Source organism: Pseudomonas sp. G5(2012), from assembly GCF_000408945.1.
Lineage (GTDB): Bacteria > Pseudomonadota > Gammaproteobacteria > Pseudomonadales > Pseudomonadaceae > Aquipseudomonas > Aquipseudomonas umsongensis.
The window spans coordinates 1-42,312 of sequence record NZ_APIO01000015.1 but is presented as its reverse complement, the minus strand read 5'-3'; the positions used below and the strand labels follow the sequence as shown (position 1 = coordinate 42,312).

General features: G+C 60.0%; 34 protein-coding genes. 13 read left to right on the top strand and 21 right to left on the bottom strand.

Annotated features, from left to right (window positions below; translation table 11 throughout):
- Positions 1 to 208 precede the first annotated feature (208 nt).
- Positions 209 to 1,282 (bottom strand): diguanylate cyclase, encoded by a 1,074-nt coding sequence (locus tag PG5_RS06295; RefSeq protein WP_020796266.1) that lies wholly within the window; start codon positions 1,280 to 1,282, stop codon positions 209 to 211.
- Positions 1,283 to 1,473: 191 nt separating this feature from the next.
- Here PG5_RS06295 and PG5_RS06290 point away from each other — a divergent pair, with 191 nt between their 5' ends.
- From PG5_RS06290 to PG5_RS06280, 3 genes are all read left to right on the top strand, one after another.
- The gene (locus tag PG5_RS06290) at positions 1,474 to 2,925 is read left to right on the top strand and encodes an NAD(P)/FAD-dependent oxidoreductase (RefSeq protein ID WP_020796265.1); all 1,452 of its coding nucleotides are present in this window, start codon (positions 1,474 to 1,476) and stop codon (positions 2,923 to 2,925) included.
- Between the two features lie 21 nt (positions 2,926 to 2,946).
- Entirely contained in the window at positions 2,947 to 3,903 is a 957-nt protein-coding gene (locus tag PG5_RS06285) for an alpha/beta fold hydrolase (RefSeq protein ID WP_020796264.1), read from the top strand.
- A gap of 111 nt (positions 3,904 to 4,014) precedes the next feature.
- A complete protein-coding gene (locus PG5_RS06280; protein ID WP_020796263.1) occupies positions 4,015 to 5,394 on the top strand; it encodes a VOC family protein in 1,380 nt (459 codons plus the stop codon).
- A 107-nt stretch (positions 5,395 to 5,501) separates the two neighbouring features.
- On the opposite strand, the gene PG5_RS06275 is transcribed toward PG5_RS06280, so the two are convergent.
- The 6 genes from PG5_RS06275 to PG5_RS06250 all read right to left on the bottom strand — a co-directional run bounded on the left by PG5_RS06275 (position 5,502) and on the right by PG5_RS06250 (position 11,812).
- A complete protein-coding gene (locus tag PG5_RS06275; protein ID WP_020796262.1) occupies positions 5,502 to 6,179 on the bottom strand; it encodes a type 1 glutamine amidotransferase domain-containing protein in 678 nt (225 codons plus the stop codon).
- A 354-nt stretch (positions 6,180 to 6,533) separates the two neighbouring features.
- Complete coding sequence (locus PG5_RS06270) at positions 6,534 to 7,115, bottom strand: hypothetical protein (protein WP_020796261.1); 582 nt, start codon at positions 7,113 to 7,115, stop codon at positions 6,534 to 6,536.
- A gap of 132 nt (positions 7,116 to 7,247) precedes the next feature.
- Positions 7,248 to 7,490 carry a hypothetical protein gene (locus tag PG5_RS06265; RefSeq protein ID WP_020796260.1) on the bottom strand — a complete coding sequence of 81 codons (243 nt, stop codon included), beginning with the start codon at positions 7,488 to 7,490 and terminating at the stop codon, positions 7,248 to 7,250.
- A 117-nt stretch (positions 7,491 to 7,607) separates the two neighbouring features.
- Positions 7,608 to 8,681 carry a lipocalin-like domain-containing protein gene (locus PG5_RS06260; protein WP_020796259.1) on the bottom strand — a complete coding sequence of 358 codons (1,074 nt, stop codon included), beginning with the start codon at positions 8,679 to 8,681 and terminating at the stop codon, positions 7,608 to 7,610.
- Entirely contained in the window at positions 8,671 to 11,142 is a 2,472-nt protein-coding gene (locus PG5_RS06255) for an ABC transporter permease (RefSeq protein WP_020796258.1), read from the bottom strand. The genes PG5_RS06260 and PG5_RS06255 overlap by 11 nt, the downstream gene beginning before the upstream one ends.
- Position 11,143: 1 nt before the next feature.
- Complete coding sequence (locus PG5_RS06250) at positions 11,144 to 11,812, bottom strand: ABC transporter ATP-binding protein (protein WP_020796257.1); 669 nt, start codon at positions 11,810 to 11,812, stop codon at positions 11,144 to 11,146.
- Positions 11,813 to 12,024: 212 nt separating this feature from the next.
- Between PG5_RS06250 and PG5_RS34120 the strand changes: the two genes are divergently transcribed.
- The gene (locus PG5_RS34120) at positions 12,025 to 12,423 is read left to right on the top strand and encodes a hypothetical protein (protein WP_141195463.1); all 399 of its coding nucleotides are present in this window, start codon (positions 12,025 to 12,027) and stop codon (positions 12,421 to 12,423) included.
- A gap of 28 nt (positions 12,424 to 12,451) precedes the next feature.
- Here PG5_RS34120 and PG5_RS06245 read toward each other — a convergent pair whose 3' ends face one another.
- Genes PG5_RS06245 through PG5_RS06230 form a run of 4 tightly spaced genes read right to left on the bottom strand, consistent with a single transcriptional unit; the run spans position 12,452 to position 16,450 of the window.
- Complete coding sequence (locus tag PG5_RS06245; protein ID WP_020796255.1) at positions 12,452 to 13,540, bottom strand: ABC transporter ATP-binding protein; 1,089 nt, start codon at positions 13,538 to 13,540, stop codon at positions 12,452 to 12,454.
- Between the two features lie 41 nt (positions 13,541 to 13,581).
- Positions 13,582 to 14,379, bottom strand: coding sequence for an ABC transporter permease (locus PG5_RS06240; RefSeq protein ID WP_020796254.1), 798 nt, complete (start codon positions 14,377 to 14,379; stop codon positions 13,582 to 13,584).
- The gene (locus PG5_RS06235; protein ID WP_042955250.1) at positions 14,376 to 15,299 is read right to left on the bottom strand and encodes an ABC transporter permease; all 924 of its coding nucleotides are present in this window, start codon (positions 15,297 to 15,299) and stop codon (positions 14,376 to 14,378) included. Before PG5_RS06235 ends, PG5_RS06240 begins: the two co-directional genes overlap by 4 nt.
- Before the next feature lie 23 nt (positions 15,300 to 15,322).
- Positions 15,323 to 16,450 carry an extracellular solute-binding protein gene (locus PG5_RS06230; protein WP_020796251.1) on the bottom strand — a complete coding sequence of 376 codons (1,128 nt, stop codon included), beginning with the start codon at positions 16,448 to 16,450 and terminating at the stop codon, positions 15,323 to 15,325.
- On the opposite strand from PG5_RS06230, the gene PG5_RS34115 reads away from it, so the two are divergent.
- The 4 genes from PG5_RS34115 to PG5_RS06215 all read left to right on the top strand — a co-directional run bounded on the left by PG5_RS34115 (position 16,430) and on the right by PG5_RS06215 (position 20,417).
- The gene (locus PG5_RS34115) at positions 16,430 to 16,642 is read left to right on the top strand and encodes a hypothetical protein (RefSeq protein WP_020796252.1); all 213 of its coding nucleotides are present in this window, start codon (positions 16,430 to 16,432) and stop codon (positions 16,640 to 16,642) included. The genes PG5_RS06230 and PG5_RS34115 overlap by 21 nt on opposite strands.
- Positions 16,643 to 16,834: 192 nt before the next feature.
- Positions 16,835 to 17,617, top strand: coding sequence for a creatininase (locus PG5_RS06225; protein WP_020796250.1), 783 nt, complete (start codon positions 16,835 to 16,837; stop codon positions 17,615 to 17,617).
- A gap of 79 nt (positions 17,618 to 17,696) precedes the next feature.
- Positions 17,697 to 19,091 (top strand): GABA permease, encoded by a 1,395-nt coding sequence (gene gabP / locus PG5_RS06220; RefSeq protein ID WP_020796249.1) that lies wholly within the window; start codon positions 17,697 to 17,699, stop codon positions 19,089 to 19,091.
- A 309-nt stretch (positions 19,092 to 19,400) separates the two neighbouring features.
- Positions 19,401 to 20,417, top strand: coding sequence for a GlxA family transcriptional regulator (locus PG5_RS06215; RefSeq protein WP_020796248.1), 1,017 nt, complete (start codon positions 19,401 to 19,403; stop codon positions 20,415 to 20,417).
- Between the two features lie 136 nt (positions 20,418 to 20,553).
- Here PG5_RS06215 and PG5_RS06210 read toward each other — a convergent pair whose 3' ends face one another.
- The 5 genes from PG5_RS06210 to PG5_RS06190 form a co-directional block, all read right to left on the bottom strand.
- Complete coding sequence (locus tag PG5_RS06210) at positions 20,554 to 21,894, bottom strand: MFS transporter (RefSeq protein ID WP_020796247.1); 1,341 nt, start codon at positions 21,892 to 21,894, stop codon at positions 20,554 to 20,556.
- A gap of 226 nt (positions 21,895 to 22,120) precedes the next feature.
- Complete coding sequence (locus tag PG5_RS06205) at positions 22,121 to 23,332, bottom strand: M24 family metallopeptidase (protein ID WP_020796246.1); 1,212 nt, start codon at positions 23,330 to 23,332, stop codon at positions 22,121 to 22,123.
- Positions 23,333 to 23,557: 225 nt separating this feature from the next.
- On the bottom strand, positions 23,558 to 24,577 hold the full coding sequence (locus PG5_RS06200) for a GlxA family transcriptional regulator (RefSeq protein WP_020796245.1): 1,020 nt from the start codon (positions 24,575 to 24,577) through the stop codon (positions 23,558 to 23,560).
- Positions 24,578 to 24,605: 28 nt separating this feature from the next.
- The gene (locus tag PG5_RS06195) at positions 24,606 to 25,982 is read right to left on the bottom strand and encodes an L-serine ammonia-lyase (protein ID WP_020796244.1); all 1,377 of its coding nucleotides are present in this window, start codon (positions 25,980 to 25,982) and stop codon (positions 24,606 to 24,608) included.
- Positions 25,983 to 26,168: 186 nt separating this feature from the next.
- Positions 26,169 to 26,975, bottom strand: a complete 807-nt coding sequence (locus PG5_RS06190) for a bifunctional 2-polyprenyl-6-hydroxyphenol methylase/3-demethylubiquinol 3-O-methyltransferase UbiG (RefSeq protein ID WP_020796243.1) — start codon at positions 26,973 to 26,975, stop codon at positions 26,169 to 26,171.
- A gap of 178 nt (positions 26,976 to 27,153) precedes the next feature.
- Here PG5_RS06190 and PG5_RS06185 point away from each other — a divergent pair, with 178 nt between their 5' ends.
- Positions 27,154 to 27,534: a hypothetical protein gene (locus PG5_RS06185; RefSeq protein ID WP_020796242.1), complete on the top strand. Its 381-nt coding sequence runs from the start codon at positions 27,154 to 27,156 to the stop codon at positions 27,532 to 27,534.
- A 30-nt stretch (positions 27,535 to 27,564) separates the two neighbouring features.
- Here PG5_RS06185 and PG5_RS06180 read toward each other — a convergent pair whose 3' ends face one another.
- The 5 genes from PG5_RS06180 to PG5_RS06160 form a co-directional block, all read right to left on the bottom strand.
- Entirely contained in the window at positions 27,565 to 28,995 is a 1,431-nt protein-coding gene (locus tag PG5_RS06180) for a sigma-54 dependent transcriptional regulator (protein WP_020796241.1), read from the bottom strand.
- Positions 28,964 to 30,457: a sensor histidine kinase gene (locus tag PG5_RS06175; protein ID WP_020796240.1), complete on the bottom strand. Its 1,494-nt coding sequence runs from the start codon at positions 30,455 to 30,457 to the stop codon at positions 28,964 to 28,966. Before PG5_RS06175 ends, PG5_RS06180 begins: the two co-directional genes overlap by 32 nt.
- A 101-nt stretch (positions 30,458 to 30,558) precedes the next feature.
- Positions 30,559 to 31,659 (bottom strand): SCO family protein, encoded by a 1,101-nt coding sequence (locus PG5_RS06170; protein ID WP_256228126.1) that lies wholly within the window; start codon positions 31,657 to 31,659, stop codon positions 30,559 to 30,561.
- A 17-nt stretch (positions 31,660 to 31,676) separates the two neighbouring features.
- On the bottom strand, positions 31,677 to 34,484 hold the full coding sequence (locus PG5_RS06165) for a multicopper oxidase domain-containing protein (RefSeq protein WP_020796238.1): 2,808 nt from the start codon (positions 34,482 to 34,484) through the stop codon (positions 31,677 to 31,679).
- 186 nt (positions 34,485 to 34,670) lie between these two features.
- Positions 34,671 to 36,119 (bottom strand): sensor histidine kinase, encoded by a 1,449-nt coding sequence (locus tag PG5_RS06160; protein WP_020796237.1) that lies wholly within the window; start codon positions 36,117 to 36,119, stop codon positions 34,671 to 34,673.
- 289 nt (positions 36,120 to 36,408) lie between these two features.
- Between PG5_RS06160 and PG5_RS06155 the strand changes: the two genes are divergently transcribed.
- From PG5_RS06155 to PG5_RS06140, 4 genes are read left to right on the top strand one after another with little or no spacing between them, the layout of a single operon-like run.
- Positions 36,409 to 37,755, top strand: a complete 1,347-nt coding sequence (locus tag PG5_RS06155) for a hypothetical protein (RefSeq protein ID WP_020796236.1) — start codon at positions 36,409 to 36,411, stop codon at positions 37,753 to 37,755.
- Between the two features lie 35 nt (positions 37,756 to 37,790).
- On the top strand, positions 37,791 to 40,043 hold the full coding sequence (locus PG5_RS06150; protein WP_020796235.1) for an Ig-like domain-containing protein: 2,253 nt from the start codon (positions 37,791 to 37,793) through the stop codon (positions 40,041 to 40,043).
- Between the two features lie 60 nt (positions 40,044 to 40,103).
- Entirely contained in the window at positions 40,104 to 40,565 is a 462-nt protein-coding gene (locus PG5_RS06145) for a hypothetical protein (protein ID WP_020796234.1), read from the top strand.
- A 27-nt stretch (positions 40,566 to 40,592) separates the two neighbouring features.
- A complete protein-coding gene (locus PG5_RS06140; protein ID WP_020796233.1) occupies positions 40,593 to 42,047 on the top strand; it encodes a hypothetical protein in 1,455 nt (484 codons plus the stop codon).
- Positions 42,048 to 42,312: the final 265 nt, after the last annotated feature.

Genomic DNA, 42,312 nt, shown 5'->3' with positions numbered 1-42,312 from the left:
AAGGGCGAAACCATAAGCCGTCGTTACCGCAGCAATGGATATGTACACAGTCAACAAAACACAGGTCCGCTCTCAGGCCGCCTTCGCTGCGATGCGGCGGCCCGACAGGCCAGCTCCCACAATAGATCAAGTATAGCCACGAGAGATTGCTCGGTTCTCAGGTCGTCATCGCTGGCAAGCCAGCTCCTACAGGGGGCGGCGCAGAAGGTCAGACCGAGTCAAGCAACTCGTGGTGAGGCCGGTCATTACTGCTACAGATAACACGATTACGCCCCGTGGTCTTGGCCTCATAGAGCGCCTGGTCAGCGTCGTTGAGCCACAGGGTCGCGTCAGCGTGGCGTACGTCGAAGGCTGCCAGGCCGATGCTCAAGCTGACTTTCAGTGACGGGTTTTGCTCGTAGCCCAGGGTCGCGAAGCGGTCGCGCAAGGCGTCCATGGCCGCAGCTGCACTGCCCAGGGGCAGGTCGGGAAGAATCACGCAGAACTCGTCGCCGCCATAACGCCCGGCCACATCGCTCACCCGCAGGTTCTGCTTGAGCATCTTGCTCAGTTGCCGCAGCACGATGTCACCGGCAACGTGGCCGTAGGTGTCATTGATGCTTTTGAAGTGGTCGATGTCGATCAGGGCAATGGCCCCGCCCTGCTGCTGGCGTTGGCAGCGCTGGAATTCAATCTCCAACTGATCCTTCCAGGCGCCGTGATTGAGCAGGCCGGTCAGGCTGTCGGTGCGGCTCAGGGCCAGCAGTTCACGCTTTTTCCTGCCGAGGGTATAGGCCTGGCGATAGCAGATCCAGCCCAGTGCGATGGGATAAAAACACATCAAGGGCAAGCAGGCGTAAAGCTGCAGCTGACTGGTTTCTGGAATGAAGGCCGGGGTGAAGATCAACCAGCCGACGCACACGCCGAGTAGCTGCGCCACACTGCCCACCAGGAGAAAACGCAAACCGCCGATGGCGACGTTGTTCATGGCCATCATTGACAAGGTGGTGGCACTGGGCAGCGGATTAAATTGCATGGCGGCGACCCAGAAGCCGCCCATAAAGGCATCGATCAACAAGTTGCGGTGTTCGGCGTGATAAGCGGCCTTGGCACGTCGCGCCCACAGATAGGCCAGGTGAGGCCAAAGCAAGCCGTTGAACAGCATCACCCCCCATACCCAGGGTGCCGGGTCCAGGGGATACATCGCCACACTCACGCAGATCAAACCTAACACCAGGCCAAGGATGCGCGATGTGTAGAGCCTCTTGGCCAGTGAAAGTCCTTTTCCTCCCGTCTTTCCCATTGGGACCTCTGCACCACAGAACGAACCTGTTCACACCGCGATTGCAGGGTGTGCCCGAAGTCTAACAGGGCAACGGCAAATAGCCATCACCGGCTGGCGGGACGAACTCCCGTCGCCTGCAAATCGTTGTACCTGCAGAAACGGCTATACATGAAGTGAAGGACTGAATCACAACGTTGAAAAGGAGACCCATGCACACCTTCGAAGTGCTGATCATCGGCAGCGGTTTTGGCGGCCAGTGCGCGGCGATCAATTTACTCAAGGCCGGAATCGACGATTTTCGCCTGCTGGAACGTCGGGATTTCTTCGGCGGCACCTGGTGCCAGAATACCTACCCGGGCGCCGCAGTCGACGTGCCCTCGCCACTCTATTCGCTGTCGTTCGCGCCCTACCGCTGGACGCAGATGTTCGCCGAACAGGCTGAACTGCACCGCTATACCCGCTACGTGGTGGAGCACTTCGGCCTGCGGGACAAGGTGGAGCTGCAGGCCAATGTCGAGCATGTCGAATGGCACGAAGAACATAAACGCTGGGCGGTTCACACCACCAAGGGCGCTTTTTATGCACAGTTCCTGATCAATGCCACCGGTCCCTTGAGCCAACCGGTGATCCCACACTTCGAAGGTCAGGAACGCTTTAGCGGCAAATCTTTTCATACCAACAATTGGGATCATTCCTACGACTACCGGCAAAAGCGTGTGGCCATCGTCGGCAGTGGCGCCAGCGCAGCCCAAGTGATTCCGGCGATAGCCCCGGATGTCGAGCACCTGCATGTATTCCAGCGCACGCCGCATTGGGTACTGCCAAGGGCTGACCGCACCTTCGGCCGCTTCCAGCGCTGGTTGCTCGGCCTCAAGCCGGCCTACAAGCTGCTGCGCTGGATGATCTACTGGCAATTTGAAACCCGGGTGATTGCCTTCAAATACTCGAAGCCGGCAATCGGCATGGTGCAGCATCAGGCACTGCGCTTTCTCAAACGCCAAGTGCCGGACGCCGAACTGCGGCGTAAACTGACGCCCGACTATACGATCGGCTGCAAGCGGGTAATTCTGTCGAGCACGCTCTACCCCGCGCTGTGTCGCACCAACGTGACATTGCACAGCCGCGAACAGGGCATCAAGGCCATCGATGAAACCGGCATCCTCATGCAGGACGGCCAGCACATCGACCTTGACCTGATCGTCTGGTCCACCGGTTACGACGCTACCGACGGGGTGATTTCCTACCCCGTCACGGGAAAAAACGGCATCTGCCTCAAGGACGTCTGGGCACAATATCCGCGCGCCTATCTCGGCACCAGCCTGCCGGCCTTCCCCAACCTGTTTATCGTCACCGGGCCGAACACTGGAATCGGCCACACATCAGCACTGTTCATCATCGAATCGCAAATGAACTACATCCTCGATTGCATCCGCACGATAAAAGCACGCGGTTTGCGCAGCATCGAAGTACGCCCCGAGGCAGAACGTACCTACACTGAAATGATCCATAGAGAGATGAAACGCACAGTGTGGAAGTCAGGAGGCTGCCACAGTTGGTATCAAAGCAAGAGCGGTCATGTGATTGCCATGTTTCCCGGGTTCAGTTTCAGCTTTCATCGCTTGACCCGAACCCTGAAACCGGCGGACCACATCGTGTCCTGATCAGATAGAAGGAAGACGCTGATGCTTTTACTGGTTGTCGCTATCGCGGTATTTGCCGCCTGGAGCTGGTTGAGCTACCCGGCCATCGGGTACTGGCTGTACGACTTGAGCGTGGCCGTCGAAGCCAAGTTGTACAAATTGCACAAGATCGTCGTGCCCATCGCCGAAATGACCGTCTCGACCTGGCAAGGCGGGCCGTATGAGGCGTCCAGCAACGTGTTGATGCTCCACGGCTTCAGTGCCGACAAGAACCTGTGGCTGCGTTTTGCCCGGCACTTTGTCGGCAACTACCGGGTGATCATCCCCGACATCGCCGGCCATGGCGAAACCGGCTTCAAGGCGGGTGGCGGCTATGACATTCCCTTGCAAGCCAAACGCATGATCCAGCTGCTCGATGTCTGCGGGGTCGATAAGGTCCATGTCATCGGCAACTCGATGGGCGGCTACATCGCAGCCTGGCTGGCGGCCAACTATCCGGAGCGCATTGCCTCGCTCGCCCTGTTCGACCCTGCCGGGGTGACCGCGCCAGAACCCAGTGACCTGGAGCGGCATTTGGCCAGGGGCCACAACCCGTTCCTGATCCACTCACGGGAAGAATTCAAATACTTCTATGGCATGACCATGGCCGAACCACCTTGGGTGCCGCGCGTGGTGCTGGATGCCGTCGCCCATCGCTACCAACAGTCGCGTGACGAACTGGAAGAAATTTTCCGCGACTTTCGCGCCAGCCCGCCAATGGAACCCAGGCTGCCAGCGATCAAGGCGCCGGCACTGTTGCTCTGGGGGCGCAAGGATCGCTTGATCGATGTCAGCAGCGTGGCGATCTGGAGCAAGGGCCTGGCGGACCTGCGGGTGGAAATATGGGAAGGCATCGGGCACATGCCGATGCTCGAAGCACCCGCCGGTTCGGCACGCCTGTATCGGGAGTTTTTGGCATCGCTGCGCTCGGAAAGCCCTCAGGATCAACGACTGCACTGAACTGGCAGTCCTTTGCAGAATGAAGTCCGTCAGAAACTTCGTTTGCCGGCGTCGACGAAGGCTGCGATCTTTTCGCCCATCCTTCTCGTCAACGCGCCAGGAATTTTGTTCATGAGCCAGCCAAGCTTCATCAGCCCCGACCTGATCCGCCAACGCTTCTCCAAAGCGATGTCCGACATGTACCGCGAAGAAGTGCCGCTGTATGGCGCGCTGATGGAACTGGTGGAACAGACCAACCGTCACGTGCTGGACAACGACCCGCAAGTGGCCCAGCAGTTGAACAGCACCGGCGAAATCGAGCGCCTGGACCTGGAGCGTCATGGTGCAATCCGCGTTGGCACCGCCGCAGAACTGGCCACCCTCGCCCGCCTGTTCGCGGTCATGGGCATGCAGCCGGTGGGTTATTACGACCTGACTCCGGCCGGGGTGCCAGTGCATTCCACGGCGTTTCGCGCGGTGCATGAAGCGTCTTTGCAGGTCAGCCCGTTCCGGGTGTTCACCTCGCTGCTACGCCTGGAATTGATCGAAGACCTGGAGCTGCGGGCCTTTGCCCAGTCGGTGCTGGATCAGCGTTCGATCTTCACCGCCGCCGCCCTTACGCTGATCGAACGCGCCGAATCCCAAGGCGGCCTCAGCGAAAAAGAGGCCGATGAGTTCGTCGACCAGGCCCTGGAAACTTTCCGCTGGCACCACAGCGCCACCGTCACCGCCGAGCAGTATCAGAAACTCAGCGCCCAGCATCGCCTGATTGCCGATGTGGTGGCGTTCAAGGGACCGCACATCAATCACCTGACGCCACGCACCCTGGACATCGACATTGTGCAGGCGCAGATGCCAGTGCACGGCATCACCCCCAAAGCGGTGATCGAAGGCCCGCCCCGCCGCCAGTGCCCAATCCTGCTGCGCCAGACCAGTTTCAAGGCGCTTGACGAGCCCGTTGCCTTCACCGATCAATCCGACACTCGCGGCAGCCACAGCGCCCGGTTCGGTGAAATCGAACAACGCGGTGCCGCACTGACGCCCAAGGGCCGGGCGCTGTACGACCGTTTGCTCAATGCCGCCCGGGACGAACTCAAGGACTTCCCCAACGAAGCCAATGCCGCCCGCTACAACGATTTGATGGCGCAACACTTCAGCGAGTTTCCCGACACCTATGAGGGCATGCGCCAACAGGAACTGGCGTTCTTTCGCTACTTTGTGACGGAAAAAGGCCTGGCTGCGGCTGAACTGAAAACCATGACGCTCGAAGATCTGGTCAGCGGCGGGTATCTGCGCGTTGAACCGCTGGTCTACGAGGATTTCCTGCCGGTGAGCGCGGCCGGGATCTTTCAGTCAAACCTGGGCGATGCGGCGCAAACCCACTACGGCGTGCACTCCAACCAGCAGGCGTTCGAAAAAGCCCTGGGGCGTTCGACGATTGATGAACTGCAGTTGTATGCACAAACGCAACAGCGCTCGATCGAGCAGTGCCTGGCCGCCCTGAGTCACTAAACTAACCTGACGACCCTTGTAGGAGCCGGCTTGCCGGCGAAGGCGTCCTTAAGCATGGCGTGGCCTATCGGGCGCCTTCGCCGGCAAGCCGGACTCCTACAGGATGTTCATTTCAATTTTGATAGCAAAGCCTCGGCCGCGGCCTGTGAAGACGCTGGATTTTGCCCCGTCAGCAGCAGGCCATCGGTCAGCACGTAGCTCGCCCAATCAGGCCCCTTCGAAAAAATCCCGCCCTTGGCCTTCAGCTCGTCCTCCACCAGGAACGGCACGACCTTGGTCAGTTGCACCGCTTCTTCTTCGCTATTGGTAAACCCTGTCACTTTCTTGCCCTTGACCAGAGGCTGGCCGTCGGCGTCCTTGGCATGGCGCAATACACCGGGCGCATGACAAACGGCCGCGACCGGCTTGCCGGCGTTGTAGAACGCTTCGATGAGGGCGATCGAATCAAGGTCTTCCGCCAGGTCCCAGAGCGGTCCATGGCCGCCTGGATAGAAAATTGCGTCGTAGTCCCCGGCCTTCACCGTGCCCAGCATGACGGTCGAGGCCAATGCGGATTGAGCCGCCGGATCCTGGCGAAAGCGTCGGGTGGCATCGGTTTGCGCATCCGGCTCGTCGCTTTTGGGGTCCAGCGGGGGCTGGCCGCCCTTGGGCGAGGCCAGGGTCAGTTGCGCGCCAGCGTCCTTGAAAACGTAATAGGGCGCAGCGAATTCTTCCAGCCAAAAGCCGGTTTTCTTGCCGGTGTTACCCAACTGATCGTGGGACGTTAGAACCATCAGGATTTTCATGTCGTCGTCACTCCATCTCGGAACTGCAAGCACAACATATAACACTTAGTTACAAGTTTAAGCCCGCGCCCCTCATTCGATTGAAAGTGCAGTCGTACTTTGAAAAAGTGTTCGCCCAGCGCTATGGCCTCGGCAATCCATGCACTGGTAAAGAACCCTGACACTGGGCGAACGGGGTGTATTTTAATAGATGTTTATGGATATGTCCGCGATTTAAACATGAAATTTGCCGATACATATTCGATTGGATGTCGATTTAAATTCCATTAAAACCAACAATTTAAACCCACCAGTTCGGCCAAAATTGATTGTTCCCACACAAAAGTTGTATAGGAACAATCAGTGAAAAATCACTCAACTTCCGGACTTGCTGGTCACCTGCAGAATGTCGGTGTAAGTAACGTAAACGCTTTGTCCGACTTTCAGGTCCTTCAACTTGGCTTGAACTTCCGGTTTTTCGACAGTGATGGTTTTGGTCTGCCCCGCGGGGTTTTTAAAGGACACCTGGTTTTTCTTCAGGTCGATGTCGGTGATTTGCAGCTGGACTTGAACCTGACGATAAGCTTCGCCGCCAGGCACGCTACCAGGTGCATTGCGGGCTTCGCCGGCACGCTCCGAGCTGCCCGGCAAACCCTTGTCGACATCGGTGTCGAGGTAGGCCGCGACGGAGCGGGTGACCTTGATATCGACCTGATCGCCGGGTTTCAGCTGGCCGAGGTTTTTTGCCTTCTCGGTCAGTTGCACGTGGACCTGACGACCTTCCGGCCCTTCAAGCACCACTTGATGTTTGGCGGCATCGACCGACACGACTTTGGTGCTGATTTGATCAGCCTCCACGACGGCAGACAACGGGATATCTGCGGCAACGGCGCTGAGGCTGGCAGCGGACAACAAGGTGGCAAGGGTGACAGCTTTGGTCAGTGCATGAAGTTTCATAGGCAGAACATTCCCTGTGATGAATGACGACAAACGGCGCCGATACAAAATCAAACGCCGTGTGCGGGATGAGCATAGACGCTGATCCGGGAGTGTTCGCAGTTTCTTGTACGGTCGATTCGCCGCTGGCGGTCATGCGTCAGGATCATCCAGCTCCCGGGTTACGTTGATCGCCGGTGAGTCCTTGTGGGATTGCTCCGCCCGGGCCTTGAGCGCCTGCCATTGTTCGAGATCTATGGCGCCCTGCCCCAGCAAATCGTCAGCCAGGCGCTGCAAGTCCATGTAATAGGAGTCAGGAGACTGCTGCCAATAGGCCTCGTCTTCAAACAGGCGCTGCCACGCGTCAAGGTCGGGCGGTGTGAGGTCTTCGCGCATGTCGGGCTCCTGCGGGGGTGTTCGTACGGTAGAGAGGTGGACGCCGGGCGGAGTTCCGGTTGATTGCACGCAATGCGATTTCCCATGGGAGCTGGCGCAGGCTGCGATCTTTAGACGCTAATAACCGGTCATTTCCAGATACCCCTGCCCACCATGGCTGCCGCTCAACCGCACCGGCCCCTCCCAATAGGGAATGCGCAGATCCATCCAGGCTTTGGGATTCAGGGCGCTGATGACGATATCAAGGTGTTTGCCGGGGATCCGGATCGACCAGCGCACCGGCATCGTGCGCCCGGCCACCTTGGCGGTGTCCTGTGGAGTGAGAAGGATGTCGTCGGCGCTGAGCATTTGCGCCTGGCCCTGGGCGTCGATCCAGGTTCCGGTCAGGTAAGGTTCGCCGCTTTTTTGCCGCATGCGATAGAGCATCACCTGGTCGCCGCTGTCCAGATGCAGGGAAAACCAGTCCCAGCCACTCTGGTTGGCGGTCAGGGGCTGGCTGCTCCATTCCCGGTCGAGCCACGCGGGGCCACGGACCTGGAAACGCTCGCCGTCGATCTCAAGCAGGCCGCTGGCCTGGAAAAACGGCTGGCTGTAGTAATAGGAAGCCTGGCCCTGTTCGGATTTCTGACTGAATCCCTTGTCCCCTTGCAGCACCAGCGGTCCATTCGAGGTCAGTCGCAGTTGATAGCTGAACGCCTTGTCACGGGCACTGAGTTGCAGATCGGCCAACGGGTCGGCCCCCGTTGCCTGACTGCTGAAACGCCAGTCGTCGATCCACGCATTGAAGGGCGCAAGGCTCACGCCGGCCTGCCCTACGCCGCCGCGGGCATAACGCTCGGCGGCGTGATGCACCGAGGCCGAGGTCACCGCCGCGTGGCCCAGCCAGATCGTCTGGCTCGCCCAGCCAGTCGCCTCGGGTGTCGCTTTCAAGGCACTGCGAAACAGCGTCCACTGCACGCCGAATTCGCGTCCCTGCTCATCCTTGAGGTTGGCGGTGACGTACCACCATTCGATGCGAAAGCCGTCATGAGGGCCGTGATCCGCCGGGAAGCTGAACACCCTACCGGGCACCACCGGCGTAAAGGCGGTCGCTTGATTGCCGAGGCCGGCAAAACCCTTCTCGACCGGCGCCGGCTGATCGCAACCAGCGAGCAACGCAACGACCAGCCACGCCCAACGCTTAATCCTCATGGGCAAAGGTCCTCAGCAGGTCCGCCGGTTGTGTGCGATACAGCGAATAAAGCGGCCACGCCGACGCCAGCAAGGTCGCCAACAACGCCAGCCCCATCAGCTGCAGCAATTGCAAGGGAAATACCCGCAGCGGCAGACGCCAGCCAAACGCCTGGACGTTGATCACGGTGTCCAGGCACCAGGCCAACGCAATGCCCAGCGGCAACGCCAATACCAACGTCAGCACCGCCAGCAGCCAGGTTTGCCCGAGGTTGAGCAGCATCAGTTGGCGGCGCGTCACGCCCAGCGCCCACAACGGCGCCAACTGCCCGAGACGGCTCTGGCTTTGCGTCAACAGGCTGATGAACAACGCCACGCCCGCCACGCACAGGGTCAGGCTATTGAGCGCGGCGGTGGCGGCGAAGGTGCGCTCGAACACCTGCGTCGACCAGCCCTTGAGCCGGGCCTGGTCGACGATGCGACTGTCCTCCAGGGCAAAACGCGCTTGCAGCGCGGTCACGAACGGCGTGATCAATGCCGGCTCGATACGCAGGTTGAAGCGATTCGGTGTCAGTTGCGGCCAGCCACGCAGCAAGTGATTGACGTTGACCAGCAGATGGCCCTTGGGATTGCCGTAGTCGGCATAGATCCCTACGATGCGTGGCGACCAGGGACCGTTGGGCGTGGCAATCGCCACCTGATCGCCGAGCCTGACCTTCAAGCGCCGCGCCAGTTGCTCGCTGAGCATTATCGCGTCGTCCGCCGCCAGGCTGTCCCAAGGCTTGTCGCCCACGGCCTCAAGCAACGGCCAATGCTGGCGATAGGTCGGATGATCGATCACGCCAAACACATCCGCCGGCCAGCCCTGCAATTGAATCGACACCTGCCAGTTGGGCAACACCGCCGTCAGTTGCGGTTGTTGCTGGAGCCAGCCGTACATCTCCCGGGCCTGGGTCGGGTTTTGTGGATTGAGGTAAAGCTCGGCGGTCAGCCGCTGTTCCAGCCAGTCGCTGAAGGTGTGGCGGAAACCGGCGGTCATGCTGCCGGCACCGATGTTGGCTGCCAGGGCCAGCAACAACGCCATCAGCGCCAGGCTCAAGGCCGGCAGTTGCTGGCGACAATCGGCGACAAACCACTGACCGAGTACCGTCGAACTGTGGTGCGTCAGCCCATTGAGCACGGCATTGAGTACCACCGGCAACGCTAACGCTGCGCCCAGCAGCAGCGTGGCCATCAGCAAGAATCCGCTGGCCAGGCTGTCACCGCGCAACAACGCCAGCAACGCGATGCCCAAGGCAATCGCCGCGACCCAGCCCTGGCGGCGCAGCCAGCGCGCATGGGCCTGATGCCAGGCCTGGGGGTCGGCCAGGGCCAGCAACGGTAAACGCGCTGCACGCCACAAACTGTTGGCTCCCGCGAGCGCGGCGCCGAGCAGGCCCAGGCCGATACCGCTGAGCCACCACAGCGGGCTCAGGCTCAACTGCCCCGCCACTTCGGCACCGTACAACCCGCGCAGGCTGGCGGCGACATCCGGCAGCAACACGCTGGCCAGTAGGTAACCGCTGACGACACCCGCCACGCCGCCGATCAAGGCCAGAGCGCCCAACTCGACAGTCAGGCACGCGATCAGCATCCGCGCGCTGACGCCGCAAGCGCGCAGGGTCCGCAGCAAACCTCGACGCTGTTCCAACGCCAGGCCGATCGCGGCGTGCACGATGAACAGGCCGACCACGAACGACAGAAACCCCAAGGCGTCCAGGTTCAGGTGAAAGCTCTCGGTCAGGCGCGCCAGATTATTTTCTTCGCCGCTGGTCTTGAGTTGAAGTTGGCCCTTGAACGAATCGGGCAGTGTCGCGGTGAAATCCTTGGGCAGCAGCAAGCGCGATAGCTGATCGGGCAAACCGAGTATCTGCTGGGCAAAACCGATATCCACCAGCAGCACACCCGGCGCCATGTCAGCCTCGGCGCGCAGGGGCGGCAATGCCTGGCCGTTCAACGCCTGCGGCCGCTCGCCCGGCGCCAATCCCAACGCCTGCAGGGTCTGCGGCGCGATCCAGGTACTGCCTGGCGGGGTGAAAAACTCCACGACCTGTTCGATGGCCAGTGCCTGCCCCGCCACCTCGGAGCCGGCCGGCAGCGACACGGGCTCGATGCCCATCAGTTGCAGGCGCTGATCCTCGTGGCCCTTGAGCGTCAGCCGTCCTTGCAACACCGGCGACACCGGCCAGCCGGCACCGCGCAGGTCAACAAACAGCTGCTGGGAAAAGGTCCCGCCACCGGGTTCACTCAGGCTGGCCTGAGGTTCGCCGCCGATCAGCTGACTGGCCCTGGCATAGCTGTCCCGCGCCTGACTGTTCAGCGCTTGCACACCGGTGAGCAGGCTGGTGGCCAGCCACAACCCGGTCAGCACACTGAAAAACTGCACCGGGTGCTGCCGCCAATGGCTGAGCAGTGCGCGCAGGGTTTCACGAAAAATGCGCATCTCAGCGTTCGTCCACGGGCGCCAGCCGGCCGCCGTGCAGCACCACCTTTTCAGCCATGCGGGCTGCCACGCTGGGGCTGTGCGTGACCATCAGCAGGGTCGTCGGGCTGTCATCGAGCAGCTCCAGCAATAACTTCAGCACTTCGTCGCTGGTGGCTTCATCGAGACTGCCGGTAGGCTCGTCGGCCAGCAGCAGTTTCGGTTGCGACGCCAGTGCGCGGCCCAATGCGACCCGTTGTTGCTGGCCGCCGGAAAGCTGTTCAGGATAACGCCGCAGCAAATCATTCAAGCCCAACCGCTGCACCAGATGCGCCTGCCAGCGTGGATCATGGCGCCCGGCCAGGCGTGCTTGAAACGCCAGGTTATCCTCCACCCGCAAACTGCCGATCAGGTTGAACTGCTGGAACACCAGGCCAATCTCAGTGCGCCGCCAGCTCGCCAGTTGCCCCTCGCTCATCTGCTCCAGGCGATGTTCACCGCTGCGGATGCTGCCGCGATCGACCTTGTCCAGCCCGGCGATCAAGTGCAACAAGGTGCTCTTGCCGCTGCCCGACTCACCCATCAACGCCAGGCTGCTGCCGGGCTTGAGGGTCAGGTTGACACCTTGCAGCACCGGCAACGGGCCTTGTGGGGTGGCGTAGCTTTTGAAGACATCCTGGACTTCAAGCATGGCAGAACCCGTTCAATGAGCGTGGGCCAAGGATAGCGGCCCGCAATGGTTTTTGTCCGTTGCCGATTGCGGCCCTGCGCGGCCGTTTCGAATGAAACCGAACGACGCTTCTCGTCGCAATTACTGAACCCGGGTAGCAAAAGATCATAAACCCGCTATTACGTTAGTGATTGCCCTTCATTCATTGCAAATCGTCACAGGTACGCCCCACGATGCGAAATCCACTCAAGCATTCGAGAGCTCGATCTGTTTTTCTTCTGGGTGTTATCTCAATGGGGCTGACTGCTTGCACCAGCGATGAGAAAGCCGCCAATGAAATAACTCGGCCCCCTATCGATGACAGCGAAACGTCGTCTGTGCGCATCACGACGAGTTGGCTACAACACTCACTTAGCCAAACTGGTTGTCTGCAGCGCGCCAGAGCGGCCCTGACAAAAGCGAGATATTTTGTTGAAGCAGGAGAAAGATCAGTCTATGGGTTGCGTGAAGGCATGACTTTTTCGATTCGCTGCGACTATGAAGGCGTTGCATTTTTTGCAGTGGCTTATCGCAAAAGGCCAAGCACTCAAACCCAGGATCGGATATTGAATGAAATCACCCGGCTGTTTTAGCCCGAGTGCCTGGTTGCAAGCCTACGAGTCAGTCCCCGCGCAGAATCAGCGCATGCGCCCCCTCCCACTCGGCGAAGATTTTTTGCCCGGAGCGCACGCCAAGCAAGTTGTAATCGGCATGCCGTTTCTGCACCTGCAACTCAATCCCGCCGCAGGCTTCGAGATAGATGTTGACCATCGATCCGATGAACTCTTCACCGACGACGGTGCAGTTCAACCGGTTACGTCGCGTAGGCTGCGCGGTCAAGTCGATATGCTCGGCGCTTACGCAGACCGTAACGCGCTCAGCGGGAACAACCGTTTTACCCTCCGGTAGCCGCGCCAGGAATCCACCGTGCTCGGTATCCAGGCAAACCAGCCCGCTATCGTCGAAGCCAACGACAGTGGCATCAAGGATGTTTTTACCGCCAACGAATTCGGCAACAAAGCGATTGTGAGGCTCAAGGAAAACCTCCTGCGGCGTGCCTATCTGTTCGACCCGACCTCGACTCATGATCATCACACGATCGGCCATTGCGAAGGCTTCGGATTGGCTGTGAGTGACGTAGACAAAGGTGATACCCAGGTCCTTCTGCAGTCCAGTCAGCACGCCTTGCATGCGCACACTCAGATGAGCGTCGAGTGCGCTCAGCGGCTCGTCGAGCAGCAGGATTGGCGGTTCGGTGACCAGCGAGCGCGCCAGCGCCACCCGTTGACGCTGGCCACCGGAGAGCAGGCTGATGTCGCGCGTGGCAAACTCTTGCAATCCCAGTCGCTCAAGCCATTCAAGCGACTTCTTGCGTCGCTCTGCCTTGGCCATTCCTCTCATGCGCAGGCCGAATTCGACATTCTCCAGCACGTTCAGAAACGGGAAGAGTGCGAGGTTTTGCCAGACCAGTGGCGTCTCCCGGTCCCAGGAGTAGAGATCGTTTATGCGCTCACCGTTAAGGCGAATTTCCCCTTCACTGGGCTTATCCAACCCCGCGAGCATGCGCAGAGTCGTGGTCTTGCCACAGCCGCTCGATCCCATGATCGCAACGAACTCACCTTTATGGATTTCCAGGTTCATGCGCTCGACAGCCTGGTAGCTGCCGAAATGCTTGACCACGTTGTCGAATACCACCAGCGGTTGAGTCATGTCTGAATCCTTCGTGTCCAGATGATTTTTCAAGGGTGGTATCAGGCACTCGCGGGCTTGCGCCGACGCGTCAACAGCAATTGCGCGAGAATCACCAGGGTCATGGTCGTGATGAACACGATCGTGCCGATCGCGTTGATGGTCGGGCTCACCTGCCCTTGCAAGGTGTTGAGGATGCGCACCGGTACCGTCTCGTTGAGTCCCGATACGAACCAGGCGACAGCGAACTCATCGAAGGAAACGGCCATGGTCACGAACAGCGCGGCGAAAATGCTCGGCGCCGTGAACGGCAAGATTACATAGCGCATGGCCTTCCACTGATTGGCCCCCAGGTTCCAGGCCGCAGCCTCGATGTTGGGGTCCATCTGCGCCAGACGCATCCGGATGACCGCCATTGCGAAGGGGGCACACATCACGATGTGGCTGATCATCACGGCGTAAATCTCGCCGGAAAGCCCGATTCGCGACAGGAAAGCCAACATCGCCAGCCCCATGATCACCACCGGAATGGTAGGCGGCAGTAGCGCGAGCGCCATGTAGATTGACTTGCCGAAGAACCCGTAACGAAAGTCCGTGTAAGCCGCAGTGAAGCCGAGTACGGTCGATACCAGCGACACGACCACACCCACCGCGAGGCTGTTCCTGAAGGCCTGCCACACAGCCGGGTCGGAGGCGATCGTCTCGTACCAGTGCAGGCTGAAGCTGCCCAGTGGCAAGGAAGGGAAGCGGTCGTTGTTGAACGAGAACACGAAACTGCCGGCAATGGGCATGAAGATGAAGATGAACACCAGTACGACAAAACTGCGCAGCAAGAAATTGATCATCCGATGCTCGTTCATGCACGCCTCCGGTAAGCGAAGCGAACCGCGGCAAAAGCCGAGAGGAGCAACGTCGCGATCATCATCGTTGCGATCACCGCCGCCCGTGGCCATTGCTGGCCGGACTTGGTGGTGTCAGTGATCAGCGTACTCAGGGTTGGCGGCTGACCACCGCCCAGATAAAGCGGGCTTACAAAATCGCCGAACGTCAGTATGAAACAGAACAGCGCCGCGACGACGATACCGATCCGCGCCGACGGCACTACCACCAGCAACACCGTTCGCCATCGTCCGCAGCCGAGGTTGTGCGCGGCCTCGATCAACGAGCGGTCGACGTACATCAGGCTGAACAATTGCAGCAAGATCACCAATGGCAGACATAGCGTGAAATAGCCGACATAGGTGCCGAACGCCGTGTTCAGCATGGCAAAGGGCTCCAGGCCGACCAGGCCAAGCGCGGCGTTGAAGATACCGTTGTCGCTGAGAAACACCTGCCATGAATAGGTGCGCACCAGGTAGCTGGTGAAGAACGGTGTGACCAGCAGCAACACCAGCAACTGCTTTGCCGACTCGCGGAACTTGAAGGCGATTGTATAAGCGCAGGGAAAAGCCACCAGGCTGACCAGAACCGTGGCACCCGCCGCCATTGCAAGGGTGTGGACGTACGCATCCCAGAAGAAGCCACGGCTGAGCATGTAACTCCAGTTCTGCCACTCGAACGTCGGCACCATCCGGAAATTGCGTACCAGCCAAAAGCTGATGGCCACCAGAAACACCAGCGGCAATACGAAGAAAATCAATTGCCAGATCAGGATCGGCATCGAGACACAAAGGCCAAACCACGGTAAGCGCCACCCCCTCTTGCTGGTGGCGCGGCGCGTTTCGGCGCGCGCGTTATCGGAGAGCTCCGACGGCGAAGTCTTCAACTTGTCTGAAATCATGGGGACCACCTCCGCGCGGCTCGTCAAGCACCCTTGTATTGCGACCAAAAGTCGTTCCACTCATCCAGGCTTTGCTGGACCGGGAGTTCGCGGTACTTGATGCGACCATCGCGGATGTCGTCCATGACATTGCGCTGACCGAGCACCATGCCTTGGCGCCTGGCTTCGTCGGGATCGGTGCGGTTGAGCAGCTCCCAGCCTTTTTTGCTCGGGATGAGCGCTGGGTAGGCGGCCATCTTCGCCGACTTGACCTGGCCTTCCGGTGAGGTGATGTACTGGATGAACTTCTTCGCCAGATCCGGGCTGTGTGCTTTCCTGGCGATGCAGTAAGACTCCGTCCATTGCAACCCGCCCTCCTTTGGCAGCACGGTTTTCACCGGTGCGCCGGCGCGTTGTAAAACGCCGGTGATCCAGTCACCTATGCCACACATGGCATGGATCTGCCCGTTCTTGAGCGAAGAAAAAGTCCCGCCATAATCGAAGAAGCCACCGACCTGCGGGCGCAGACTCATCATCTTCTGCTGGACGCTTTGCCAGTGCGCGACATCGATATCGTACGGGCGCGCATTACCGCCCATCAAACTGATCTGCCCGAGGTTAGGCAGGTGCCAGTCGAAGTGGCCGACCTTGCCCTTGAGGCTCTGGTCCCAGAACACGTCATAGCTCTGCACCTTGGCTTCGGGAACCTGTTGGGTGTTGTAGGCGATGCCGAGGAAGCCGAAGCGGATCAGCACCGAGTAGAGCTTGTCCCCCTGCCAATGGCCAGGGAAATGCTGGAACTCCGGGTAGAAGTCATCGAAGGGGTAGTCAGCGGGGTCGAGTGGCTCGATGTATTCGGCGGCATTGAGTTGCTGGACGTATTCGGCGTCGGACAAAATCAGATCGAATGTGCCGGGCGGGGATTGCGAGATCAGCCCCAGCATGTTGTCCCCACCGGTGTAGTACTTGGCCCGGACCTTGACCCCATACATGCGCTCGAAATCGGCGACGATGTCCGGCTCGGCGTGTCCGGCCCATGCAAGGATGACCAGTTCCTTTTCCGCTGCGGCAATGCTTCTCAAGGGCAGCAAGCCGGACAGCGCTGCGGTGCCAGCCAGGATGCCGGTGGTCTTGAGGAAGGTACGGCGTGAATGGTCGATGCGAATTTTCATTATTGTCTCGCCCTGGGTGATGAAATTGTCCCCTGCCTGCTGTCGCTGCCAACCACACGCGTCATTCGCTGGCTGGATGCATTGCAGCAGTTCGCCATCACCCGTTTTTGTGCGCGCCCGACCTGGACTTTGTCAGACCCGACCTCCATCCCCATCAAAAGCGGCACACCCCTATCCGATAATCGGACATAAATGACAAACCATAGGGTGTTTTGTCATTTACGGGTCGGATTTAGACAATTCGGTGCCCCCACCCTCTGATCGAATTGCTGCATGCACCGCCTTCGATTCCTGCAAGCCAAAGGGCCGCTTTAACGGCAGGTAAACACCCCATCCCGCGGCTAACAACCAGCAAGCCATCAACCACTTTCCAAGGGTCTGTAGATGAACAACAGTGTCGTAATTGGAGAACTCACCTGGCCGGAGTACGCAGAGAAGGTCGCCACTGGCTGCCCTATCTTTCTGCCAGTGGGAGCACTGGAGCAGCATGGACATCACATGTGCATGGAGGTCGATGTACTGCTGCCTACCGCGATCTGCAAGGCAGTCGCGCAACAGGTCAACGGCCTGGTGCTGCCTGCCCTGGCCTACGGCTACAAGTCCCAGCAGAAATCAGGCGGCGGCAACCATTTTCCTGGAACCACCAGCCTCGATGGCGCCACGCTGACCAGTACCGTGCAGGACATCATCCGCGAACTTGCACGCCATGGTGCCCGCAAACTGGTGATGATGAACGGTCACTTCGAAAACTCGATGTTCATTGTCGAGGGCATAGACCTTGCCCTGCGAGAACTGCGCTACGGTGGCATCAGTGACTTCAAGGTAGTCGTACTGTCCTACTGGGACTTCGTCAACGATCCGGCCGTCATCGAAAAGCTCTACCCCGATGGATTCCTCGGCTGGGATATCGAACATGGCGGTGTTTTCGAAACGTCGCTGATGCTGGCCCTTCACCCCGACAAGGTCGATTTGAACCGCGCGGTTGACCACCCTCCCGCCACCTTCCCGCCTTACGACGTCTTCCCCGTCATCCCGGAGCGCACACCCGCCTGCGGAACACTGTCATCTCCCAAAGGCTCCAGTCGCGAGAAAGGCGAGCTGATTCTCGAAGTCTGCGTCTCGGGCATCAGCACCGCTGTGCGCGAAGCTTTTGATTTGGACACCTGACGAACATACGGACGTGCCGAACCAAGTATCCACGGTTAATGCTTCCCCCTCCCCAAGTACAATAAAAAGGGTAAGTCTCATGTCCAGCAGCTCAACCTTGGCCCCAGGCCTCAAGCAGCGTCACGTCACCATGCTGTCCATTGCCGGTGCCATAGGCGCCGGCCTGTTCATCGGTTCAGGACACGCCATCGCCTCGGCGGGGCCCGCCGCCATCCTGGCGTATATTTTTTCCGGCACTTTGGTCGTGCTCGTGATGCGCATGCTCGGCGAGATGGCCGTAGCGTCGCCCGATACAGGATCGTTTTCGACCTACGCCGAGCGGGCGATGGGACGCAGTGCCGGCTTCACCATCGGCTGGCTGTACTGGTGGTTCTGGGTGCTGGTCATTCCGATTGAAGCCATCGCCGCTGCCGCCATCCTGCATGCCTGGTTTCCCTCCATTCAGACCTGGGAGTTCGCGATTGCAGTCACCGGCCTGCTGACGTTGACCAACCTGTTCAGTGTCGCCCGGTACGGAGAGTTCGAGTTCTGGTTCGCCATGCTCAAAGTCATCGCGGTGCTGGGGTTTATCGCGCTTGGCGCGCTTGCCCTGGTGGGCGGATTACCGGATACGACGGTCAGTGGTGTCGTTCAATTAAGCCATGAGTTTGGCGGTTTCATGCCCAATGGCATGACCGCTGTCGTCGGTGCGATGCTCACCACGGTGTTCAGCTTCATGGGCACGGAAATTGTCACCATTGCCGCTGCCGAATCGCAAAACCCCTCAAAACAGATCACCCGCGCGACCAACTCCGTCGTCTGGCGAATGGGTATTTTCTATATCGTCTCGGTGTTCCTCATCATCTCCATTGTCCCCTGGAACGACCCCATGCTCATGGAAGTCGGTTCGTACCAGAGAGCGCTCGAGTTGATGAACATTCCACACGCGAAAATGATCGTCGATATCGTCGTGCTGATTGCTGTAGCCAGCTGCCTCAACTCAGCCATCTATACCGCGTCACGCATGGTCTACTCCCTGAGCAAACGCGGTGATGGCCCGCGAGTACTGCAGAAGACTTCTGCTTCTGGAGTGCCCTTTGTGGCGGTGCTGGCCAGTACGGCGGTAGGTTTCCTGACAACGGCACTCAATTACTTTGCACCCGATGAGGTGTTCTCCTTCCTCCTGGCCAGCTCCGGGGCTGTTGCGCTGTTGGTCTATCTGGTGATTGCCGTTTCGCAACTGGTACTGCGTAAAAAGATGAATGCTTCGGGACAACCGATCGCCTTCAAGATGTGGTTTTTCCCCTGGCTCAGCTACCTGGTCATCGCCTGCATCTTGAGTATCCTGGTGGTCATGCTGATCTTGCCGCAGCACCGCATGGAGGTTATTGCGACGGGTGCGCTGACCCTGTCCATCGTCTGTATGGGTGCAATCTTTAACGCCAGGAAGAAGACCGTGCAGGTCCTCGACATTGCGCAAACCGAAAATGCTTAAGCGCAATCCCCGATAGCAACACTCATCCTCGTTCACCTCTTTCCGGCCGCTCGCCACCACGGAGCGGGCCGGTTTTTTTTGTTGATCACCCATGCCTTATTTCCCCACGTTTTCCGCGCCCCCTTCAGACAATCCAGACTCATGGCATCTTGCGTGCATATTTCTTTCGTCACGGCCTGTTGACCGGACACTCGGTGTAAAATCCTGAAGCCTGTAGACAGGGCTTACAATCACAAGAACGAGATGACGTTTCCCGTAACGGCAGCTTGCCGCGGAGCACGTCACTGATGCAGTTGAGGAGCGGTAATAATGGCGAAACTCCAGGTGGCGAAACCCGCCGCAGGACGCTCGGCGAATGAACAACAGCCAGTGAAGACCGTGGGTTTCCTGGTCATCCCCAACTTCACAACCATCGGCTTCGCCGCCGCCGTGGAAACCCTGCGCATGGCCAACCTGGCCGCGCGCAAACCGATGTTTCGTACAGTCATCATCGCCGCCAGCCTGGACCCGGTGGCGGCCAGCAACGGCATGCGCATCCTGCCCGACCACAGCATCACCGATGCACCAAAGCTGGACATGCTTTTCGTTGTCGGATCAAACCCGATCGTCTCCAATCACAGCAGCCGACCACTGCTCAATTGGCTACGCAAGCTGGCGCATGATCAGGTGCCACTGGGTGGGATTTGCACCGGCAGCCACTTGTTGGCCCGCGCCGATCTGCTCAAGGGCTATCGTTGCACGATTCACTGGGAAGACATCGAAGCACTGAAGGAACGCTTCCCGGGGATCATCATTTCCAACCAGCTGTTCGAGCTGGACCGTGATCGCTATACCTGCTCCGGTGGCGTGGCTTCCATGGACATGACCCTGCAGTTGATCGCCCGCGAACCCGGTGGTCGGGACATCGCTGCCCACACCGCCGAGTTGCTTTTGTGTGATCGGATCAGGGGGGCGCAGGAACAACAGCGTGTGCCCCTGCGGCAGAAGCTGGGCACCTCGCAGCCCAAGCTCAGCCAGATAGTGGCGATCATGGAAGCCAATCTTGAGGAGCCGGTGGGCCTTGAGGAGCTCGCACGGTTGAACGAGGTGTCGGTGCGCCAGCTGGAACGTTTGTTTCACAAGCACCTGCAACGCACGCCGAGTCAGTACTACCTGGAGTTGCGCCTTGCACGGGCGCGACAGCTGTTGCTGCGCAGCGAATCGCAGGTACGTGACATCGCCCTCGCCTGCGGCTTCGTTTCGCCGGCGCATTTCTCCAAATGCTACAGCCGATTCTTCGGTGTATCGCCTATTGGTGAGCGCAAGCAGGTGGCTGCGGTGCACTGATTCAATATTGATGTTGGCTGGACTGGCCCCTTCGCGAGCAGGCTCGCTCCCACATTGAACCGCGTCCTCCTGGACAACTCGGTCAACTGTGGGAGCGAGCCTGCTCGCGATGGCTTACTCAAGAACACTCAAGACATCAGTCCTGCAAAGCCTTATGCGCCGTCTCCCGACTCGCCAGCATGGCAATCAACGCCACCGCCGCAGCCGCCAGAAGATACCAGGCAGGGGCCATTTTGTTGCCGGTCAGTTGGATCAGCCAGGTCGCGATAAACGGCGCGGTGCCGCCGAACACCGCGTTGGCGATGTTGAAGCTGAAGGCAAAGCCGCTGAAGCGTACGCGAGTGGGGAATATCTCGGCGAGAAAGCACGGCAAGGTGCCGTCGTTCATCGCCAGGATCGCGCCAAACGCAATCTGGATCATCAGAATTACAATCAGGGGCTGATTCTCCAACATCCCGAACAGCGGAAATGTCAGCGCCAGGAACAATACCGAAGCGGTCACCAGCATGGTCTTGCGGCCGAATCGGTCCGACAGCTTGCCCATCAGGAAAATCAACCCGATATAGGTCGCCAGTGACACCGTCGACGCCAGGAACGAATCACTTTCGCTCATGCCCATTTCGGTGGACAGGTAGGTTGGCATGTAGCTGAGCAACAGGTAAAACGCCACGGCATTCAGGCAGGTAGCGCCGATCCCGATCATAACGCTGCGTCGGTGCACGGTCAGCAATTCGCGAACCGGAGCATGGGTCGCGCACTCCTTCGCTTCAAGGCGTTTTTCCATCTCCAGGAACTTGGGCGTGTCTTGCAAACTCATGCGGATATAGCGCCCCACCAGCCCGAATGGCGCCGCCAGCAGAAAGGGTAGACGCCAGCCCCAGCTGTGCAGGTCCTCGACACTCATCCACGCATGCAGGCCGGCGACAAACACCGCACCAAACAGCAAACCCGCCGCCGTGCTCGCCGGGACAATGCTGGTGTACAAACCGCGCTTGCCCTCGGGCGCATACTCGGCGAGAAAGGCCGAAGCCCCGGCGTACTCACCTGAAGCTGAAAAGCCCTGGAACAAGCGAATCAGCAGCAACAAGGCCGGCGCCCACAAGCCGATATGGTTGTAGGTCGGCAGGATGCCGATGCAAAAGGTCGAGACAGACATGATCAGAATCGACCAGGACAGCGCACTGCGCCGCCCGTATCTGTCACCGAAATGCCCCCAGACCAGTCCCCCCAGCGGGCGGACGATGAACGACAGCGCGAACACTGCAAAAGTCGCCAGTAGCGCGGTCGCCTTGTCGGTTTGCGGAAAAAACGTCAGGGCGATGACGGTTGCCAGGTAGCCGTAGGCCGCATAGTCGAACCACTCGACGAAGTTGCCCATGAAGCTGGCACTGGCTGCGCGCCGCAGGGCCTTGCGTTCGGCCGTTTGTTCAAGTTTTTCTGCCATGGTTGGCGTCAGGCTTGAGGTTTGGGTGCTCATTGTGCACCTCCGGTGGTAGAGGTGCGGTTATCGAAATGAAAGGTCGGGACGTAGGACATGACAAAACCCTCTATTGTTTTACTTGGCAGGGTTAAGGCTCGGTAGATGCTGCGCGTTCTTGGGCACGCATGCGCCATTTTTTTCCGGTTTATCTCAGCCACCGGGAAGATTTTTCGCCAATCGTCAAAGCAAAACGCCGCACAGCTTCACTGTGCGGCGCAGGGCCTTACTTCTTGATGATGTTGTGTTCCGGGCCATACGGGAACTTGGTGATGTTTTCCCCGCCCTGCTCGTTGACGATCAGGATGTCGTGTTCACGATACCCGCCGGCACCTGGAAGGCCCTCGGGCAACATGATCATCGGCTCAATGGAGACCACCATCCCCGGCTCCAGCACGGTGTCGATGTCTTCGCGCAGTTCCAGTCCGGCTTCGCGGCCGTAATAGTGGCTCAGCGTGCCGAAGGAGTGGCCGTAACCGAAGGTGCGGTATTGCAGCAGGTCGTGCTCCAGGAAGATCTCGTTCAATTGCAGCGCGATATCGCAGCAGCGCATGCCCGGCTTGATCAGCTTCAGACCGGCCTCGTGCACTTTGACGTTAACTTCCCACAAGCGCAGATGCTCGTCGGAGCAATGGTCCAGAAACAATGTACGTTCCAGCGCGGTGTAGTAACCGGCGATCATCGGGAAGCAATTGAGGCTGAGAATGTCGCCCTTGTTGACCTTGCGCGACGTCACCGGGTTATGCGCGCCGTCGGTGTTGATGCCGGACTGGAACCAGGTCCAGGTGTCCATCAACTCGGAATCCGGGAAGGTGCGGGCAATTTCTCGCACCATGGCCTGGGTAGCGTGCAGGGCCACTTCGTATTCCGGAACCTGGTCACGCAATGCCTCGACGACGGCGGCACCACCGATGTCCGCGATCCGTGCACCATGACGAATGATCGCGTGTTCTTCAGCGGACTTGATCATGCGCATGCGCATGCACGGTGCGGCGATATCCACCAGTTCAGCCTGCGGATAGCGGCTGGCGAGCTTGTCGCGATTGAGCAAGTTCAGATGGTCGAACTCGATACCGATGCGCCCGGCCTTGGGCAAGGCCTGCTGGATCGCGACGAAGTAGTTATCGCGCTGCCAGTCCGTGTAGACGATATTTTCAGTGCCGACGGTACGGCGCCATGGCTGACCGCCGTCGATGTTGGCGCTGATGGTCACCGCGCTGTCCTGGGTCACGACCAGCGCGTACTGACGCCCGAAGGAGCAGTACAGGAAATCGCTGTAGTAGTTGATGTTGTGATAGGACGTGAAGACGGCCGCGTCGATATTGTTCTGCGCCAGGTAAGCCCGCAATTTGGCTTGGCGGTTGGCATATTCTTGGGCCGAGAACGTCGGACTTACCTTTTCGCCGTTCTTGATCTGGATGGTTTTCGGCATTTGCATGTCATTTATCCTTGTCATTGATTGAGCTACAGGAGGCGCCAATCTGGCGGGCCGCTGAAGATCATTCGAACAGATGCAAGGTGAGGTTTTTTGCGCGAATCCGACCTGTAATTGGTCATATCCGCTGTTTGCGAAAGCGTCCCCTCGGGGTTTTGCGCACAAAAAAGCCCCCGGCAAGCGCGGTAAAAGCCGCTTGGCGGGGGCATTGGCAAATGGGTAGCGCGGTCAGTGAGGGAACGACGGCAGGACGACTGGAACTGCTCGCGATGAGGCCGGCGCATTCAACATTGATGCCCGCTGACTCGGCGCCTTCACCCCCATATGGTCGCGAGGATGCGCACCGAAGTACTGGCGATAGCAGCGAAAGAAATGTTGCAGCGAGACGAAACCGCACGCCCTGGCGACATCCGACAGCGACCGCTCGCCGGCATGCAACAACTGCCGCGCCTGTTGAAGCCGCAAGTCCAAGTAGTGTCGGGATGGCGAACAACCCAGGCTACGCTTGAACAGCCGCTCCAGATGGCGACGGGAAATGCCCATGGTCTCGGCCAGTTCATCGATACCCAGCGTTCGGCTCAAGTGCTCGCTCATCAAAGCCAGGGTTGCCTGAAGTTTTTCCGGGGCATCCTGCACGGGCAGTAGGGGCCGGGCCTGGCGTGCTGCATGCTTTGCCATCCGTAGTATCAAGCCACGACCGTGGTACCTTGCGAGAAGCTCGTGCATCAACCCTTGAACAGCCTGCGGGCCGACACACGTCAGGCGTTGGCGGTCGACGCAGAACGGCGCAGCCACCGGTGTCAACTTGCTGAAAGCGGCAAACTCCAGTGATGCAGCGGGCTTTGGCAAGCTGCAACGGACACCCTCCAGGGCACCAATTTGCGCCAGCAGCCAGCCTGCCTCGCCCAATGCCCCGAGGCTGATCGGTTGCGCCGCCCAGTGGCTCAACTGCTGGCGCATGTCTGGATCAAGACGCAGGTTATCGCCACCACAGAGGATCAACACATCGAACGGTTGCCACTGACCCAGTCGAGCGGCGGCGGTTTCGATGCCGTTACTGGCGTTCAGTTGCTGTCTGTCCAGGCTCAGCATTTGCCACTGGCAAACATCGTACCCTGCCAACTGGTTGGCCAGGCGCAGTGGCTCCAGTGCATTGGCCAAGGTGTACATATCAAAGGCTTCCGTCAACCAGAAGCCAATACGCAGCATCGGCGGTCGTGGCCGTTCGGATTCAGTCAATTGCAGCATGTCCTGCTCTCCCGTCGATCAAGGTCACTCAACACTCGATGGCGCTGACCGCCAATCCGCCACGGGAGGTCTCTTTGTATTTGTCATGCATGTCGGCACCGGTATCGCGCATGGTGCGGATGACCCGGTCCAGCGAAATGAAATGCGTACCGTCACCGCGCAACGCCATCTGTGCGGCATTGATCGCTTTCACCGCTGCGATGGCGTTGCGCTCGATGCAGGGTACCTGCACCAGGCCACCGACAGGGTCACAGGTCAGCCCAAGGTTGTGTTCCAGACCAATTTCCGCAGCGTTTTCCACCTGCTCGGGACTGGCGCCGAGAATTTCTGCCAGGCCGGCAGCGGCCATCGCGCAAGCCGAACCGACTTCGCCCTGGCAACCCACTTCAGCCCCGGAAATCGAGGCATTGCGTTTGCACAGTATGCCCACCGCGGCAGCGGCGAGTAAGTAGTCCACGACATCGCTGTCCCTGGCCTCGGGGCAGAACTTCATGTAGTACTGCAATACCGCCGGAATAATCCCTGCCGCGCCGTTCGTGGGGGCGGTCACCATGCGCCCGCCGGCCGCGTTTTCTTCATTGACTGCCAAGGCGAACAGATTCACCCACTCCATGGCGTTCAACGTCGAACCGATGACATTCGGCTTGCCGATTTCCAGCAGGCTGCGGTGCAGACGCGCCGCGCGGCGCTTCACATTCAACCCACCGGGCAAGACGCCTTCATGCGTGAGTCCGGCATCCACGCAAGTACGCATGGCCTGCCAGATCTGGCCCAGTCCCTCGCGGATGTCTTCTTCGCTGCGCCACACCCGTTCGTTCGCCAGCATCAGTTGGGATATCCGTAGCCCATGGACATTACACTGGTTCAACAATTGCGCAGCCGTGCTGAAATCATAGGGCAGCTCGCTCTTGTCCTGGTCAAGCTCGCCAGTAGCGGCTTGCCGTTGATCAACGACAAAGCCACCGCCGATGGAGTAGTAGGTTTCGCACAACAGGGGTTGGTCATCGGCAAATGCGCTCAACGTCATGGCGTTGGGATGGTATTCCAGGTTTTCTTCCAGCAATCGCATGTCCCTCTGCCAGATAAAAGGCACACGGAACTCGCCGGCCAATAGCAGGTATTGCGTCTCGCGCAGTTCCAGCAAGCGTGGCTCGATCAGCAGCGGGTCGACCTTATCCGGCCATTCCCCCATCAACCCCATGATCACCGCTTTATCGGTGCCATGGCCGATACCCGTGGCCGATAGCGAACCATACAACCGCACTTCGATACGCTTCACTTGTGTCAGCATTTTCCGTTCGCGCAGGGCCTCGACAAACAGAGCCCCCGCACGCATTGGGCCGACGGTATGGGAACTGGAGGGGCCGACTCCAATCTTGAACAAGTCAAAAACACTGATAGCCATCGTCGATCTCCGTGCCGCTTCAGAGGTGTCAGGAATTCACCTGATTGTCGGCGTCAGGAGCCATCAAGATGTGTCAGATATCGACCCCTAAGTGCTCGTCAATACCAAATACGAGCTGGATGTGTTGCTACCAGGCGCTGAAGTGGTCCCCTTTAGTGCTTTCGCATACACCGCGCCAACCCCGGTTCAACGCTTTACTGCCACCCAGGTAAAACACATCGGCAACTGCGCCTCCTGCCCCTGGTAGCGATCATAGAGTTCTTCGCGATTGGAATGCGCATACTCCCTGAAATGGCTGATCTGCAGCCCCGCTTCGATGGCGCCGCTGAAGATCGCGCCCAAGGTGTGGACGAACCAGTAGGACGGGGCGGCCTGCTGCTCGACCTTGCCTTCGTAGACGATTGGCTGGTTCTGGACAAAGGGTTCGCGGCGAAAGTACGAACTGGCCAGGCTGTAGGGATCGGCTGCCTCGGGGTCGAACATTTCCAGGAACGGGTGGGTTTCGTAGATCACCAGGGCGCCACCGGGTTTGAGGGTTTGCGCCGCATGGCGAAAGAACTCGCCGATGTCCGGCATCCAGTTCAACACGCCGATGGTGACCAGGGCCACGTCGAAACGCCCCTGCAGTGTTTGTGGCAGGTGGTGAATGTCGGCCTCGATGAACTCAGGCCCATGGGGCGAGCGTGAAGCCAGTTCCCGCGCCTGTTCGAGAAACGCCGCGGACTGGTCGACCCCCACCACGTGTCGAGCCCCCAGGGCGAACAGCGACAGGCTTTCGCGGCCATTGTTACAGCCCAATTGCACCACGTCCTTGCCTGCGATGCCGACCTGGTTCAGCACCCCGGTCAGGGTTTCATCCAGGCACGAAAAGTCGGCCTGGGCCACCGCACTCAAGTGCGCCTGCCACTGCGGATTTTCCTTGTGGTGACGGGCAGAGTCATTCCAGGCATCGCGGTTGCTGATGATGACCTGTTCTGTTGTCGGCATTTCCATTGCACGCTCCGGCATTCGCTGTTTTATCGAGTAGCCGAGTCTAGATCATGCCTGCAAACGTCCCCATCACGGGTGTGTTGCGATTGTGTAATCCGCGCACCACCAACGCTCTCCCACCGGAACGCTATAGTTAGTACCCTTGGGGAAATGCGCGAAAACCGACACCGCAGGTGCTGCCATGAACACAACCGTACCCACGCTATTGCTTGCCCTGTGCCTGGCTGCCAGCTGTGCACAGGCGGACGACAGTGCGATGCAAACCGAAGAATCCAGCAGTGAATTCAATTACTACGGAGCGGACCAGCCCTTTGCCCATCCGGTGCCTCCGACCCTGAGCACGGTACCGCCGGGATCCTACATCCCGACTTCGCCCCAGACATTCACCCCGGTTTCCAGCCAGCACGTGTTTTCCGATTCCCGATTGCCAACGGTGGCCGATACCACCGTTCGCGTGTTCATTCGCACCTATGACGCCGAGCACGGCGTCTATGTGAACCAGGAGGTCCTCGATCCGACGTGCATGCTGGCTTGCAGGAGCAGTCAGAACCCGGCCTTGTAGCAAGGCCGTGCCTGCCCTGCGACTGCTCTTCTACCACGACCGTTTGTCCGGGCGGGCCAGGCCGAGTTTCTCGATCCGGTAACGCAGCATGTCGCGGCTCAGGCCCAACAGCCGTGCGGACTTGGTGACGTTCCAGTCGGTCTTGTCGAGCATCTTGCGCACCATGTCGCGCTCTACTTCCGGCAGGTTCATCGACTCAGTGCCATTATGGGACGCGCGCGGTTCGATCGGCGGCAACTCGTGGGTGAACATCGCCGGCTCATCCACCAGGCTCAGGCACACGTTCAACTGGTGCGCAGCAATGGTGTCGTGTTGCGCCAGCAGTACCGTCTGCTCAAGCATGTTGCGCAGTTCACGCACATTGCCCGGCCAGGTGTAGTTGAGCAGCAACTCTTCGGCCTGATCGCTGAAACGCAGGTGCGGCTTGCCGTAGCGTTTGCCATGGGTTGCCAGGAAGTGCCGGGCCAGCAGCAGGATGTCCTCGCCACGGGCATACAGGCGCGGCACCTTGATCGAAATGATGCGCAGGCGGAAGAACAGGTCGCGGCGGAACTTGCCCTGCTGGACCATTTGCTCAAGGTTGCAATTGGTCGCGCTGATCACCCGCAGGTCGACCTTGCGCTCCTTCACCGAACCCACCCGGCGGATGGTCCGGTCCTCCAGCAGTTTCAGCAATTTGGCCTGCAGTATCAGGTCCATTTCGCCAATTTCATCGAGAAACAGTGTGCCGCCATCGGCCGCTTCCACCAGCCCCAGGCGACGGTCCTTGGCATCGGTGAAGGCGCCCTTCTCGTGCCCGAATAGCTCCGACTCCACCAGGTTGGAAGGAATCGAGGCGCAGTTGAATTCGATGAACGGCCCTTTGCTGCGCGGCCCGTCGAAATGCAGCGCCCGCGCGACCAGTTCCTTGCCGGTGCCGGTCTCGCCTTCCACCAGCACCGGCGGCAAGTCGGTGTTGGCCATGCGTCGCTCAGCGTCGAGCAACTGGGCGATGGTGCCCTTGAGGTAGACCATCGGTGCCGATTCGCCAATCAAGGCCTGCACCCCGGATTTCTGTGCTTCACGCTCCTGATAGAACGACAGGGTGCGCTCCATCCGGTCGGTGGCCAGGGCCTTGTCCAGCAGCAGCTTGAGCTCCGGCAAGGCCACCGGTTTGGTGACGTAGTGGAACGCGCCCTCTTTCATCGCCACCACGGCGTCTTCGACGTTACCGTAGCCGGTCATCATGATCACTTTCAGATCCGGCGCGCTGATGCGCAGCTTCTGGATCAGGTCGTGACCATTCATGCCCGGCAACGAGTTGTCGGTCAGCACGACATCCGGAACGAAGGTACTCAACTGCGACAGTGCGTCTTCGGCCGAGTGGCAGACGGTCACTTCGAAGTTCTTACGCTCCAGGTAGGTCTGGATATTCTCGGCGAGCAGCTCATCATCCTCGACCAGCAGTATGCTGTGCTCCATATTCCCCTCCCGTTGCCACTTTGAAATTGAGACACACGCGGGTTCCTTCCTGCTCTTGGCTGGTCAACTCGACCGAGCCTTCGAATCGCTCCATTATTCTTTTGACCAGCGCAAGGCCCACGCCCAACCCCCCCTGTTTGGTGGTGAAGAACGGTTTGAAGACCATTTGCTGTTGCTGTTTGGTCATGCCCTTGCCAGTGTCGTTGAGCATCATGCGCACCTCACCGGGTGCCGGTGTTTCAACGTCGATACTCAATACGCCGCCCTTGGGCATGGCTTCCAGGGCGTTGGCGAACAGACTATTGAGAATCTGCGTGAGCAACACCTGCTGGCTGACGACCGGTGGAACCGTCATGGGCGTGAAGCGCACCTCGACGTTCGAACGCTGGATCTGCGGGGCGTAGGCGCTCAAGGTGTCGTCAATCGCGAGCACCAGGTCGACGGTTTCATGGTCGTCGTTAACCGGGCGCAAAGACACCAGTAACTCACGGACCCAGCGCGACATGCGATCGACCTGGCTGATGATGTCGCCGATGTTCTTCTGCGCGGTCTGGCTGGCGATTTCCTGGGCCAGCTCGGCGCTGGAGCGAATGTTCGCCAGCGGATTGCGCAGGCTATGGGCGACCGCCGAGGACATTTCCCCCAGGGCGACGAAGGTTTCGTTGGCCACCAGTTGTTTCTGCTGGCTGTGCAACAGCAGGGCCGCACGCCGCACGATCCAGAACAATCCCAGGTAGATGACCGCTCCGCCGAGCAGGGTGGTCAGCCAGATCGCCTTGAAGCCGCGCTGGATGCGCTCTACCAGGTCCACCGGCTCCTTGTAGATCTCGACCATGGCAATCACTTTGCTTTTGTCGGCGTTGAACATCGGAATGTAGTTCTCGACGAACAGGTATTGCGGTTCATGCAGCAGTCGTTGCTCGGGGCGCTCCTCGTCGATCTCATGGTAGCTGGTGGACACCGCTGCCTTCATTTCAAAGGACTCGTCGAGTTCCTCGTCGTTGTCGATGCGCACCCCGATCAGCTCGGGGTTGGTCGACCAGACCACGGTGCGGTCCAGGGCGTAAACCGTGGCCAGGAGGATGTCTGGCAGGTGTTCGACATGATCGAGGAACTCGATACGGGCAGCCGCGCGAGCGCCCGGATCGACGTCGGGATAGGCCGCGTCAGCGCGTGGGTCAAGCATTTCGCCCATGGTTCGGTTCGGCGAAATCGAGGCGTGGCGAATTTCGGCCGCGCCAATGGCTTGCACGAATTGTGCGGTCAGCATGGAGTCACGCTCGATGCTCTCCTCGACCACAAAGCGCGTGGAAATGTAGCCCAGCCCCAAGGCCACGCCGGCAATGATGAAAAAACTCGCCAGGGAAAACCAGCGCACCAGGTTGAATGGCGATCGCCAATCCTTGCCCTCTGTCGCCGACGTAACCGGCGCAGGTACTTGTGGTGATTCCAGTATCTGCATGGGAGGTCCCGGTTGCTTGAATCAAGCGTTTTCCAGCCGCATTCCCGATCAGTGTAGGTGGCATTGACCGTCACTGGCTGCCCAATAAAACTATTTCGCCACTACTGCACCCGCGCCTTGTCGGGTACCGCGATTGCTTGTTGATGTTGCGGTTCCTCGGCACCGACAGTCAGCGGTGTGAGCAACGGCTGCTGGCGGTCGGTTTCTGCCTGCAGGAACTCGATGATCGACTGTACCGAGCGCTCATCCAGGCGCAGGTTGGGCATCGGGATCTTGTCGAAGCGCTCGAACAACGCCGTGGCAATCGGGTCTTTCTCGGCCAGCATGCGGTCGGGCTCGCGAATCCAGCGGTTCAGCCAGGCGGGATCGCGCTGGCGCGTCACGCCAACCAGATCCGGACCGATGCTGCGCATGCCGATGCCCTGCCCGTCCATCGGACCGAGGCTGTGGCACGAGGCGCAACGGGTGCGGAACAATTCTTCGCCGTTACTCGGCGGGCGGATTTCGGGGGCATTGGCGTAGTTTTCGCCAACGCTCGGCTGTTTCCAGTTATGCAAGGTGTTGGCCAATTGGTCGGCCAGGATCCAGGGGTTCTCGAAGGGTGAGGCTTTCATCCAGCGACCGGTTTGCTGGTTGCCGACAATCAGGCTCAGGTTGTGGTCCTTGGTGCGGCCGTTGTCGACGCCTTCGATGAACAACCCGAGCTTTTGCCGCAACTCGGTGACGTCGGCGAACTCCCCGGTAAGAAACTGCCAGCCTGGCCCCACCTGAAAACGTTGCGCGTAGGCCTTGAGCACGGCGGGTGTATCGCTCAAGGGGTCGATGCTGATGGAGTAGAAGAAGATGTCCTTGCCGACCCGGTCGCCGAGCAGCTTCTGCACCTGGCGCAGGCGCGCGGTTTCCAGCGGGCAAGAGTCGCTGCACGAGGTGAAGATGAAATTGATCACCACCACCTTGCCCTTGATCAGGTCATCGAAAAAATGCACCTGCCGACCGTCCTGGTCGGTCAACAAGGTGTTGGGGAAATAGTCCCCACCCCATGGGGTGGCTGGTTCGGCAACAGCAGCAGAGGCAGGGGAAACCGGAGCGAGTGTCGACGGTACCGGATTGGCGACCAGCAGCCGGCTGGCCAGCAAGCCAGTGACCAATATCAGCACCAGGTGCATGCCCAGGGCTTGCGCACGTGCGGTAGGCAACTTCATGTCGACACCCTCGCGGTTCATGGTTTGACCGTCACTTTTGGACCGAAGCCGTCGCCAGTGCGGAAGGTTGGCAGCGCGGCGGAGTTCACGTAGCGCACACCGTCCCAGCTTGGCAGCGGCGTTGGCATCAACTGCAATTGCCCCGGCTTCTCAAGGTCCCAACGCAGCAGCATGGAGTTGTCCTCGTGCTGGGTGTTGTGACAGTGCTCCATGTAGGTCCCGGCGAATTCACGGAAGTTGATCGCCATCTCGACGCTGTCCAGCCCATCCTTTTCCGAGCCGATGCGATACACGTCCTTGCGTGCCCATTTTTCCCATTCCGGTGGCGCCTTGCCGCCGCGGCTGAGGATGATCCCCTCCTCGAAGTGCACATGCACCGGGTGGCTCCAGCCCGTGCCGCCGGCCTTGATGTTCCACACTTCCAGGGTGCCATAGCCCGCGACCCCGGCATCGGTCGGACCGCTGGCCAACTGCGCCGAGGCGTTCAGGCGCCGAGGGTCCATGTGGAAACCGAAGCCGCCATCGGTCTTGACCGTCCAGGGCGCTTCATCGGTGCCGTCGGAGCGGCCGAAGGTGAAGGTGCGATGGCGGGCCTTGGCCAGCAACGCCTTGTCGGTGGCGTTGTCGCGATGAATCTTCAGCGGGATCATCACCAGGCCTTCAGCCTTGCCCGGTTTGGCCGGTTCGTAGGCGGCCGGGTCCATGGCCAGGTCCTGGCCGGTGTACGGCTTGACGTTGAGTTGCAACACCTTGCCCACCGCCGGGTCACCCTTGTCCCACATCGGCCCTTTGCTGGTTTGCTTGATCACCGCCTTGTAGTTTTCGGAGAGCGCGTCCGCCAGCGACACCGGTTCTTTCGGACCCTTGCCATCGTCATGCACCAGCAAGTTGACGAAGAACAGCTTGTCCCCGGGCTTGATGCCGTTCTTCGCGAAGTTGACGATGATGTCGAAGCGCTCGGCAATGCCCTGGGTTGGCAGGATGGCGTTGTGGTTCTGTTTGTCGCCGTCGGCGTCGAGGTCCATGCTGCCGTCGAATGGCACGCTGTGCTCCATGATGTTGCCGTCGTTGGCAATCATGTGGAACGGCACGCGGGCATAGGACACACCCGAACCCTTGGGCCCCTGGAACTCGCCGCCGGTGCCTTTGATTTCACGCACCAGCGCCAGTTTGAAGTAGCGCGACACCGAGCCATTGAGCATACGGAAGCGATAGCTGCGGGCGCGTACATCCAGGGTCGGTTTCCACTGCCAGTTGACCAGCACCTGGTCACCGAGGAAGCCATCGGTGTTGAAGGGGTTGAACCACAGCTGGCCATTGGCGTCCCAGGCCTTGTCGGCGAACACCAGGTTCACGTCATAGTCACGGTTGCCCCAAGGCAAGGCGCTGCCGCTGGGGAAACGCAGGTTGACGCCGTCGTTCACCGACTCGTTGCCACGGTCCAGGGCGCTGTAGTAGTTCATCATCGCCGCGTTGCCCTTGTAGACGTTCTGCGCGGTGAAATCGAGCATGTGGTCGTGGAACCAGTGGGTGCTCATGGTTTCGCGCCAGTCGCCACGGATCTTGATCGTGCCGTTCTCGCAGGTCTTGCGGCCCGGGCTCATGTCATTGGTCCACAGGGTTTCGCCCGGCGAGCAAGGGAACGCCGCGCGCGGGTCATGGGCGTCGGTGTTGATGCTGTCGTAACCGGCCAACTGGATCGGCCAGCGATAGTCGTAGTACTGCCCGGGGAAGAAAAACGCGTTGGCATAACCGTCGCTTTCCGCTGGCGCGTGGCCGTTGTGTTCGTGGGTGCTGATGGTGTGCAAGCCAAAGCCCATGTTGGCCGACGGATCGATCGGCAAGCCGTTGTAGTGGCGCATCAGCAACGGTTGGCCATAGCGCACCATCAGCAGTTTGGGCGGCAGCGTGCCGTCGAAGGTCCAGACCGAGTTGTGGTTCTGCACCGGCATGTTGGGGTGAAAGCGTGTATCGACACCCTTGGCCGTACCGTCCGTGGCCGGTACGCCGGCGACGTTGTGGTACAGGCCACCGGGGCCGAACTCGCCCACGGCGTAGCCGTGCATCTGCCGGGCGTCACGCAAGCCACCGTTGATCCGCGCGCCGGTCTGCACGGTCTTGTAGGCGTTTTGCGGATAGAACTCATTCCAGCGCTGATGTGACCAGCCCTTTCCTGGCGGACGACCTTCAGCGGATGAGCCAATACGGCGATTGAGGAAGTATTCGATCTGCGCCTGCCACGGGTTGCGATCCACCACGTTGGCGTACTGGCTGGGGAACGGGGTCAATCCTGGTTGCCGCAGGAAGGCATCAAGCGCAGGTCCCGGTGGTGCGCTGCGGGCCGCGCTGCTGGGGTCTTGCGCCGGTAACGGGCCGATGGCCGCCGCTGGAAACGGCAAGGGTGCCGCCGGTGTGGTGGGGTCGAGTTTTTCCGGGCCGAATTCTTCGAACAACAACAGTTGCTGGGTGAACGGCTGGGCGTTGAACAGCGGGCTCGGCTTACCGTTGGTGGGGTAGTTGAAACTGGTCTGCATGGCAGGCGGCAGGACGTTTTCCACCCGTTCGGTATCGCGTGAGCCCTTGACCCCGTCGGGCAGATCGAAGGCATCCTCGTTGGCATCGGGCATGGTCAGGATGGCGTTCAACGCCCCTGCCCGGTCTTCCGGTTCATCGTAATAGGCAGAGGGATCAGTCGGCTCCGGCTGTCGCTCATCGTCTATGGGGCTGGCACGCAAGGTCCCTGTGCTGAGTGTCATCGCCAAGGCGACGCTCAATGGCGTCAACAGACCAAACCATTTCAAGGGGTGCCGCGCTTTTGTGTCCATCACCAGCCGCCTCGTATAAATGAAGGGGGTGATGGGGGTTTTGCAAGGAGTCGGCCAAATTTGTAACTGCTTTATACAAAGGTATTAACACTCAGCAAAACAATGGCTTATCAACATCAATGTGCCATGACCGAAATAAACGACTGGGGAATGGCACCCGCTACCGGGGAAAGTTCCCACCCAATTTCAGGGGACCCGTTTGAAAGTCAGGCTGACGTGGGTGCCCTCGCCCTCACGACTTTCAAGGGCCACCGCCCCGCCAAAGCGCTCCATGATGCGCTTGACCAACACCAGCCCGACACCGAGCCCGCCGCGCTTGGTTGTGAAAAACGGCCGGAACGCCATGAGGCGTTGCTCCTCGGTCATGCCTTTGCCCGTATCGCTGACCACCACGCGAACACGCTGGGCATCGAGGGGCGCCAGGGTGATGGCCAAGGTACCGCCTTCGTCCATGGCCTCCAGCGCATTGGCCAACAAACTGTTGAGGATTTGCGTCAGCTGCACCTGCTGGCTCAGCACCATGGGCGTGCCTTTGGGTTCGAACAGCACATTGACCCGCCCCTTGATGATCTGCTGCTCGAAAGCCATCAGGCTGTCGTGCAGCGCCGCCACCAGGTTGACCGGCTCGACGTCGTCATTGAGCGGACGTAGCGATTGCAGCAACTCCCGTACCCACTTCGACATGCGATCGACTTGGCCGATGATGTCGTTGATGTTCTTGTGCGCCGGGCCACTGTCGAACTCCAGTGCCAGTTCGGCGCTTGAGCGAATGGTTGCCAGGGGGTTACGCAAGCTGTGGGCAACGGCCGACGACATCTCGCCCAGGGCGACGAAGGTTTCGTTGACGATCAGTTGCTTCTGTTGCGTGGCCAGCAGGATCGCCGCCCGCCGCACGATCCAGTACAACCCCAGGTAAATCAAGCCGCCGCCCAGGGCCGTGGCCATCCATATCAGCACGAGGCCACGTTCCATCCGGCTGATCAGATCCTTGGGCTCCTTGTAGATCTCGACCATCGCCGTGACGTTCTTGCCATCGGCATCGAACAGCGGAATGTAGTTTTCAATGAAGATGTATTCCGGCGGCGTGACGAACTTTTGTTCCATGCGAGCCTGGTCGACATCGTGATAGCTGGCCGACACGGGCGTCTTCAATGCAAAGGCCTGGTCGAGGTCTTCGTCGGCGTGAATCGTAGTGCCCATCAGGGCCGGGTTGGTCGACCAGATGATCATGCGGTCGGGGGCATAGATGTTGGCCAGGATCACATCCGGCAAATGTTCGATGTGGTCGAGGAATTCGCCCCGGGCGTTGGCGCGGGCCATCGGGTCGACGTCGGGAAAGTCGCGGTCCTTGCGCGGGTCGAGCAGCTCGCCCATGGTCCGCACATTGGGGATCGACACATGGCGCACCTCGGCCGAGGCAATCGCCTGGATGAATTGCGACGTCAACAGGGCATCGCGCTGCACGCTTTCGGTAATCACGAACTTGGTCGACACCGAACCCAACGCCACCGCCACCGTGCCGATCACCGCCATGCTGATGAGCGAAAACCAGCGCAGCAGATTGAACGGCTGTTTGCGCGAGTTCAAGCGAATTTCGCCCTGGTCGGACGCCAGTGTCTTTGCAAGCGTGGTCATGGATAGTGTTCCCGCGAACCCCCTATAGGTTTATAGCGCACCGCTAGCCGTTTGCCCGTCATCGGGGCCATTCCTTCCCCATCCCCCCACTCCCCCTCTGCCCCGATCTACCCCCAATACTGGGGAAAGAGGCCCGCCCGATCATTCACCGCTCGATCGACGAGCGCAGCGCAAACGCCTGTGTACCGGGGCCCTGGCCGACATTTTCGGGGGTTGGCATGGGAGTTGCCGAAGAGCTCACAACTGACCCATATCCCAAGGGGCAGGTACTCTGATAGAGGGAATACTCATGCACCCTTTACTGTCCAAAACCGCGATCGCCCTGATCGTGAGTGCTCTGGCCCAAGGCGCTGCCCAGGCCGCGCTGTTTGCTGTAGATCCTGGCCCCTACCTGCCAGACAATGGTGGCTTCGCCTCCTGGTATCAGGACAGCCATGGCCGGACACTCGATTTGTGTCTATCAAAAGCTGTCAGTTCCAGGGTTCCAAGCGCTCCCGGCGCACCGACCTACATGTGCAACCTGCTGCCGGCTCCCGGCGTTTTCGACGACACGCAGCCGGTGGTTTTCCCGACCAACTTTCCCGATGAAGCGTTCTGGTTCACCGGCGACGGCGCCATCGTCGACGCGGCCCGGGGCATCGACCTGGGGTATGTCAGCGCCGTCGAAGCAGCCTTCGCCGCCGAAGAACCCAAAGAGGGTGACCAGGTCAGTTTCGCCCGTATTCGTATCCGGGTCGACGTGCCCACAGCCGGCACCTATGTTATCACCCACCCCTACGGGGTTGATGTGTTCAACGTCGACACCCCCGGGCGTCGCGCAATCAACATGACCCGCGACATCGGCATCGGCTCGCCGAAAACCTACGACGGCGCACTCAAGGGCGACATCGGACCGTTCCTGCGCAGCGTCAACGGTCCCTACACCGAAACCAACCCGGTCACCGGTCAAGCCGAGCAGTTCGTGGGTGATCCGAACCTGTCGGAAGCCTTCACCGGCAGCCCGTTCAACACCAACTACATCCGCATCGAAGGGCCTAACGGACTGGACTTGCGCACGACGGTGATGGCCATTTCCGGCAAGTTGTCGACGGTGGTCCGGCCCACTCCGATGATCTCCGAGCGCAGCACTTATTCGCGCAAAGCCGGGGAAAGCGCACCGGTTGCACAGCAGGATGTATTCGTGATGGCCCCGCCGCCACCGGCCACCGTGACCCTGGACAGCAATAGCCCGGTGTTGAACCTGACCGAGGCCGACACCACCGGCCACTGGTACGCGCAATCCTCCACAAACCCGACCTTGCCGAGCAGCTTGCAGGTGACCGCCGACAACCACCTGGCCATCCCCAGCAGCACGCCGACCACCCTGTCCATGCCGTTAACCGACCTGGTGGTGATTTCGCAGGCCCAGTACAGCCTCAACAGCGGGCAACTCACCATCGTGGCCTCGACCAGCGATGAAACCTCGCCCCCCGTACTCACCGCCACTTCCGGAACCGGTGCCGCCATCGGCGCCCTGAGCGGCGATGGCGCCGAGAAAATCCTGTCGACCGGCATCACGCCGATTCCACCGGCCAAGGTTACGGTGACGTCATCCAATGGCGGCACTGACACCGAAGAAGTGGTCATCGTGCAATGAACGCTCTCATGCCCAGATCCGCATCAGGAGGCATCATGAACAAGTGGCCACGCTTCGCGCTCAACGCGCTCGGGCTGACTCTTTCGCTGTCCGGCAGTGCGTTCGCGCAACTCGCTGCCGTCGACCCCGGCCCCTACACCTTTGCCACGGGGAAATTCCCCTTGTGGTATCAGGACAACAATCTGCTGTCGATGGAACTGTGCCAGTCCCGCGCCGTGAGTTCGCGGGTACCGAGCACGCCTGGCGCACCCTCCTACATGTGCATCCTGCTGCCAGAACCGGGAATCTTTGACGACACCCTGCCGATGGTATTTCCGGATAACTGGCCACCGGAAGCGTTCTGGTTCCTCGCCGAGACGGCCATCCCCGACAACGCCGCAGGCTACGGCGTGGATGCCTACGTGGCCGGGATCGAAGCGGCATTCGCTTCGGAAAACCCTGTCGACGGCGACCAGGCAAGCTTCGCGCGGATTCGTATCCGGGTGAACATCCCCATCGCCGGGACCTACACCATCACCCACCCGTACGGCGTGGAAGTCGTCAACGTGACCGCTCCGGGCCGTCGTGCGATCAACATCACCAGAGATATCGGCATCGGCGCACCCGGTAATTTCTCTGGCGCAGTCAATGGTGACATCGGGCCGTTCCTGCGCAGCGTCAACGGTCCCTACACCGAAGTGAATCCGGACACCGGCGCCATCGAGACCTACGTCGGCGACCCGAATCTCACCGAAGCAGTCACCGGCAGCCCCAACAACACCAACTTCCTGCGTATCCAGGGCCCGGCGGGGACCATTGAGACCAGCCTGTTCAACCTGTCGGGCAAAGTCCTCGACAACCGGGCGCAAACCCCTGTGGAGGTCAGCCGCGCCACGTATCGCCGCACCTCATCGGGTCCAGGCACTAGCAGTACCCGGGTAGAAGTCTTCGGCAAGTCGGTCAACGGCTCGAGCCTGTGCTTCCGCGAAACCGTGGCCCTGGTTCCGGGACCACCGCAGACACCGTGCCTAACCAGCATGCTCGGCGACAACACCGGTCTGTTCTTCGGTCACCGCCTGACGGGTACCGCCGTGCCTCCCGTCGTAGTGCTCACCGCTACCGACCCGACTGGTGCCACCCGGCCTACGGCAGTATCGAGCAAAGTCAGCGACGTGGTGAAAGTCCAGACCGCGCGCTACAGCTGGGACAATCACAGCCTGCTGATCGCGGCCACTTCGTCTGACGAAGTGGTGATACCGGACATGGTTGCCCAAGGCTACGGACGGTTGACCAAGTCCGGCACCCTGCAAACCTTGACGGTTGCCGACCTGCCGCAGCCACCGGCCACCGTCACAATCAAATCCGCCTCCGGCGGCAGTGACACCGAGCCAGTGGTCGTCGTTGGCACTGCACCAGACACCGGCGAGAACAAGGCGCCGATTGCTGTCGCTGACAGCGGCAGCACCAGCTTCGGGATCCCGATCACCCTCAGCCTGCTGACTAACGACAGCGACCCGGACGGCAACACACCGCTGAGCATCACCGAGCTGACCCAACCGGCCACCGGCCAGGGCACCGTGACGATGAGTGGAACCACCGCCGTCGTCTATACGCCGCCAGCCGTGGTGACCGTGCCGCTGACCACAACCTTCACCTACAAGGCGCAAGACATCAAAGGCCTGGCCTCGACCGCTGCGGCGACCGTCACCATCACCGTGGCGCCTAACCAGCCGCCAACGGCCGTCGCTGACGCTGCCGCGACCCTGGGTGTGTCGATACCGATCAACGTGCTGGCCAACGACACCGATCCAGAAGGCAACGTTCCGCTTGCAGTCGCCAGCTTCACTCAACCTCCGACCGGTCGCGGCAGCGTCACCAGTAACGGTACGGTCCTGACCTACAACCCACCGGCCACCGTCACCACGGCCTTCACCACGACCTTCAACTACTTCGCCCGGGACAGCTTCGGTGCTGTGTCGACGGCGCCGGCCACGGTCACGGTGCAAGTCTCGCCACGGCCTGCTGCGGAAACCTTCGCGGTGACAGCGGCCACGGTGACAGCCCGTTCCAACAACCGCTTCAACTGGGACTTCACAGGGACGTCATCGGTGACCACCGGCAATACCATCACCGTCCAGGTGACCACGCCAACCGGGCTGGTGACGCTCGGTAGCACCACGGTGCCGCTGACCGGACGCTGGAGGCTGACAGTGAGCAACAGCACCACGGTGATTCCGTCGGCCAACCCGACCGCCACCATCACCTCGTCCCAAGGCACCGTGCGCACGGTGCAGGTGATCTCGAACTGAGTCCGTGCCCCATCGACTCGCTGAGTTGATGGGGCAGGCCTCCAGCAAAAGGAGCATGCAATGAAAACGTCGACCGCCGCCCTGCTCTGCCTGCTTCTGCTCTGCAGCAGCGCGGGCGTGCGCGCCGACGACTTGATGGAAAACGACGACATTGCACCCGGCGTCGACCTCGGCGAGCTGCCACCACCGGTGGGCCAGCAAGCCCTGATCGACCAGAACGGCCAGGCCAACGTCGCGCTGTTGCAACAGAACGGCCAGTCGCTGCTCGGCCAGATCGTGCAGTCGGGCAGCAATCAGGAAGCCTACATCCTGCAACAAGGCAGCGACCTGATGGCCTTGATCAACCAGCAAGGTTCCGGCAACGCCGCGTCCATCACCCAAACCGGCAGCCACAACCGCGCGCAGATATCCCAGAACGGCAATAACAACGACGCCAGCATTGTCCAGGCCGGCACGGGGCAGCAAAGCGCTGTGACCCAAGCAGGAAATGGAATGAGCGTATCGGTCACTCAATATCGCTAAAGCACTGCACCTTTTGGAGGTTTCATCATGTTCAAATTGACGCCCCTCACCGCCGCCATCCTGGTCATAGTCAGTGCTCAAGCATTGGCCAATGACAGCGTGTCGACCCAGAACCAGTTCGGTGACACCAACATCGCCAATGTAACGCAGACGGCGGCACCGCTAAGCACCGCCACCCAGAACCAGTCCGGCACCGGCAACGACGCGGCTTCCGTACAGGACAACGCCACCAGCACCATCGAGCAGAACCAGAGCGGCAACTACAACGCCGGCTACGCCGAGCAACTGTTCGAAAACAACAGCAGCATCATCCAGAACCAGAGCGGTGACACCAACATCAGCCACGCCAGCCAGTCGATCGGGGTCGGCGGTGGCCAGGTCCTGCAACAACAGGAAGGCACCGGTAACTTCTCGTTCATCTACCAGGACAGCCAGGAAAACACCACCGGCAAAACCTACCAGTACGGCGACAGCAACGAAGCCAACATCGAACAGATCCAGGTGGGCACGGCCAACAACGCGGTGATCATCCAGTACGGCACCGCCAACTACGCCACCGCCGAACAGATCAACCACATGAACGGCCAGATCGATATCAACCAGTCCGGTGGCACCAACTATGCCTATGGTGATCAGCGCAATGGCGAAGGCGGTAACCTGACCATCAACCAGTATGGCGACGGCAACGGCAGCGAAGTCTGGCAGGACACCCAGGTCGCCAGCAAAACCACCATCGACCAGAACGGCCAGACCAACGAAGCCATCGTCGACCAGAGCTTCGGCGACCACAACGTTGCCCAGGTGATTCAGGTCGGTGATCTCAACGCAATCTATGCCGACCAGTTCGAGTCCATGGGCTCGACCGTGACTCTCAATCAACAGGGCATCGGCAACATCCACTTCACCTACCAGACCGGCACCGACCATGTGCTCAACGCCACATCCACGGGTAACGACAACAAGGTCTACGCCAGCAACTGGAAAGGCCCGGCCACGCAAATGGGCGGCCAGTTCGGCAACAACCAACGCGCCACCGTCAACCAGAACGGCAACGGCAACGTCGCCAACTTCACCCAGAAAAACACCGGCCACATCATGACCACCAACCAGACCGGCTACGGCAACAAAACCACGGTCACCCAAGCCGATTCCTACAACGAGCTGTACTTCGACCAGAACGGCACCGACAACATCCTCATCGCCGACCAGCGCGGCACCAACAACCTGGCCCAGGGCAGCAGCACCGGCACCCACAACACCACCGACGTCAACCAGGAAGGCAGCGGCAACCAGGCGTTCACCACGCAGCTGTATGGCGAAGACAACATGATCACCATCAAGCAGACCGATACCATGAACGTCGCCTATGTGACCCAGGGCGGGACTGGCAACATTGCCAATGTCGACCAGAGTGGCATGACCCAGATGGCGAACGTGCAGCAGTTTGGTTCGGCTAACAGTGCGACTGTGTTGCAGAAGTAACTGCATGGGGTGAAAAACCGCGGCTCTTGAGGGAGGGTCGCGGTTTTTTTGTGGCTACAGACAGGCGTTCACACCTTCTTTTTTTGGACGTCACAATCTTGTAGGAGCCAGGCTTGCCGACGATGGCGGCCTCAAGCCGACCAATCGCTCGCGGCTATACCCGATCTACTGTGGGAGCTGGCCTGCCGGCGATGGCGGCCTGACAGCCGACCTATTATCTATTGACTGAGTACATATCCATTCCCGCGGTAACGGCCACTTAGGG

Excerpts from the sequence above, each read along its gene's own strand:
- PG5_RS06195 (WP_020796244.1), bottom strand. The coding sequence starts at position 25,982 with ATGGCTATCAGTGTTTTTGACTTGTTCAAGATTGGAGTCGGCCCCTCC.
- PG5_RS06275 (WP_020796262.1), bottom strand. The coding sequence starts at position 6,179 with ATGAAAATCCTGATGGTTCTAACGTCCCACGATCAGTTGGGTAACACC.
- PG5_RS06225 (WP_020796250.1), top strand. The coding sequence starts at position 16,835 with ATGAACAACAGTGTCGTAATTGGAGAACTCACCTGGCCGGAGTACGCA.
- gabP (WP_020796249.1), top strand. The coding sequence starts at position 17,697 with ATGTCCAGCAGCTCAACCTTGGCCCCAGGCCTCAAGCAGCGTCACGTC.
- PG5_RS06245 (WP_020796255.1), bottom strand. The coding sequence starts at position 13,540 with ATGACTCAACCGCTGGTGGTATTCGACAACGTGGTCAAGCATTTCGGC.
- PG5_RS06160 (WP_020796237.1), bottom strand. The coding sequence starts at position 36,119 with ATGACCACGCTTGCAAAGACACTGGCGTCCGACCAGGGCGAAATTCGC.
- PG5_RS06215 (WP_020796248.1), top strand. The coding sequence starts at position 19,401 with ATGGCGAAACTCCAGGTGGCGAAACCCGCCGCAGGACGCTCGGCGAAT.
- PG5_RS06165 (WP_020796238.1), bottom strand. The coding sequence starts at position 34,484 with ATGGACACAAAAGCGCGGCACCCCTTGAAATGGTTTGGTCTGTTGACG.
- PG5_RS06240 (WP_020796254.1), bottom strand. The coding sequence starts at position 14,379 with ATGAACGAGCATCGGATGATCAATTTCTTGCTGCGCAGTTTTGTCGTA.
- PG5_RS06150 (WP_020796235.1), top strand. The coding sequence starts at position 37,791 with ATGAACAAGTGGCCACGCTTCGCGCTCAACGCGCTCGGGCTGACTCTT.
- PG5_RS06295 (WP_020796266.1), bottom strand. The coding sequence starts at position 1,282 with ATGGGAAAGACGGGAGGAAAAGGACTTTCACTGGCCAAGAGGCTCTAC.
- PG5_RS06145 (WP_020796234.1), top strand. The coding sequence starts at position 40,104 with ATGAAAACGTCGACCGCCGCCCTGCTCTGCCTGCTTCTGCTCTGCAGC.
- PG5_RS06260 (WP_020796259.1), bottom strand. The coding sequence starts at position 8,681 with ATGAGGATTAAGCGTTGGGCGTGGCTGGTCGTTGCGTTGCTCGCTGGT.
- PG5_RS06210 (WP_020796247.1), bottom strand. The coding sequence starts at position 21,894 with ATGAGCACCCAAACCTCAAGCCTGACGCCAACCATGGCAGAAAAACTT.
- PG5_RS06265 (WP_020796260.1), bottom strand. The coding sequence starts at position 7,490 with ATGCGCGAAGACCTCACACCGCCCGACCTTGACGCGTGGCAGCGCCTG.
- PG5_RS06200 (WP_020796245.1), bottom strand. The coding sequence starts at position 24,577 with ATGCTGCAATTGACTGAATCCGAACGGCCACGACCGCCGATGCTGCGT.
- PG5_RS06230 (WP_020796251.1), bottom strand. The coding sequence starts at position 16,450 with ATGAAAATTCGCATCGACCATTCACGCCGTACCTTCCTCAAGACCACC.
- PG5_RS06180 (WP_020796241.1), bottom strand. The coding sequence starts at position 28,995 with ATGGAGCACAGCATACTGCTGGTCGAGGATGATGAGCTGCTCGCCGAG.
- PG5_RS06185 (WP_020796242.1), top strand. The coding sequence starts at position 27,154 with ATGAACACAACCGTACCCACGCTATTGCTTGCCCTGTGCCTGGCTGCC.
- PG5_RS06170 (WP_256228126.1), bottom strand. The coding sequence starts at position 31,659 with ATGAAGTTGCCTACCGCACGTGCGCAAGCCCTGGGCATGCACCTGGTG.
- PG5_RS06290 (WP_020796265.1), top strand. The coding sequence starts at position 1,474 with ATGCACACCTTCGAAGTGCTGATCATCGGCAGCGGTTTTGGCGGCCAG.
- PG5_RS06250 (WP_020796257.1), bottom strand. The coding sequence starts at position 11,812 with ATGCTTGAAGTCCAGGATGTCTTCAAAAGCTACGCCACCCCACAAGGC.
- PG5_RS06190 (WP_020796243.1), bottom strand. The coding sequence starts at position 26,975 with ATGGAAATGCCGACAACAGAACAGGTCATCATCAGCAACCGCGATGCC.
- PG5_RS34120 (WP_141195463.1), top strand. The coding sequence starts at position 12,025 with ATGCGAAATCCACTCAAGCATTCGAGAGCTCGATCTGTTTTTCTTCTG.
- PG5_RS06270 (WP_020796261.1), bottom strand. The coding sequence starts at position 7,115 with ATGAAACTTCATGCACTGACCAAAGCTGTCACCCTTGCCACCTTGTTG.
- PG5_RS06235 (WP_042955250.1), bottom strand. The coding sequence starts at position 15,299 with ATGATTTCAGACAAGTTGAAGACTTCGCCGTCGGAGCTCTCCGATAAC.
- PG5_RS06205 (WP_020796246.1), bottom strand. The coding sequence starts at position 23,332 with ATGCAAATGCCGAAAACCATCCAGATCAAGAACGGCGAAAAGGTAAGT.
- PG5_RS06175 (WP_020796240.1), bottom strand. The coding sequence starts at position 30,457 with ATGCAGATACTGGAATCACCACAAGTACCTGCGCCGGTTACGTCGGCG.
- PG5_RS06140 (WP_020796233.1), top strand. The coding sequence starts at position 40,593 with ATGTTCAAATTGACGCCCCTCACCGCCGCCATCCTGGTCATAGTCAGT.
- PG5_RS06255 (WP_020796258.1), bottom strand. The coding sequence starts at position 11,142 with ATGCGCATTTTTCGTGAAACCCTGCGCGCACTGCTCAGCCATTGGCGG.
- PG5_RS34115 (WP_020796252.1), top strand. The coding sequence starts at position 16,430 with ATGGTCGATGCGAATTTTCATTATTGTCTCGCCCTGGGTGATGAAATT.
- PG5_RS06155 (WP_020796236.1), top strand. The coding sequence starts at position 36,409 with ATGCACCCTTTACTGTCCAAAACCGCGATCGCCCTGATCGTGAGTGCT.
- PG5_RS06280 (WP_020796263.1), top strand. The coding sequence starts at position 4,015 with ATGAGCCAGCCAAGCTTCATCAGCCCCGACCTGATCCGCCAACGCTTC.
- PG5_RS06285 (WP_020796264.1), top strand. The coding sequence starts at position 2,947 with ATGCTTTTACTGGTTGTCGCTATCGCGGTATTTGCCGCCTGGAGCTGG.